At 62.6% G+C, this 56,962-nt stretch carries 54 protein-coding genes and 2 pseudogenes (2 of these 56 cut by a window edge); 26 read left to right on the forward strand and 30 right to left on the reverse strand.

Annotated features, from left to right (window positions below; genetic code table 11):
- The 5 genes from IPK59_22525 to IPK59_22545 form a co-directional block, all read right to left on the reverse strand.
- Window positions 1-97: the 5' end (the start) of a response regulator gene (locus IPK59_22525; GenBank protein ID MBK8161405.1), read on the reverse strand. It extends 281 nt beyond the left edge of the window; the window shows 97 of its 378 coding nt (coding positions 1-97); it begins with the start codon at window positions 95-97; its stop codon lies off the left edge, out of view.
- 202 nt (window positions 98-299) lie between these two features.
- On the reverse strand, window positions 300-3,290 hold the full coding sequence (locus IPK59_22530; protein ID MBK8161406.1) for a PAS domain S-box protein: 2,991 nt from the start codon (window positions 3,288-3,290) through the stop codon (window positions 300-302).
- A 227-nt stretch (window positions 3,291-3,517) separates the two neighbouring features.
- A complete protein-coding gene (locus tag IPK59_22535; GenBank protein ID MBK8161407.1) occupies window positions 3,518-4,405 on the reverse strand; it encodes a 4-(cytidine 5'-diphospho)-2-C-methyl-D-erythritol kinase in 888 nt (295 codons plus the stop codon).
- Window positions 4,406-4,435: 30 nt separating this feature from the next.
- Entirely contained in the window at window positions 4,436-6,220 is a 1,785-nt protein-coding gene (locus tag IPK59_22540; protein MBK8161408.1) for a tetratricopeptide repeat protein, read from the reverse strand.
- Between the two features lie 140 nt (window positions 6,221-6,360).
- Entirely contained in the window at window positions 6,361-8,013 is a 1,653-nt protein-coding gene (locus IPK59_22545) for an electron transfer flavoprotein-ubiquinone oxidoreductase (protein ID MBK8161409.1), read from the reverse strand.
- A gap of 170 nt (window positions 8,014-8,183) precedes the next feature.
- Here IPK59_22545 and IPK59_22550 point away from each other — a divergent pair, with 170 nt between their 5' ends.
- The 6 genes from IPK59_22550 (at window position 8,184) to IPK59_22575 (ending at window position 13,618) form a co-directional block, all read left to right on the forward strand.
- Window positions 8,184-9,074, forward strand: a complete 891-nt coding sequence (locus tag IPK59_22550) for a uracil-DNA glycosylase (protein ID MBK8161410.1) — start codon at window positions 8,184-8,186, stop codon at window positions 9,072-9,074.
- 307 nt (window positions 9,075-9,381) lie between these two features.
- Complete coding sequence (locus IPK59_22555; protein ID MBK8161411.1) at window positions 9,382-10,947, forward strand: lytic transglycosylase domain-containing protein; 1,566 nt, start codon at window positions 9,382-9,384, stop codon at window positions 10,945-10,947.
- A gap of 17 nt (window positions 10,948-10,964) precedes the next feature.
- Entirely contained in the window at window positions 10,965-11,501 is a 537-nt protein-coding gene (gene moaB / locus IPK59_22560) for a molybdenum cofactor biosynthesis protein B (GenBank protein ID MBK8161412.1), read from the forward strand.
- A 55-nt stretch (window positions 11,502-11,556) separates the two neighbouring features.
- Window positions 11,557-12,771 (forward strand): PA0069 family radical SAM protein, encoded by a 1,215-nt coding sequence (locus IPK59_22565; GenBank protein MBK8161413.1) that lies wholly within the window; start codon window positions 11,557-11,559, stop codon window positions 12,769-12,771.
- A 101-nt stretch (window positions 12,772-12,872) separates the two neighbouring features.
- Window positions 12,873-13,205, forward strand: a complete 333-nt coding sequence (locus IPK59_22570) for a hypothetical protein (GenBank protein MBK8161414.1) — start codon at window positions 12,873-12,875, stop codon at window positions 13,203-13,205.
- Between the two features lie 77 nt (window positions 13,206-13,282).
- Window positions 13,283-13,618 carry a hypothetical protein gene (locus IPK59_22575; GenBank protein ID MBK8161415.1) on the forward strand — a complete coding sequence of 112 codons (336 nt, stop codon included), beginning with the start codon at window positions 13,283-13,285 and terminating at the stop codon, window positions 13,616-13,618.
- Window positions 13,619-13,624: 6 nt separating this feature from the next.
- Here the strand turns inward: IPK59_22575 and IPK59_22580 are convergent, their stop codons facing one another.
- Together IPK59_22580 and IPK59_22585 are read right to left on the reverse strand one after the other, a co-directional pair.
- A complete protein-coding gene (locus IPK59_22580; protein MBK8161416.1) occupies window positions 13,625-14,107 on the reverse strand; it encodes a hypothetical protein in 483 nt (160 codons plus the stop codon).
- 51 nt (window positions 14,108-14,158) lie between these two features.
- The gene (locus tag IPK59_22585; protein ID MBK8161417.1) at window positions 14,159-14,626 is read right to left on the reverse strand and encodes a hypothetical protein; all 468 of its coding nucleotides are present in this window, start codon (window positions 14,624-14,626) and stop codon (window positions 14,159-14,161) included.
- A 188-nt stretch (window positions 14,627-14,814) separates the two neighbouring features.
- On the opposite strand from IPK59_22585, the gene IPK59_22590 reads away from it, so the two are divergent.
- Window positions 14,815-15,438 (forward strand): ribonuclease HII, encoded by a 624-nt coding sequence (locus tag IPK59_22590; GenBank protein MBK8161418.1) that lies wholly within the window; start codon window positions 14,815-14,817, stop codon window positions 15,436-15,438.
- 53 nt (window positions 15,439-15,491) lie between these two features.
- Window positions 15,492-16,595: a site-specific DNA-methyltransferase gene (locus tag IPK59_22595; protein MBK8161419.1), complete on the forward strand. Its 1,104-nt coding sequence runs from the start codon at window positions 15,492-15,494 to the stop codon at window positions 16,593-16,595.
- 79 nt (window positions 16,596-16,674) lie between these two features.
- Here IPK59_22595 and IPK59_22600 read toward each other — a convergent pair whose 3' ends face one another.
- Window positions 16,675-17,493 carry a hypothetical protein gene (locus tag IPK59_22600; GenBank protein ID MBK8161420.1) on the reverse strand — a complete coding sequence of 273 codons (819 nt, stop codon included), beginning with the start codon at window positions 17,491-17,493 and terminating at the stop codon, window positions 16,675-16,677.
- Window positions 17,494-17,535: 42 nt separating this feature from the next.
- Window positions 17,536-18,609, reverse strand: coding sequence for an A/G-specific adenine glycosylase (gene mutY, locus IPK59_22605; GenBank protein MBK8161421.1), 1,074 nt, complete (start codon window positions 18,607-18,609; stop codon window positions 17,536-17,538).
- 25 nt (window positions 18,610-18,634) lie between these two features.
- Here mutY and IPK59_22610 point away from each other — a divergent pair, with 25 nt between their 5' ends.
- The 3 genes from IPK59_22610 to smc all read left to right on the forward strand — a co-directional run bounded on the left by IPK59_22610 (window position 18,635) and on the right by smc (window position 23,570).
- Window positions 18,635-19,174: a DUF721 domain-containing protein gene (locus IPK59_22610; GenBank protein ID MBK8161422.1), complete on the forward strand. Its 540-nt coding sequence runs from the start codon at window positions 18,635-18,637 to the stop codon at window positions 19,172-19,174.
- A 192-nt stretch (window positions 19,175-19,366) separates the two neighbouring features.
- The gene (locus IPK59_22615; protein ID MBK8161423.1) at window positions 19,367-20,065 is read left to right on the forward strand and encodes a DsbA family protein; all 699 of its coding nucleotides are present in this window, start codon (window positions 19,367-19,369) and stop codon (window positions 20,063-20,065) included.
- A gap of 40 nt (window positions 20,066-20,105) precedes the next feature.
- Window positions 20,106-23,570, forward strand: coding sequence for a chromosome segregation protein SMC (gene smc / locus IPK59_22620; protein ID MBK8161424.1), 3,465 nt, complete (start codon window positions 20,106-20,108; stop codon window positions 23,568-23,570).
- A gap of 25 nt (window positions 23,571-23,595) precedes the next feature.
- Here the strand turns inward: smc and IPK59_22625 are convergent, their stop codons facing one another.
- A complete protein-coding gene (locus IPK59_22625; protein ID MBK8161425.1) occupies window positions 23,596-24,045 on the reverse strand; it encodes a GNAT family N-acetyltransferase in 450 nt (149 codons plus the stop codon).
- Window positions 24,046-24,132: 87 nt separating this feature from the next.
- A complete protein-coding gene (locus IPK59_22630; protein MBK8161426.1) occupies window positions 24,133-24,447 on the reverse strand; it encodes a hypothetical protein in 315 nt (104 codons plus the stop codon).
- A 372-nt stretch (window positions 24,448-24,819) separates the two neighbouring features.
- Between IPK59_22630 and IPK59_22635 the strand changes: the two genes are divergently transcribed.
- The 5 genes from IPK59_22635 (at window position 24,820) to IPK59_22655 (ending at window position 27,359) form a co-directional block, all read left to right on the forward strand.
- Entirely contained in the window at window positions 24,820-25,140 is a 321-nt protein-coding gene (locus IPK59_22635; protein MBK8161427.1) for an AtpZ/AtpI family protein, read from the forward strand.
- Window positions 25,141-25,216: 76 nt separating this feature from the next.
- A complete protein-coding gene (locus tag IPK59_22640) occupies window positions 25,217-25,960 on the forward strand; it encodes a F0F1 ATP synthase subunit A (protein MBK8161428.1) in 744 nt (247 codons plus the stop codon).
- 69 nt (window positions 25,961-26,029) lie between these two features.
- The gene (atpE, locus tag IPK59_22645) at window positions 26,030-26,254 is read left to right on the forward strand and encodes an ATP synthase F0 subunit C (GenBank protein MBK8161429.1); all 225 of its coding nucleotides are present in this window, start codon (window positions 26,030-26,032) and stop codon (window positions 26,252-26,254) included.
- Window positions 26,255-26,361: 107 nt separating this feature from the next.
- Window positions 26,362-26,853, forward strand: a complete 492-nt coding sequence (locus IPK59_22650; GenBank protein ID MBK8161430.1) for a F0F1 ATP synthase subunit B' — start codon at window positions 26,362-26,364, stop codon at window positions 26,851-26,853.
- Complete coding sequence (locus IPK59_22655) at window positions 26,853-27,359, forward strand: F0F1 ATP synthase subunit B (GenBank protein MBK8161431.1); 507 nt, start codon at window positions 26,853-26,855, stop codon at window positions 27,357-27,359. The genes IPK59_22650 and IPK59_22655 overlap by 1 nt, the downstream gene beginning before the upstream one ends.
- Window positions 27,360-27,544: 185 nt before the next feature.
- Here the strand turns inward: IPK59_22655 and IPK59_22660 are convergent, their stop codons facing one another.
- The 10 genes and pseudogenes from IPK59_22660 to IPK59_22705 all read right to left on the reverse strand — a co-directional run bounded on the left by IPK59_22660 (window position 27,545) and on the right by IPK59_22705 (window position 38,957).
- Window positions 27,545-28,057 carry a phasin family protein gene (locus IPK59_22660; protein ID MBK8161432.1) on the reverse strand — a complete coding sequence of 171 codons (513 nt, stop codon included), beginning with the start codon at window positions 28,055-28,057 and terminating at the stop codon, window positions 27,545-27,547.
- Window positions 28,058-28,432: 375 nt separating this feature from the next.
- A complete protein-coding gene (gene ugpC, locus IPK59_22665; protein ID MBK8161433.1) occupies window positions 28,433-29,521 on the reverse strand; it encodes a sn-glycerol-3-phosphate ABC transporter ATP-binding protein UgpC in 1,089 nt (362 codons plus the stop codon).
- Window positions 29,522-29,589: 68 nt separating this feature from the next.
- Window positions 29,590-31,128: an extracellular solute-binding protein gene (locus IPK59_22670; GenBank protein MBK8161434.1), complete on the reverse strand. Its 1,539-nt coding sequence runs from the start codon at window positions 31,126-31,128 to the stop codon at window positions 29,590-29,592.
- 138 nt (window positions 31,129-31,266) lie between these two features.
- Window positions 31,267-32,296: pseudogene (locus tag IPK59_22675) on the reverse strand (carbohydrate ABC transporter permease).
- Window positions 32,293-33,165: a sugar ABC transporter permease gene (locus IPK59_22680; GenBank protein ID MBK8161435.1), complete on the reverse strand. Its 873-nt coding sequence runs from the start codon at window positions 33,163-33,165 to the stop codon at window positions 32,293-32,295. The pseudogene IPK59_22675 and the gene IPK59_22680 overlap by 4 nt, the downstream one beginning before the upstream one ends.
- A 14-nt stretch (window positions 33,166-33,179) precedes the next feature.
- Entirely contained in the window at window positions 33,180-34,115 is a 936-nt protein-coding gene (rbsK, locus tag IPK59_22685; GenBank protein ID MBK8161436.1) for a ribokinase, read from the reverse strand.
- A gap of 6 nt (window positions 34,116-34,121) precedes the next feature.
- Window positions 34,122-34,577, reverse strand: coding sequence for an RbsD/FucU family protein (locus tag IPK59_22690; GenBank protein ID MBK8161437.1), 456 nt, complete (start codon window positions 34,575-34,577; stop codon window positions 34,122-34,124).
- A 65-nt stretch (window positions 34,578-34,642) separates the two neighbouring features.
- Entirely contained in the window at window positions 34,643-37,027 is a 2,385-nt protein-coding gene (locus tag IPK59_22695; GenBank protein MBK8161438.1) for an aldehyde dehydrogenase family protein, read from the reverse strand.
- A 4-nt stretch (window positions 37,028-37,031) separates the two neighbouring features.
- The gene (gene deoC / locus IPK59_22700) at window positions 37,032-38,045 is read right to left on the reverse strand and encodes a deoxyribose-phosphate aldolase (GenBank protein MBK8161439.1); all 1,014 of its coding nucleotides are present in this window, start codon (window positions 38,043-38,045) and stop codon (window positions 37,032-37,034) included.
- 189 nt (window positions 38,046-38,234) lie between these two features.
- Window positions 38,235-38,957 (reverse strand): DeoR family transcriptional regulator, encoded by a 723-nt coding sequence (locus IPK59_22705; GenBank protein MBK8161440.1) that lies wholly within the window; start codon window positions 38,955-38,957, stop codon window positions 38,235-38,237.
- A gap of 209 nt (window positions 38,958-39,166) precedes the next feature.
- Here IPK59_22705 and IPK59_22710 point away from each other — a divergent pair, with 209 nt between their 5' ends.
- The gene (locus IPK59_22710; protein MBK8161441.1) at window positions 39,167-39,343 is read left to right on the forward strand and encodes a hypothetical protein; all 177 of its coding nucleotides are present in this window, start codon (window positions 39,167-39,169) and stop codon (window positions 39,341-39,343) included.
- Between the two features lie 36 nt (window positions 39,344-39,379).
- On the opposite strand, the gene IPK59_22715 is transcribed toward IPK59_22710, so the two are convergent.
- Window positions 39,380-40,042: a hypothetical protein gene (locus IPK59_22715; GenBank protein ID MBK8161442.1), complete on the reverse strand. Its 663-nt coding sequence runs from the start codon at window positions 40,040-40,042 to the stop codon at window positions 39,380-39,382.
- A 126-nt stretch (window positions 40,043-40,168) separates the two neighbouring features.
- Here IPK59_22715 and IPK59_22720 point away from each other — a divergent pair, with 126 nt between their 5' ends.
- Entirely contained in the window at window positions 40,169-41,413 is a 1,245-nt protein-coding gene (locus IPK59_22720; GenBank protein MBK8161443.1) for an MFS transporter, read from the forward strand.
- 3 nt (window positions 41,414-41,416) lie between these two features.
- Here the strand turns inward: IPK59_22720 and IPK59_22725 are convergent, their stop codons facing one another.
- Window positions 41,417-42,430, reverse strand: a complete 1,014-nt coding sequence (locus tag IPK59_22725; GenBank protein ID MBK8161444.1) for an agmatine deiminase family protein — start codon at window positions 42,428-42,430, stop codon at window positions 41,417-41,419.
- A 110-nt stretch (window positions 42,431-42,540) separates the two neighbouring features.
- Here IPK59_22725 and IPK59_22730 point away from each other — a divergent pair, with 110 nt between their 5' ends.
- From IPK59_22730 to IPK59_22740, 3 genes are read left to right on the forward strand one after another with little or no spacing between them, the layout of a single operon-like run.
- On the forward strand, window positions 42,541-43,194 hold the full coding sequence (locus IPK59_22730) for a LysR family transcriptional regulator (protein ID MBK8161445.1): 654 nt from the start codon (window positions 42,541-42,543) through the stop codon (window positions 43,192-43,194).
- A complete protein-coding gene (locus IPK59_22735; protein MBK8161446.1) occupies window positions 43,115-43,483 on the forward strand; it encodes a hypothetical protein in 369 nt (122 codons plus the stop codon). The genes IPK59_22730 and IPK59_22735 overlap by 80 nt, the downstream gene beginning before the upstream one ends.
- Window positions 43,484-43,485: 2 nt before the next feature.
- A complete protein-coding gene (locus tag IPK59_22740) occupies window positions 43,486-44,385 on the forward strand; it encodes an N-carbamoylputrescine amidase (GenBank protein ID MBK8161447.1) in 900 nt (299 codons plus the stop codon).
- On the opposite strand, the gene IPK59_22745 is transcribed toward IPK59_22740, so the two are convergent.
- The 3 genes from IPK59_22745 to IPK59_22755 are packed head-to-tail and all read right to left on the reverse strand — an operon-like array spanning window position 44,372 to window position 46,652.
- Complete coding sequence (locus IPK59_22745) at window positions 44,372-44,836, reverse strand: DUF3237 domain-containing protein (GenBank protein MBK8161448.1); 465 nt, start codon at window positions 44,834-44,836, stop codon at window positions 44,372-44,374. The genes IPK59_22740 and IPK59_22745 overlap by 14 nt on opposite strands.
- On the reverse strand, window positions 44,836-46,116 hold the full coding sequence (locus tag IPK59_22750; protein MBK8161449.1) for a serine hydrolase: 1,281 nt from the start codon (window positions 46,114-46,116) through the stop codon (window positions 44,836-44,838). The genes IPK59_22745 and IPK59_22750 overlap by 1 nt, the downstream gene beginning before the upstream one ends.
- 47 nt (window positions 46,117-46,163) lie before the next feature.
- Window positions 46,164-46,652, reverse strand: coding sequence for a winged helix-turn-helix transcriptional regulator (locus IPK59_22755; GenBank protein ID MBK8161450.1), 489 nt, complete (start codon window positions 46,650-46,652; stop codon window positions 46,164-46,166).
- 79 nt (window positions 46,653-46,731) lie between these two features.
- Between IPK59_22755 and IPK59_22760 the strand changes: the two are divergent.
- Both IPK59_22760 and IPK59_22765 read left to right on the forward strand, forming a co-directional pair.
- A pseudogene (locus tag IPK59_22760) lies at window positions 46,732-47,974 on the forward strand (flavin-dependent oxidoreductase).
- Between the two features lie 51 nt (window positions 47,975-48,025).
- A complete protein-coding gene (locus tag IPK59_22765; GenBank protein ID MBK8161451.1) occupies window positions 48,026-49,030 on the forward strand; it encodes a succinylglutamate desuccinylase/aspartoacylase family protein in 1,005 nt (334 codons plus the stop codon).
- An 8-nt stretch (window positions 49,031-49,038) separates the two neighbouring features.
- Here IPK59_22765 and IPK59_22770 read toward each other — a convergent pair whose 3' ends face one another.
- The 3 genes from IPK59_22770 to IPK59_22780 all read right to left on the reverse strand — a co-directional run bounded on the left by IPK59_22770 (window position 49,039) and on the right by IPK59_22780 (window position 51,850).
- Complete coding sequence (locus IPK59_22770; GenBank protein ID MBK8161452.1) at window positions 49,039-49,689, reverse strand: TetR family transcriptional regulator; 651 nt, start codon at window positions 49,687-49,689, stop codon at window positions 49,039-49,041.
- 89 nt (window positions 49,690-49,778) lie between these two features.
- Window positions 49,779-51,455, reverse strand: a complete 1,677-nt coding sequence (locus tag IPK59_22775; GenBank protein ID MBK8161453.1) for an FAD-dependent oxidoreductase — start codon at window positions 51,453-51,455, stop codon at window positions 49,779-49,781.
- Window positions 51,456-51,499: 44 nt separating this feature from the next.
- Entirely contained in the window at window positions 51,500-51,850 is a 351-nt protein-coding gene (locus IPK59_22780; protein MBK8161454.1) for a DUF427 domain-containing protein, read from the reverse strand.
- Between the two features lie 147 nt (window positions 51,851-51,997).
- On the opposite strand from IPK59_22780, the gene IPK59_22785 reads away from it, so the two are divergent.
- From IPK59_22785 to IPK59_22795, 3 genes are all read left to right on the forward strand, one after another.
- Window positions 51,998-52,615 carry a glutathione S-transferase family protein gene (locus IPK59_22785; protein ID MBK8161455.1) on the forward strand — a complete coding sequence of 206 codons (618 nt, stop codon included), beginning with the start codon at window positions 51,998-52,000 and terminating at the stop codon, window positions 52,613-52,615.
- A 109-nt stretch (window positions 52,616-52,724) separates the two neighbouring features.
- Window positions 52,725-54,158, forward strand: a complete 1,434-nt coding sequence (locus tag IPK59_22790; GenBank protein ID MBK8161456.1) for a PAS domain S-box protein — start codon at window positions 52,725-52,727, stop codon at window positions 54,156-54,158.
- Between the two features lie 12 nt (window positions 54,159-54,170).
- Window positions 54,171-56,495 (forward strand): PAS domain S-box protein, encoded by a 2,325-nt coding sequence (locus IPK59_22795; protein MBK8161457.1) that lies wholly within the window; start codon window positions 54,171-54,173, stop codon window positions 56,493-56,495.
- A gap of 24 nt (window positions 56,496-56,519) precedes the next feature.
- Here the strand turns inward: IPK59_22795 and IPK59_22800 are convergent, their stop codons facing one another.
- Window positions 56,520-56,962, reverse strand: the end of a protein-coding gene (locus IPK59_22800; protein MBK8161458.1) for an FAD-binding oxidoreductase. The gene runs 874 nt beyond the window's last position; 443 of the gene's 1,317 nt are visible here — the last part of the coding sequence; the start codon falls outside the window, past its right edge; its stop codon occupies window positions 56,520-56,522.

A 56,962-nucleotide genomic window follows, 5' to 3' on the forward strand; every position in this document is an offset into this window, starting at 1 on the left:
CCGCCCAGCCCTGGGAAAGGGCGGCATCACGGGCAAAGTCGCGAAAGCCCTGATCGTCATCGATCACGAGGACGCGTTTGACGGGAGCGTCTATCATGCTTGTTGCCTGAGGCCTTTTTGGCTGAGGATTTGAGGAATCAGTTGGGCAAGTTGCCCGATTCGAAACGGCTTGGGCAAGAAGCAATCGCCCGCTTGCAGATCGAGGGCCGACTGAGTTGACGTGTCGGCAAAACCCGATGCGTAGAGGGCCTTCAGATTCGGTCGCTGCGACCTCGCCGCACGGACGAGCTCCAGGCCATTCATGCCGCCCGGCAGCACGATGTCGGTAACAGCAGCGCAATTTCCTTGTGCGCCGCCAACTGGGCCAGCGCTTCCGCCGCATCCGAAGCACCGATGCAGCGATAGCCGAGTTTCTGCAACGCCGATATGACATAGGCGAAGACGTCGAGATCGTCTTCGACGACCAGAATGGTCTCGCCACGTCCGGGGCCATCGAAGATTTGATCCAGATCGTCCTCAGCGGCGAGAGCCTCCTTCTTTGATCCAGCGCAGGGAAGGAAAATGCTCACCCTGGTCCCTTGGCCAAGTTCGCTGTCGATTCGGACGAAGCCACCCGACTGTTTCACAAAGCCATGGACCATGCTGAGACCAAGACCAGTGCCCTTACCGACCGGTTTGGTGGTGAAGAACGGCTCGAAGACATGGCTAAGCGTTTCGGCCGACATGCCGCTGCCGCTGTCTGAAACAGCGATCACCACATAGTGGCCCGGCTGCTCGGCATCCGACTGGCCGCCCGCCAATTGAATATCCGACGTCTCGATTACCAGGGAGCCGCCTGTGGGCATCGCGTCCCGAGCATTGATGGCAAGGTTGAGGACCGCAGCCTCCAACTGCGCCGGATCTACTAGGGTCGTGGCCCGACGCGCCAGTGTGCGGATGCTGACTTCCAGGCCACCACCCAAACTGTGTACCAGCAAGGTCTGCATACCCTGGATCAGATCGTTGACGTCGAGCAGTTGCGGCAGGAGCGTCTGCCGACGCGAGAAAGCCAGCAGGCGATGGACCAGCGCAGCGCCACGCTCGGCCGCGACCATCGCGCGTTCCTGCAATTCCAGCGCGCGTGGCTGATCGCCGATATCGAGCGCCAGGAGATCGAGATTGCCGATGATTGCACCGAGCAGATTGTTGAAATCATGGGCGATGCCACCGGTCAACTGACCGACAACCTCCATTTTCTGCGCCTGGTGGAGCGCGGCCTCGGCTGCCCGCTGCGGGGTGATGTCAAGAGCAATGGTACCGACCGCTGACAGGACACCGAAATCATCGGTTATGGGGAAGTGGGTCACCACAAAGTCGCGCGGACCGAGTGCGGTCTGGGTGCGTGCTTCGTAAGTCTCCGGTTTGAGACTGTTCACCAGCCGCCCGATGTGATGATCGACCCGGGCAATATGCTGGGCATCGAAGATATCGCTGGGCAGTCGACCGATAACGTCACGGTCTGGTCCGGCGAAATACTCCAGAAATCGCGTATTGACCATGATGAAGCGGCCATCTGTGTCGCGCAGCGACAAGGTAATCGGCGCATGATCGAATATCGCCCTTAGACGCGCTTCGCTTTCGCGCAATTTCAGCTCGGCCTGCTTGCGCTCGGTGATATCAACGGCAAAGCCGCCAATCGAGGCGATGGCGCCGGCCGCGTCACGGATCGGAAACTCGATCTCGAGACTCCAGTGATAGCGGTCCATTTGAGGAAGTTCGACTTCGCGAGTCACCTCGGCGCCGGTGGCAATCACCTCCTTGCTCATCGCAGCGATGGTGCGGCCTGCTTCATTTGGAATGAGCTCATCGGTGAGATGACCAATGAGTTTCTCCTGGCTGGCGTGATAGCTTGTCGACCCTTCGCGATTGATCATTTGAAGCCGACCATCGATATCCTTGATCGACATGATGAAGGGGGCGTGATCCATGAAAGCATTGAGCCGCGCCTCACTCTGGCGCAGGGCGAGTTCCACCAGTTTTCGATCTGTGATGTCCTGGATCATGCCGAGAGCTTCGATCACGTCGGTTTCATCGCCGGCCATCTGCTCGATAATCTCAACGACATGGCGGATCTCGCCGTCCGCGCGGATGATGCGGTATTCAAGCGGCAGCCGATTGCGCAGGCGCTCGAGATGGGTATGGCGGTAAGCGTGCAGAACGCTGTCGTGGTCCGCCGGATGGACGAAGCGACTGACATAGTCATCGTCGATAACTTCCAGCTCGGCCGGCGTGACACCAAAAATGCTGGCGGCCGCAGCCGAGTACCGAAGGCCCGTATGCCATATACCCCCGTCTGTCTTCTCGCGAGTCCGGTGCCACGTGTAGTGACCGATATGCGCCAGGGCCTGGGCACGGTGTAACTGCGATTCACGCTGCGTGAGAGCGGCGGTCCGCTCCAATACCTGCCGCTCCAGATCGTCGTTCAGCTGGCGCAGGCGGTCGGCGTCGCTACGCTGAACCGTCACATCCTGCAGAGTACCGAACTCCAAGTTGACATCTTTGGCCGCATTGTGGACCGTCTCGCCGGTTTCCTGCACTGTTGCAATGCTGCCGTCAGGCCGGATGATGCGGTACTCGACCACATAACCATCGGGCTTGTGGGTCTCATAGAGATCGAGGACGCGGGCGACGTCATCTGGATGAATGACCGCTTTCAGCGCCTCGAGCGTATCGGCGTTAGGCAATTGCCCGAGGCCCAGGATTTCGATCGCCTGCGGGGAATACTCGATGGTGCCGTGTTGCCAGTCACCAGCCTTCGTCACCAAGCGCCAATGTCCCAGGCGGGCGATTCTCTCGGCATGCTGGTGCCGGGCGGCACTTTCGCGCATCACATCAAGCGCCTGGAATCGTTCAGTGGAGTCGTCGAGGGTCAGCAGGAAGTGCCGGACGGCATCCGCCTCGATTGCCTCCACGCGCAGATCGAACCAGCGCTCGTCGTTCTTGGCGCAGCGCAGTTGTCGACGGGAAAAGGTCGGCAATGTGCCGGCGATGACAGCGCGGATACCGCTGGCAACTTCCCCTGCGACGCCGTTGCCAGCGCTGGTCGCCTGGTCGCACATCTCCAGGAAGTTGTCACCGACGCGGACGTCGCCGGGACCACCGCCGGCCCGTGTCAGGTCGCGCCAGGCACGGTTGGCGGCGATCAGTCTGCCGGTGGCATCCAAAGCTGCAATGCAGATTCCCAGGGCGTCGAGGGTGCCACGAAGAAAGCTCCCGGCCTCGGCCAGCTGGCCGCCGTCCGAGGCACGCATGAGCGATGGGTCGTGCCGCGGCGGATTGTGCCGGCCGTCAGAGGTAGTCGCTGGCGGGGTGAACATGGCGGCTCGTGACGGTGATTGCGGGCTAAACGACAAAATAGCCCGGCACCCCTTTCAGGATGTTTAACAAGTTCCGGCGCCGCGGCAAGTTCCGATCCATTTCAAAGGAATTTGGTCTTGGGAGCCGGTGCATTGGGCCGCTGAAGGTTTCGCGGGCCGGGTTATCGGGCGATCGGTGCCGAGACGGTCCACCAGTTCGGATGCCGTGTCTTGATCTGCCGGTGTGCGGCGTCGGCCGTGGCGGCGCTCTCATAGAGGCCGAAGCAGGTGGCACCACTGCCCGACAACCGCGCAAGCAGGCAATCGTCTGTGGCTTCGATGGCTGCGAGCACATCGGCTATAGCCGGTGTCACGCAGATCGCAGCTTCAGTGAGATCGTTGCGGCACGATGTCCGAATGGCCTCGGCGAACTCGCGTGCGCTTGGGTTGACAGATATGCGTTTCATGCCGGGCGGCAAATTCCAATGGACAGGTGCGGAAAAATCACCGCGACGTGCTTTGAAAACAGCGGGCGTTGGCGTTTCAACGAGAGGATTGACGAGCAGTAGGTAGGCTGGCGGCACTAGCCCTGCCTGCTGCACTTTCTCGCCAACCCCACGCACGAAACATGGCTGTCCCAGCAAACACGCCGGAACATCAGCGCCGAGTGTCTCCGCCAATCGGAACAAAGCGAGGCGATCAACCTCTACCTGCCAAAGATCGATGAGGCTGTACAAAGTAGCTGCGGCATCAGCTGAGCCACCTCCAATCCCAGATGCAAGGGGTAGATTCTTGGTGAGATGAATGGCCGCCCCGTCGGCAACGCCACACATTTCCTGCAATGCCCTTGCCGCACGCAGCACCAGATTGTCAGGGCCGGTCGTCAAGCCAGCTCCGAACGGGCCATCAATCGTCAGGATAAAATCGGCCGCAGGAGAAACGACAATATGATCACCAGCTTCGGCGAAGACTATCATTGAATCGAGAAGATGATAGCCGTCGTCGCGACGACCGACCACATGGAGATAGAGATTGATCTTGGCACAAGCCAGGGCGAGCGGAACAGTCATGATAAATGGCTTTAGAGATTACGATTTGAATCAGCCGCCGGACGGCGGCGTGGTTTCGGCCTTGGCATCGCCGAGGCCACTCTTCAATTTTTCCTCGATGACGCTGATCTGGTCTTCTTCCGGCTTGAAGGAGAGCGAGCGGTGCCATTGGAAGCGCGCCTCGTTCTTGCGCCCGACGCGCCAATAGGCATCGCCCAGATGGTCGTTCAAGACCGGATCGGTCGGCTGCAACTCGACCGCGCGCTCAAGATAAGTGACGGCCTTCTGGAAATCGCCCAATTGGAAGTAAGCCCAACCCAGACTGTCGACGATGAAGCCTTCTTCCGGGCGCTGCTCGACGGCGTTATTGAGCATCTTCAACGCTTCGTCGAGATTTTCGCGCCGCTCGACCCAGGTATAGGCTAGGTAATTGAGCACATAGGGCTGGTCGGGCGAGAGCTCCAGGGCCTTCTTGAAATCCGGCTCGGCCTTGTCCCATTGCTTGTTGCGCTCATGCGCGACACCGCGTGAGTAATAGAGGGTCCAGTCGCTGGCAGCCGGCTGCTTGATGGCACCGATCACCAGGTCATAGGCATCGACGGCTTCGGCAAAGCGCTTCTCGCGGCGGAACAGATCGCCCAGTTCCACGACCGCCTCGGTGCGGTTGGGGCGCGCCTTGACCAGGCCCTGGAGGGTGGCGATGGCGCCATCGAGATCCTCGAGCGATTGCTGGCATTCCGCGACCGAGATTTCAGCCGACCAGCGATAGATCGAGCTTTCGCTGATCGCGCGGTACATCTCGATGGCTTCGGCATAGCGTTCGCGCTGCTGCATCAGATTGCCGATCAACAGGCGCGCGATGTCGAGGTCCGGGTCAAGCTCAAGGGCAAGACGCGCGAACACCTTGGCCTGGTCTTCGATATTCTCCGATTGCAGGATCGTGCCGAGGTCGAAAAAGACTTCGGCTAGTCCCGCCGCCGGGGTCTTGAGGATCGGCCCAGCCGCCGCCGGCTGTGCCAGGCGCTCGGCAAGGGGATCGGCGATGGCGCCGGCAATGCCGGAATTGGCCGTGCGGAATTGATCGATATAGGCCTTGGCCGCATCGATCTTGCCGCCGCGGTGGAGAAACTCGACATAGAGTTCGATGAAACGGGCACTGCCGGCGCCGGCATCGGCGGCGCCCTGCATGCGCTCAAGCCCCTGCTGAGAGCGGCCCATCTGGTCTTCCATCAGCGCGGTCTGCTGCGTCACCATCGCGCCAAGGCCGTTGAAGTCGCTGAGCGGCGCCAGCGCCGCGATCGCTGGTTCCAACTGCTCACCCTCTCCCAGCGCGATCCAGGCCGCGAAGAACGGCTTGGCGATGCGGCCAATACCATCGTCGCTGACGCTGTCCAGCGCCGTCTTGGCCGCCTTGAAATCGCCCGCCTTCACCCGGTCGACCATTTCGACGAAGCCGATATAGGGGGTCTTTGCACCTTGCGTCTTGATCTCGGCCGCGAGTGCCACGGCACCCTTGAAGTCGCCGCTGGCGATCATGGCCGAGAGGGTACGGGCGGCCAGGACCTGGTCGCCGGGTGCCGCTTCCCGGGCAAGCCCCAGAAGCTTCGCCGCCATCGCATCGTCGCCTTCGCTATAGGCGAGGCGACCGGCGAGGAGGGCGCCGGAAAGCGACCAGTTCGGCTCGGTGGCCTGGTCGGCGATCACCTGGGCGGTGCTGGAATCAGCCCGCGCCGTGCCGTCGCCATCTTCCTTGCCGGCGCAGGCAATCATGGCCGGCAGCAGGGCCAGGGCGAACAAAGCCGGTTTGAATCTGAGCGCGCGGAGAGCAAGGGTCATGGGCGGCAAGGGCCTTGGATCATGAGTGAATATCGAAGTCTAACAATAGTCTTAGCAGGAAGTGCCCAAAGCAGAAAGGGGCCGTCCTCACGGTGGAGGACGCCCCCTTTAGGTCCCAATTCAGGCATTTTGGCGGCGGATCACATATTCGGATAGTTCGGCCCGCCGCCGCCTTCGGGGGTCACCCAGTTGATGTTCTGGGTCGGGTCCTTGATGTCGCAGGTTTTGCAATGGACGCAATTCTGGGCGTTGATCTGCAAACGCGGCTTCGAGCCGTCCGCCTCGCGCACGATTTCGTAGACGCCGGCCGGGCAATAGCGCTGCTCGGGTGCGTCATAGAGGGGCAGGTTGATCTCGATCGGGACCTTGGGGTCCTTTAGCGTCAGATGGCAAGGCTGGTCTTCCTCATGGTTGGTCGAGGAAAGGAAGACCGAGGACAGCCGGTCGAAGGATAGCTTGTTGTCCGGCTTGGGATAGGCGATCGGCTTGAACTTGTCCTTGTTCTTGATCTTGGCGTTGTCGGGCACCTTGTTGTGCAAGGTCCAGGGGGCCTTGCCGCCGAACAGCTTCTGGTCCATGCCGGCCATGATCGTGCCGATGATGAGGCCCTTGCTCATCCACGGCTTGAAGTTGCGGGCCTTGTAGAGCTCTTCATGCAGCCAGGATTTCTCGAAAGCATCGGGATAGGCCGCAAGCTCGTCATGGGACCGCTCGGCGCCCAGCGCTTCGAAGGCGGCTTCGGCGGCCATCATGCCGGTCTTGATCGCGGCATGGCTGCCCTTGATGCGCGGTACGTTGAGGAAGCCCGCATTGTCGCCGACCAGGGCGCCGCCCGGGAAGGTGAGCTTCGGCAAGGCCTGCAGGCCGCCCGTGACGATCGCACGCGCGCCATAGGCGACGCGCCTTCCGCCTTCGAGCTGTTCGGCGATCGCCGGATGATGCTTGTACCGCTGGAATTCCTCGAACGGATAGAGATAGGGGTTCGCATAGCCGAGGCCGATGACGAAGCCCACCATCACCTGGTTGTTGTCGCCGTGATAGAGGAACGAGCCGCCATAGGTGCTGGTATCCATCGGCCAGCCGGCGGTGTGCATGACCAGGCCCGGCTTGTGTTTCGCGGGATCGATGTCCCAGAGCTCCTTGATGCCGATCGAATAGCTTTGCGCGTCGCGGCCTTCATCAAGCTTGTAATGCGCGATGAGGCGCTTGCCGAGCGAGCCGCGGCAGCCTTCGGCGAACAGGGTGTATTTGCCGGTCAAGGCCATGCCGGGCGTGAACTCGGCCTTTTCGCTGCCATCCTTGGCGCGGCCCATATCGCCGGTGATGATGCCCAGCACCTTTTTCTTGTCATCGTCGAACAGGATGTCGGCGGCGGCGAACCCTGGGAAGATCTCGACGCCCAGTGCCTCAGCCTGGGTCGCCAGCCAGCGGCACACATTGCCTAGGCTCACAATATAGTTGCCTTCGTTATGGAGCGTGTCCGGCAGCAACACGTTGGGGAAGCGGACCGAGTTCTGGTCATTGGTCAGGAACAGGAAGCGGTCCTCGGTCACCGGGCAGGTGAGCGGCGCGCCCAATTCCTTCCAATCCGGGATGAGTTCGCTGAGCGCCTTGGGGTCCATGATGGCGCCGGAGAGAATATGGGCGCCGATTTCGGAGCCCTTCTCGATCACGACGACCGAGATTTCCTTGCCGGCCTCTGCTGCCAGCTGCTTGAGGCGGATCGCGGCGCTGAGGCCCGCGGGGCCGCCACCGACGACGACCACATCATATTCCATCACTTCGCGGTCCATAGGCCCCTCCCCTTGGTCTCAATGCGGCTGGGCCGGACGCAATGGCGCGGCCGCCCTGGCGACGTGTGCTTACAACGGCCGGCCGCGCGCATGCAACCGGTCGCCGTCACTCTATATATAGGCGTTCCGTTAACTGGACCTTCCCCTGCCCCGGATGCTAGCCTCGGGCCATGACATCGACCGGCCCCGTTTCCGACAATCTCGCGTCTTTTTCCGACGTGAATCAGGCGATTGCCCTCCTGAAATTCTATCTGGACTCGGGCGCGGACGCGGCCGTCGAGGATGCGCCGCGCAGCCGTTTCGGGGTTGCCGGCGTTACCGCTGAACCGGTGGCGGCCAAGCAGACAGCAGCACCGATCAGCCCGACCACCCAGGCACCGGCAAAGTCCGTCCCACCCCGCGCCACCATTACCAGCCCCGCCGCGGTGCTGGCGGCCGGCGATCTCGCCGTGGCGGAATCGGCCAGGGCGGCCGCTTCCGGCGCGAACAGCCTGGCGGAACTGCAGGATATCCTCCGGCGGTTCGAGGGTGTCGAGGCGCTGCGGGCCCGGGCCACCAACATGGTCTTTGCCGATGGCAATCCTGAAGCCAGTGTGATGCTGGTGGGGGAAGCGCCGGGGGCGGATGAAGATCGCCTCGGCAAGCCGTTTGTCGGTGTGTCAGGGCAATTGCTCGACCGCATGCTGGGGTCGATCGGCCTCGACCGCAGCAGCTTCTACATCACCAATGTCTGTTTCTGGCGTCCGCCCGGCAACCGAAAGCCGACCGAGGCCGAACTGGTCGCACAAGCGCCCTTCGTGCAACGGCATATCGAGCTCATCAAGCCCAAGGTGCTGGTGCTGGTGGGGGCGGCATCCGCCCATGCGCTGCTGGGCACCAATGACGGCATCACAAGACTGCGCGGTCGCTGGTTCGAGTATCAGTCGCCCGGTTTGCCCAGCCCCATCCCCACGCTGCCAATCTTCCATCCGGCCTATCTGCTGCGCCAGCCGGCTCAGAAGCGTGAGACCTGGGCGGATCTCCTGAAGCTCAAAAGCCGCATCGCCGAAATGATTGGTTAACTATATTCAGGGGTATTCCACACACCCGGCGAATCGTCGGCATTTTAGCTATCTGCCGGCGTTAACGAATTTGGCCATCCTGTGACATAGCCGCGACCAAACGCCCGCTCACATAAAATTTTACCGATCAAATCAATATATAGTGGTTAATACCGCCTACGACACCATATCTGTAGATCGAGACGGGCTTTTTTTCTGGACGTCACAGCTTCGAATCGGTAACGCTGGGAACCAGAAAACGTGAATGTCCGTTAATGACGGGTGGCTTCGGAGTGTCCGAGGCATTCGCTCTAAGGGGGGCGACAGATTGCAGAGTAAGATTCAGCAGCACGGCTGGCGCCGTTTCCTGGCGTCGACCGCGATGGTGGCCTTGTTGTCGCCGATCGCTTGGGTCGGCACCATGGCAGCCAAAGCGGATGAACTGAGCGCCGCGACTTTGGGCGATGGCAGCAGCACAGCTTCGCTGCAGACCGGCCCGGAAGTGTTCGGCGCGACGGTACCGCAGCCGCTCGATGCCGTGAACGCCGATCGCTACCGTGAAATCTTCCGCCGTCAGGCGCAAGGCGACTTTGCCGGTTCCGATCGGTTGATCAGCGATCTCACTGATCCCGCCTTGCTGGGCCACGTGCTTGCCAACCGCTATCTGGCGCCGGGCTACAAAAGCAAGCCGAAGGAACTCAGCGACTGGCTGAAATCCTATGCGAACCTTCCCGAGGCCGAGGCGATCTACAAGCTGGCCGGCATCAAGGGTGTCAAGAAGGCCGCGCTCACCAAGCCGAAATTCGACATTACCCGGGTCGGTTCGCCGGACGAGAACTCCAGCGACAACGACCCGAACTGGAAGGCCGGCCTCGAATCCTGGCGCGCCAAGCAATATGAGCAGGCTGCCAAGCAGTTCGAGAAGGCCGCCATCCGTACCGATTCCTCCGGCTGGGACCGATCGGCCGCCGCCTATTGGGCCAGCCGCGCCCATGTGCGCGCCAAGCATCCGGACAAGGTCAGTCATTGGTTGAAGGTTGCGGCCGAATTTCCCCGCACCTTCTATGGCCAGCTCGCCACCCGTGCGCTGGGCCTCGAGCCGCAATTCGATTGGCGTGTGCCGACCCTGACCGGCAGCCACGGCACACAATTGATGACCTCGCGCATCGGCAAACGCGCGCTGGGCCTCCTGCAGATCGGCCAGACCGATCTCGCGGAAAAGGAACTCCTTATTCTCCAGAGCGAAGCTGGGCCTGAGATCAGCGACGCGCTCATCGCCATCAGCCAGGCTTATCGCCTGCCCTCGCTCGCCTTGAAGATCGGCGCCTGGCGCCAGCTCAAGGGCGGTGCCCGGATGGACGCAGCGCTCTACCCGCTGCCCTCGTGGAAGCCGAGCAACGGCTTCACGGTGGATCAGGCCTTGCTGTTTGCCGTCATGCGGCAGGAATCAGGCTTCAACCCGAACGCCGTCTCAGGCGCGGGTGCCCTCGGCCTGATGCAGTTGATGCCCGGCACGGCGAAGGCCATCGGCGCGCCCACCGGCATGCGTCTGAAGGATCCGCTGACCTCGCTCGCCTACGGCCAGAAATACATCCAGCGCTTGCTCGAGGATCCGGCCGTCAAAGGCGATCTGTTCATGATGGCCGCGGCCTATAACGCTGGCCCCGGCAATCTCGCCAAGTGGAAGAAGAGCATCCGCGGTTCCGAGGATCCGTTGCTGTTCATCGAAAGCATGCCGTCGCGAGAGACCCGCAATTTCGTCGAGCGCGTGATCGGTGCCTATTGGGTCTATCAGGCGCGCCTCGGCCAGCCGCAGCGCTCGCTCGAGGCGGTCGCCAACGGCGCGTGGCCGACCTATCAGCGCGGCGACAATATCGCGGCCGCTTCCAACTAAGCGAAAGCCTCGCGCAGATGTCGCGCATCGACGAACAGCGCCCGTTCCTCGCCGTCAGGATCGCGATCCTGACAGTTTCCGACACACGTACCGCAGCGGACGATCGTTCCGGTGACACGCTGGTCGAGCTCTTGCAGCGCGACGGTCACACATTGGCCGCCCGAGCCATCGTGAAGGACGAGGTCGCCAGCATCGCCGGCCAGCTCTATGACTGGATCGAGAATCCGGAAGTGGACGTTGTCATTTCGACCGGCGGGACCGGCGTCACGGGGCGCGATGTGACCCCGGAAGCCTTCGAAAGCGTGTTCGAGAAGAAGATCGATGGTTTCGGCGAACTGTTCCGCTGGATTTCGTACCAGAAGATCAAGACTTCGACGATCCAGTCGCGGGCCGTGGGCGGTGTCGCCGGTGGCACCTATCTCTTCGCCCTGCCGGGCTCGCCCAGCGCCTGTCGCGATGGCTGGGACGAGATCCTCAAATGGCAGCTCGACTACCGTCACCGGCCCTGCAACCTCGTTGAGCTGATGCCCCGCCTCACGGAACATCTGAAATAGTCGGCTTGCAGCGTTTGTTCTTGTAATGTTCTATCCGCCATGGCACGATTTTGCCATGCGCTATGAACGTGATCCGGTCGATCCTTTCGACGATTCCCCCCCGCCCCAAACGGCCCGCAAAGGGCGCGGCGCCGTCACCAACCGGGCCGGCCGCTTCGAGCCCGGGCAACGGCCGCTGGAAGATGATGGCTGGTCCCAGGGCGAGGCCTTTTCCGGCCTCACCTTCAATGGGGCGCCAGGTCAATCTCGCCGGCAAAAACCGACCGCAGGTGTCGATGACGATCTGCCGCCGCTCAAGACCACGATCGCCCTCGACAATGCGCGCTCGATCATCAGCCGCAACCAATCGCCGGACATTCCCTTCGACCAGTCGATCAATCCCTATCGCGGCTGCGAGCACGGCTGCATCTATTGTTATGCGCGGCCGACCCATGCCTATCTCGGCCATTCGCCCGGTCTCGATTTCGAGACCAAGCTCTATATGAAAGCAGATGCAGCGAAGCTCCTGGAAAAGGAGCTGCGCAAGCCTGGCTACAAACCAAGTGTCATTGCGCTGGGTGCCAACACCGATCCCTATCAGCCGATCGAAAAGCGATTCGGCATCACGCGCGAAGTGCTGCATGTGCTTTCCGCCTACAATCATCCGCTCGGCATCACAACCAAATCCGCCAATGTCGTCCGCGACATCGACCTGCTGGCGCCGATGGCGGCGAAGAAGCTCGCCAAGGTCTATCTGTCGGTCACGACCCTCGACCGCGATCTCGCCCGCGTGATGGAACCGCGCGCCTCGACCCCGCAGAAGCGGCTCGACGCCATCCGGCAACTGGCGGCGGCGGGGATTCCGGTCGGCGTCTCGGTGGCACCGATCATCCCGGCCCTCACCGATCACGAGATCGAGCAGATCGTCGAGGCAGCAACGGAAGCCGGCGCCAGCAGCGTCAACTGGACGCTGCTGCGCCTGCCGCTCGAGATCAAGGATCTGTTCACGGAGTGGCTCGAGGCGCACCACCCGCTTCGCGCCAAGCGCGTTCTCGACATGGTGCGCGAATGCCGCGACGGTGCGCTCTATAGATCGGATTTCGGTGAACGCATGAAAGGCAGCGGTCCCTATGCGACGCTCATCCGGCAGCGAGTCCAGGCCGCGGCAAAGCGTTGTGGCCTCAACGGCTATCGCTGGGATGTCGATACCAGCCTGTTCAGGGTCCCGGCGGATCGCATGACCGGGCCTGAGAAACCGGCAGATACCACGCAGCTCAGTCTGTTCGGCTAGCACTTATCGACGACAATCCTGAAATAAGTCGGAACGATTGGCGCAAACCCCGGTTCATGCGGTGGCCCGGATGCGGCTTTGATTTGGTTGCGAGATCTGTCGTGGACAAGATGTTAAGAGCGACCATCGTTGCCGCGAACCTATGTGCGGCCTTCACCCTTCTGCCGGCAATTGCGCCGGCCGCTGCGGACAACGCGGTGTCGACAACGCCGACCGATTTCGTCACCGCCGGCAGTGCGTGTGGCAGTGACGCGGTCCTTGACGAGTCGACTGCCGCCCAGGCCCGCCAGAGGGTGGAAGCTGTCGGCTATACAGATGTCAAACTTCTCGAGCGGGAGTGCGACAATTCATGGCGCGCAACGGGCATCAAGGGCGGTGAGAGGCGCAATCTCATCATCACGCCGGATGGCGGCGTGATGCCAGGCGGCAATTGAGTCGCCGAGTCCCGTCAAGGAACAAGCTGCCGCCGAATCTGTTGTTGCCTTAGCTCAATTTGTGCATGAGGTTCATTATGACCAATACATTGCGATCAATTGCCCTTTCCGCCAGCCTGCTGGCGCCCCTGCTTTTGCTGCTCGCCACTGCGCCGGCATCGGCGGAAAACGCGGTCATGACGGCGCCGACCGACCTCAGCGCCTCAGGTAGCAACAACTGTACCAATGGCGAGATCATCGACGGCTCGACGGCGGAACAAGCCATCACCCAGTTCCAGGCCGCAGGCTACAGCAATGTGAAAATCGAGCGCAAGGGCTGCGACAATTTCTGGCATGCAACCGGCACCAAGGGCGGCCAGAGCGGCAATATCGTCATGGCGCCAGACGGCACCATCATGCCGGAAGGCAACTGATCGGCCTCAGCTCGACAATTCCTCGCAGGTGCCGCCGACCAGGTTCTGGATCTTGAAGGGATCGCCAGCGACCTGGCCGAGGATGGTGACGTGGCTGACATCTTCGGTGGGCTCCGCGCGGCTTTCGAGATCATAGGTGCCGTCGCCTTGCGGAAACAGGCGGAAGCAGAAATGCGCGCCGGGATCGAGATCCTCATACGCGTAGCAAACCTCGCTTCCTTCCAGCCACCATTTGCCGCGGTAGATGTCGAAGCCCCGCACATAGACCGAGCGGCCGTTCGCACAATGGTATTCGCTCCACTTGAAATCCACCACACCATCCCGGCTGTTCGCACCATAGACTGTGTTGCCGGCAAAGAATTTGCGCAGCGTTGCAGCATCGGTGATGGCGACACCGGCGCTCTCCGCCCATGCGGCAATCCCTGCCGGCCATAGCGCCAGCAAACATGCCAATGGCAAGGTCAACGCGATTGTGCGTGCAATGCCCATCAACGAGCCCCTCGATATGGCAGCCTGCCCATTCATCTGCATTCTCTTGCCTCAACTGGAAAGATCGCTGCAACCCGCCCCGATCAGCTTCGCCATATGAAATGGATCGCCGGGGAGTATATCTTCGATGACGACATCATCGACAAAGTCACTTGAGCCCACCACCCGTGCATGGAGCTTGAGCACCTTCGTTTCGGTCCTCATCACGTCGTAGCATTGCTTCTGATCATGGCCGGGCGGGTCATACGAAAAGCAAACTGCACCGGCTTCAACCCACCAGCGTCCCTCCATCAACTTGTCTTCGTATACAAATGCAGTGCGACCTGTCGGGCAGTAGTATTCCGCCCATTTGCCGGCATATGGCGGCGGATAGAAGCCATACATGGTGTGACTGGCAAACATCTGCCGCAGCAATGCTTCATCGGCGATGCTCACTTGCGGCGGTAGGGTATCAGGGGCCGGATCGCCTTCAGCCCGAGCATTCTTGGCCGCGATCGCCACCATAAGCGCCATCGCCACAAGACAGCAAATACCCCTAGTCGATTGACGCATTCTGGTCCGGCCTCATACACGTGATGATCGCACACACTCTAAGATGACAAGCAAAGGTGTCGACGACAAGCGGCGAAGGACGTTCTGCTGCTCTTTCTTTGCCTCGACTCCTGTGACACAGCACTATGTGCGCTTGACACTCAGGACGTTGGGACATGCCGGATTGGTCTTATGAAATCGCTGCGGGGCTGCGCGACGGACAGATTGTCTGCGGCGTCGACGAGGTGGGACGCGGGCCGTTGGCGGGTCCCGTGCTGGCATGTGCCGCCATCCTGGATCCGGCGCGCCTGCCCCTTGATCTGCTGCTGCGTCTCGATGATTCCAAAAAGTTGAGTGCCAAGGCGCGCACCGAGATCGCCCTGAGGCTGCGCGAAATCGCCATCTTCGCCATCGCCGAAGCGAGCGTCCTTGAGATCGACGAGATCAACATTTTGCGCGCCAGCCAGCTTGCGATGCGCCGCGCCGTCGCGGCACTCGCGCTAAAACCGACCCATGCCCTGGTCGACGGCAATCTGGCACCGGGTCTTTCCTGCAACACCACCTGCGTCGTCAAAGGAGACGCAAAATCCTTCTCCATCGCCGCGGCTTCGATTCTCGCGAAGGTGGAGCGGGACAAGATCATGAGTCAGCTGGCCGAGACACATACCGTATATGGTTGGGAGCGCAATGCGGGCTATGGAACCGCCCACCATCTGGGTGCCATCAGGACCCATGGCATCACCCCCCATCACCGACGTTCGTTTCGACCTGTATCTGAGAACATTACGATAACCGACTGACTCATAACACTTTCTCGTTGACACGCGGAGTCGCGTGACTCAGGATCGGCGCCATGACAAAGAAAGCGCCGAAGACAAACCTCACCACTCTCCCCCTCGATTCCATCATCGGCGGGGACAGTATCGAAGCCCTGAACTCGCTCCCTGAGCGGTCGATCGACATGATATTTGCCGATCCACCCTACAATCTTCAGTTGAGCGGCGAGCTGCACCGGCCGAATAACAGCCGTGTCGACGGGGTCGACAACGACTGGGACAAATTCGCCGATTTCGCCACCTACGACAAATTCACCGAAGGCTGGCTGAAGGCCGCCAGGCGTGTGCTGAAGGACGACGGCTCGCTCTGGGTGATCGGTTCCTACCACAACATCTTCCGGGTCGGCGCGAAGCTCCAGGATCTCGGCTACTGGATGCTCAACGACGTCATCTGGCGCAAGACCAACCCGATGCCGAACTTCCGCGGCAGGCGCTTCACCAATGCCCATGAGACCATGATCTGGTGCGCCAAGTCCGCCGAGAGCCGCTACCAGTTCAATTACGAGGCGATGAAGACGCTGAATGACGACCTGCAGATGCGCTCCGATTGGCTGATGCCGATCTGCAGCGGGTCCGAGCGCCTCAAGGGCGAGGACGGCGTCAAGAGCCATCCGACCCAGAAGCCGGAAGCCTTGCTCTACCGCGTCATGATGGCGGCGACCAAGCCCGGCGACGTCGTGCTCGATCCCTTCTTCGGCAGCGGCACCACGGGTGCGGTCGCCAAGAAACTGGGTCGTCGCTATATCGGCATCGAACGCGATCCCAATTACATCAAAGTGGCCCGCGCCCGCATCGCCAAAGTGCAACAAGTTCCCGAAAGCGAAATGCTGCAGATCATCTCCAAGCGCGAAGAGCCGCGCATTCCCTTCGGCTGGCTCATTGAGCGCGGCCTCCTTGAACCCGGCACCGTGCTCACCAGCACCAATGGCCGCTTTACGGCCAAGGTGCGCGCCGACGGCACGCTCATCTCCTCCGATCACCGTGGTTCGATCCACCAGGTCGGTGCCGCCGTGCAAGGGGCGCCTGCCTGCAATGGCTGGCAATTCTGGTGCGTGCCGCGTGAAGGACAGCTGATCCCGATCGACTATTATCGCCAGCAGTTGCGGGCCGAGCTGCACTGAGGCGCTAGCCTCGCCCTCGTTCTTAAAACCTCTCCCTTCAGAAGGAGAGTTTGGGTGGGGGGCACGGGCGAGGCGTGGATCAGGGCTTGGCAAACTCTCGAAGCTCCGCGGGTAGCCGATCGATTGCCGCGACGAGGGCTCGCTGCTCAAGCGCCAGGGCTCGCGATTCTGCGGCATCGGCATCCGGGGATTGGGCAAGCGCGTCAATGCGTGGCAGCCAGACCTGCAGGGCACCAATAGCTTCGCGCAAATCCAATCCCTTGCCGGTGATGGAGTCGTACCATTCTTCAATCCAGGCCGAATGAGCGCTATCCGCACCTTGCCCAATCTGGGACGTGAGGAGTTCGGTCTTACCCGCAGTTGGTACAGCAATTGGCGCCAGCTCTACCGCTGCGAGTCCTGCGTTCAGCAAGTCATATTGAAGCTGGCGCAGGCGGTTGGCGATACGCTGGCCTGGGTCTTCGAACATTGCCTGGAACTCGTCCCAGTCAATATTGGCGCTAGGCTGCATGATCTTGCCGGCAACCGTCGCCATGATGATGGTCGCATTCATCACTTCATCCGACGTTCGGCCGTCCAGCACCGCCACTGCGTCCTTGATGATGTCACGGCCGTGTTTCGCAGCCGCCTGGGCCGCTTTGTGCGGCGCATTGGCCATTTCAACATCGGCCGCTCGCTTGATCGCAGCAAAGGTATACCAGGGTGAGTTTCGCGCTTCCTCCTGATAGGCCAGCAGCAGCGTATCGACAGCCATCTTGAGCGAAGAAGTCAATCGCCTGAGTTCGGGATCGGATGAAACATCCGGATTGCCGCGCAGACGCTGCAGCGCTGCGTTCCTCCTCTGGGCCAAATTGAGCGCCCGCGCCAATTGCTGATTGTCTGATGACACGCGATCCATCCGCCCGCAATTTTCTATGGAGCCCCCTGAGTAGGTAGGCAACTACGAAAGCTTCGCCAACCCGTGCTCCACCACTTTTCGCATCACGCTCGGCAGCGCAACGTTGCCGAGATTGTCGATCTCCACCCACTGATAGCGCGCGTCGGCCTTCACACCCGTCGCTGCGAACACCACGAGATGCAAGGCGAAATGGGTGAACACATGCGTGACGCTTCCTTCCAGGCGCCGCCATTTGGCCTTGAGCGGCGCCAGTTCATCAGCCATGCCTTCGTCAAAGGCTTGTCCCAGCCAGTCGCTGGTCGGCACCTGGACCATGCCGCCGAGGAGGCCTTTCTCCGGACGTTTCTCGAGCGCGATGCGGCCTTGTTTGTCGATCATCACATAGCAGAGGCCAAACCGCTGCGGCCGCGCCACTTTGGGCAATTTCTTGGGGTAGGCCTCCATGTCGCCCGCCGCATGCGCCGCACAGATCTCGCGCCAGGGGCAAAGGAAACATTTCGGTTTGGTCGGCGTGCACACCGTGGCGCCGAGATCCATGATCGCCTGCGCGTAATCGCCCGGCCGTTTCTGCGGCGTGAAGCGCGACGCCAGCTCGCGCAGTTCTTCCTTGGCCTTGGGCAAAGGTGCCGCCACCCGGTAGAGCCGCGCCATCACGCGCTCGACATTGCCGTCGAGAATGGTGGTCGGCCGGTCGAAGGCGATCGCCGCCACGGCAGCGGCTGTATAGGGGCCGATGCCCGGCAGGCTGCGCAAGCCTTCCTCGGTCTCTGGAAAGATGCCACCATGATCCGCCACCACGGCCTCGGCGCATTTTTTCAAGTTCCGGGCGCGGGCGTAATAGCCAAGCCCCGCCCAGGCGGTCAGCACATCGTCGAGCGGGGCCGCCGCCAGATCCTGCACGCGCGGCCAGCGTTTGAGGAAATCCTGGTAATAGGGGCCGACCGTGACCACCGTCGTCTGCTGCAGCATGATCTCGGACAGCCAGACATGATAGGGATCGGCCGGCTCGCCCGGGCCAGAGCGCCAGGGCAGGTGCCGCCGGTGGCGATCATACCAGGCAAGGAGCTGTGATGCTGGCGACGGTGATTGTCTGCGCGGCGCGGATTTGCGTGTCATGGCGGGCGACCTTAGACTGAGGCCCATGAGCGACCAAGAAGGAAAACCGAAGCCTGGGGTGGAAGCCGAACGCCGTTACCGGCTGTCGGCCCTGGCCAGCAATGTCCCCAACCTCACCAAGCTCGCCCTCGGGAAGAAGGGTTTTGCGGAAGCGGGCCTCATCGGCGCCTGGCCGACCATCGTCGGCGAGGAAATCGCGCGCCTCGCCATCCCGGTAAAGATGCGCCTGCCGAGGCCCAAGGGCGAGAAGGCCGCGGCCCCTGCCATTCCTTCGGGTGTTACCCCGAATATCGCCGGCGGCACCCTCACCCTGCGCGCCAGTCCCGCTGCCAGCCTGGAAGTGCAGCATTTGAAGCCGCGCATCCTGGAACGCATCACCCGCTATTTCGGCTATCCGGCCATCACCGAGATCAAAATCGAGATCGGCGACCGGCGCAAAGCCGCCCCCAAGGCGCGCCGCCCGGCGCCGGGACCAACCGCGCCCCTCGACCTTTCAAAAATCAGCGATCCCGATATCCGCGAGGCCCTGCAGCGACTCGGGGCGGCGCGGGCCAAGCGCCCCTAAAGCCCCGGAAACATTGAGCTGCAGGCAGAATCCGACTGGACAAAGGGCGACTCGCCCGAATCCAACGGCTTACACGGCGACTCTCCAATTGTGGCAGCGGCCCCATCGGCAGGTCACCGATCCCTTGCTTGCAAGCCCCTCTGAATCCTGCCAAATAGCGGCGAAATCGGGCCTCATTCTTGGGGCCCCGAAATGGAGGCGATGTTGAACGCGCGCAATCTCGTGATCGGTGTTGTGGTTCTGGCCTTGGCCGGTGTCGGCGGCTTCTATGCCTGGACCCATTACGGCCCCGGCGCCGCCCTTGCCGTGAGCGACAATCCTGCACTGGCGGGCCTCCCCGCCCCGATCGACAGCCCGATGAACCAGGCCCAGGAAGGCGACATGGTTCTGGGCGATGCCAACGCACCCATCACCTTCATCGAATATTCCTCGCTCTCTTGCCCGCATTGCGCCCGCCATCACATGACGGTGCTGCCGGAGATCAAGAAACAGTATATCGACACCGGCAAGGTCAAGCTGGTGCTGCGCGACTTCCCGCTCAACGGTCCCGCCGTCCAGGCATCGATGCTGGCCCATTGCGTCTCGCCGCTCGCTTACTGGGGCATGGTCGACCAGCTGTTCGCGACGCAGCAGGCCTGGGTGATCGAGAATTCCGCCCCGGCTTTGGCCGTCATCGCCGCAGCCGCCGGCATCAACGGCCAGGATTTCCAGGGTTGCCTCAGCGATCAGGCCATCAAGGACAAGGTCACCGCCTCGGCCGAGAATGCCGACAAGGCGTACAAGGTGGAATCGACCCCGACCTTCGTGGTCAACGGCATCGTCATCAAGGGCGAAAAATCGTTCGAGGAATTCAAGGCGATCTTCGACGCCCTCGCCCAGGATGCCAACTGAGATCCCAACCAAGATCACTGCCAGTTAAGGAACGCTTGCCTTGGTCCAGTTCAACAAAGTCCGCCTGACCGGCTTCAAATCCTTCGTCGAATCCACTGAGCTCTCGATTCAGGCGGGTATGACGGGGATCGTCGGCCCCAACGGTTGCGGCAAGTCGAACCTGGTCGAAGCCCTGCGTTGGGTGATGGGCGAGACCTCGGCCAAGCGCATGCGCGGCGGCGAGATGGATGACGTCATCTTCGGCGGCAGCGGCAGCCGGCCCGCGCGCAACGTCGCCGAGGTGGTGCTGACCCTCGACAATGCCGATCGCCGCGCTTCGGCCCAGTTCAACGACAGTGATGATCTGGAAATCTCGCGCCGCATCGATCGCGGCGAAGGGTCGACCTACAAGGTCAACGGCAAGGAAGCCCGCGCCCGCGACGTGCAACTGCTGTTCGCCGATATCTCGGCCGGCGCTCATTCGACCGCCCTGGTGAGCCAGGGCCGCGTCGGCGCCATCGTGAACGCCAAGCCCACCGACCGCCGCTCGCTGCTCGAGGAAGCTGCCGGCATCACTGGCCTGCATACGCGCCGCCACGAAGCGGAACTGCGGTTGAAGGCGGCGGAAGCGAATCTTGCGCGCCTCGACGACGTCATCATCACGCTGGAAAGCCAGCTCGGCCAGTTGAAGAAGCAGGCGCGCCAGGCGTCTCGTTACCGGAACCTGCAGGACCATATCCGCCGCGCCGAAGCGATCCTGTTCCACATCCAATGGCAGGATGCGCGCCAGCGCCTGGATTATTCCGAAAAGACCCTGATGGCGGCCGAGACCGCCGTCGTCTCGCTGACCTCGGCCGCGGCCATCGCCGCCACACGCCAGACCGAGGCCGCCACCATCCTGCCGAGCCTCCGCCAGGCGGAAGCCGAGGCCGCGGCGGAATTGCAGCGCCTGACCATCGCGCGCGGTGCCCTCGACAAGGAAGAAGAGCGCATTGCCCAGGCGCGCGCTGATGCCGACCGGCAGCTGCGCGAGAACGAGGCAGATCACGGCCGCGAACTGGCGCTGACCACCGATGCGGTCGCCGCTGCCGAACGCCTTGCCGAAGAACGCGCCATCATCACCGAGACCGCCGGCGAGGAAGCCGCGATCTCCGAAGAAACCCAGCGCCGCGTCGAAGGCGCCCAAGCCGAGGTCGATGAGAGCGAAGCCGAGCTTGGCCGCCTCACCCAGGATCTGGCTGCGGCCGAAGCCCGCGCTCACGCCCTCACCCGCCGCCTGGATGAGTTGGCACAACGCCGCCAGCGTCTTGCCAACCGCGCGCAGGAAGTGGATGCCGAGCGGCAGCGTCTCTCCGCCGAAATCGAAAACGATGCCGAGACGCAGGCAGCCCGTGCCGCCGTGGCCGAAGCCGAAGCGGCACTGGAAGAAGCCCAAGCGATCCTCGCCGAGATTGAAGGCCAGCGTGGCCTGGCTGGTGAAGCCGAAACCAATGCCCGCGCGCAACTGCAACAGGCCCAGGATGCCCGCCAGCGCCTGAAGGCCGAAGCCGACGCGCTCTCCTCGATTTTTGCCACCTCGGATTCCGAGATGTGGCCGCCGCTCATCGACAGCCTGACTGTCGCAGCCGGCTACGAAACCGCGATTGCCGCCGCCCTCGGCGACGATCTGCAGGCCTCGACCGATCTTGGTGCGCCATCGCATTGGCGCGAAGGCGAGACTGTCGGCGCGGCCCCGGGCCTGCCCGGCAATGCCGAGCCGCTGTCGCGTTTCGTCACCGGGTCGGTGGCGCTCGGCCGGCGTCTCGCACAGATCGGCGTGGTCGAGGATGAAGCCACCTGCCGTGCGCTGGGATCGCAGCTCGCCCAGGGCCAGCGTCTGGTCTCCAAGGATGGCGCGATGTGGCGCTGGGACGGCTTCACCATCGCCGCCGGCACGGAAACCGCCGCCGCCACGCGCCTCAAGCAGCGCAACCGCCTGCGCCAGCTTGATGATGAGCTGAGCGCCGCCGAAGCAACCCTTGCCGAGGTCGAAGCGCAGTTCGGCACCGCGCGCGACGAAGCCCAAAGCCTCATCGACCGCGAGCGCAGCCAGCGCCAGACCCTGCAGGCCGCCTATAACGCCGCGCGGGCCGCGCGCGATGCCGCCGCCCGCGTCGAACAGCGCGCGACGCAGTTGCAGTCGCGCCTTGCCGCCGTCGGCGAACAGGCGGAAGCCGTCGCCGGCGACATCGCCGAGTTGGAAGGACAGTTGGAAGCCGCCGCCAGCGAGCGTGCCGACCTGCCCGACCTGGACCAGGCGCGCCACCGCATCAACGAATTGCGGCCCGAAGTGGCCGAGCGCCGCACGAGTCTCGTCGAAGCGCGCTCCGCGCTCGATCGCCTGCAGCGCGAGGCGCAACAGCGCCAGACGCGCCTCCTCGCCATCGCCGACGAACTCCGCTCCTGGGAGCAGCGCGGCCAGCGCGCGCAGCAGCATCTTGATGAACTGGTCGAGCGCCGCGCCCATATCGAATCCGAAATCGAGCGCCTCTCTGCCTTGCCCGGTGAGATCGCGCAGCAGCGCAGCGACCTCATGGATCTCCTCGAAGTCTCCGAGGAAAAGCGCCGCGACGCCGCCGACGCCCTGGCAGCGGCCGAGACGGCCCTCAACGAAGCCGATCGCGGCCTCAAGGGCGAGGAACACAAGCTCATCGAAGCGCGCGAGCAGCGCGTGCGCGCCGAGGCCGCCATCGAGCAGGCCAAGGAAGCGGCCACCACCTTGACCGAGCGCATCCGCGAGAAGCTCGAATGCTCGCCCGAGGAAGTTCTGGCCCTCGCTGAACTCGATCCCGGCGAAGGGTTGCCGGGCCGTGAGGATACCGAGCAGCGCCTCAACAAATTGCTGCGCGAGCGCGAGAATATCGGTCCCGTGAACTTGCGCGCCGAGACCGAATCCAACGAGCTCGACCAGCAATTGTCCGGCATGCAGACCGAGCGCTCCGACCTCATCAACGCCATTTCACGCCTGCGCCAGGGCATCGCCAGCCTCAATCGCGAAGGCCGCGAACGGCTGCTCGCTGCTTTCGAACTGGTGAACGGCCATTTCACCTCGCTGTTCACGCGGCTCTTCGGCGGCGGCAAGGCACATCTGCAATTGACCGAGGCCGAGGATCCGCTCGATGCCGGCCTCGAGATCTTCGCCAGCCCGCCCGGCAAGAAGCTCCAGGTTCTATCGTTGCTGTCGGGCGGCGAACAGGCGCTGACGGCCTTGGCGCTCCTCTTCGCCGTGTTCCTCGTCAACCCAGCACCGATCTGCGTGCTGGACGAGGTCGACGCACCGCTGGATGACGCCAATGTCGAGCGCTTCTGCAACCTGGTGCAAGAACTGGCCGAAGCCTCGGGCACGCGCTTCCTGGTCATCACGCATCACCGCCTGACCATGGCCCGCATGGACCGCCTCTACGGCGTCACCATGGCGGAACGCGGCGTCTCTCAGCTGGTCTCGGTCGACCTCCAGGAAATCGGCCACCTGAAGGCGGCGTCGTAACGCACTTCAAGAGGTCTGAAGCGACCTACCCCAGTGCCTTGCTCATATGCACGAGGTAGCCGCCCTTGAACGGTTCCTCGCGATCGATGGCGTAGCCGAGCTTGAGATAGAGCGCGATGTTCTCGACAAAGAGCTTGTTGGTGTAGAGGCGGATGAGGCGCAACCCGGCGGCGCGCACCAGGTCCTCGGCATGCCGGACCAGGCTGCGGCCATAGCCTTTACCCTGTTCGGCCGGGTCGACCACGACATTCTCGATCAGCCAATGGTCGGCCTGCGGGATGAGTTCGACCAGGCCCACCACGATCCCGGAATCGTTGACCAGCAGTTCGACCACATGATGGCGTACCACCTCGCGGTAATCCGCTGTCATCGGCTTGGGCAGGCGCCCGAGGACCGGAACCCATTTGCCATAGGCGAGATGAGTCTGGGCCTCGACCATGGCCGCGTCCAGCACGCCTGCGCGTTGGAAATACATGAAGGTCTATTCCATTTCCGTCCGAATGACCGCGCACACCGAAGCGACGGTGGCAAATATTAACGCGCCCAGCGCCGCCATGCACCCTTACTGCCAGTGCATGGGCGAGGTGAGCATATCGGCCACCCCATAGCCCCAGAATCCGCTGACGGCGAGCGAAACGGCCCAGGCGATCCGGGTCCAGACCTTGCCGTTCGGATGGACGGGATAAAGCCAGGGCGGCACCCGCCCCACGAGCCAGGCTGTTAAAAGCGCCGCCGCAAGCCCCAAGGGTGCGAAGGCAGCCCAGAATGGCGAGAATGGGTCCGTGATCAGCACGGCGAGGATACCCGCCAGCACCATGACGACCATGCCACCCCCACAGACGATGGCAGCCAGAATGAACGCGACGACCTTTCTCAACCTTCTCCCCCTTCTGCCCGTCGACCGGATGCTGGCCGCCCCTCCTTGCACGCCAGGCACAGGGTGTCGCAAAACGGCATCCCCGCCAAGGACAGTGCTTGAGGCTTGGAACGCCAGCTACGGCCCGCCCGCCGGCGCCTTCCCCCGAGCCTTGCCGGGTCCTTTCCGGCAGCGATCCTGGCAGCTTCCGCGTGACCCTGTCGCAGGCCTCGCCACAATCCAATTTTTGCAATATCTTTCAATCAGTTAATATGCCTCAAATCGCCTTGACAGCCTATCCCCCCTTGCCTATGTTGCGCGCGCTTCCGCCGATCCTCCGATTGGCGGGGGTAGCGGCTTGTTGCTCGGGGGATACCTTGAGGATCGGCGACAATGACCGAACAGAACCCCGATAACCTGGACCAGTTCGACGCGAAGCTGAAAGCGGCGCGGGAACGGATCGGGGAATCGGATTCCGGCGATCTCGCCCGAGAGGGTACGTCGCTCGGATATGGCTTCCGCCTCAGCGTCGAATTGCTGGCGGGGCTGCTGGTCGGTCTGGGGATTGGCTATGTCATCGATGGATGGCTGGGCACGCGCCCCTGGTTGATGCTGGTTTTCATGATTCTCGGCCTTGGCGGCGGCATCCTCAATGTGATGCGCGTGTCGAAGCAGATGGAGCAGCTGGAAGCTTCCAAGAAGGATCAACGTTAAAGCGTCGACCCTTCGGGCCTGACCGGGACACATGTCCAGGTAGGGTTCGCGGGCGGCAACAACCGGGGATGACATCGTGGCCGACGCCCATTCACCACTCGCCCAGTTCGAGATCAAGACGCTGATGCCGCTGGATTTCGGCGGCGTCGATGCCTCCTTCACCAACGCCTCGCTGATCATGGCGGTGGTGGTCGGTCTCGTGACGATCTTCATCGTCGCCGGCATGAGCAAGGCCACCATCATTCCGGGCCGCTTCCAGGGCATGGTCGAGTTTTTCTACGAATTCATCGCCAATCTGCTCAAAGAGAATACCGGCCCCAAGGGCAAGGCCTTCTTCCCGCTCGTTTTCTCGCTGTTCATGTTCATCCTGGGCTGCAACCTCATCGGCCTGTTCGGCGCCATCACCGTCACCAGCCACATCATCGTCACCTTTGCGCTGGCCTTCATGGTCATCACCGTCGTGACGGTGGTCGGCTTCGTGAAGCACGGCAGGCATTACTTCAGCTATTTCGCCCCGGCCGGCGCGCCGATGTGGCTGATGCCGCTGATGATCCCCTTGGAAATCATCTCCTATCTCATCCGCCCGATCAGCCTCTCGGTCCGACTGTTCGCCAACATGGTGGCCGGTCACGTCATGCTGGGGGTCCTTGGCACCTTCGTGGTCGGCCTCGGTGGCCTGTTCTTCGCGCTGGGCGCCATTCCGCTCGCCGCCATTCCGCTGATCTTCGCGCTTGAGGTGCTGGTCGCGCTCCTCCAGGCCTATGTGTTCGCCATCCTCACCTGCATCTACCTCAACGACGCCATTCACCTGGCGCACTAAAGGTCCGCAGGCGAAAAACTTTTCCATCAACACCAAGCAACGTTTTAATCCCAAGAAAGGACATCCATCATGGAACTCGAAGCCGCGAAAATGATCGGCGCCGGTATTGCGGCACTCGCCCTCGGTGGCGCTGGTATCGGTCTCGGTACCCTGTTCGGCAGCTACATGGAGGGTGCGTTCCGCAACCCGGAAGCCCAGAGCAAGCTGAAGGTCAACCCGATGCTTGCCTTCGCGCTGATCGAAGCCACCGGTCTGTTCGGCTTCGTCATCGCCATGATCATCCTGTTCGGCTAAGGCCAGAACGGACGATCTCTAAGAACGTTGCGATTCTACGCCCGGCCGGCTCATTTTCAGAAGCCGGCCGGTTCGTAATCTCCAGTTAGAAGATTTGGGAGGGGATGATGCCCCAATTCGATCCCGCGATATTCTCGCCGCTGCTGGTCTGGCTGGTCGTGACCTTCGTGGCACTCTATGTGCTGATGTCGAAGCTGGCCCTGCCCAAGGTGGCGGCGATCATCGACCAGCGCGCCGAGCGCATCGAGGGGAATCTCGCCAAGGCGGAGCAGCTGCGCGCCGAAGCGGCTGGCGTCCTTGCTGCCTATGAGAAGGCGATGACCGATGCCAAGGCGGCGGCTCAGGCCGAGCTGGCGAAGGCTGCTGCCGAGATCGCTGCCGAAACCGCCAAGCGCGAAGCCGAATTCGGCAAGCGCCTCGCCGAGCAGACCCGTGTTGCCGAAGGCCGCATCAAGGCCGCCCAGACCGAGGCCCTAGCCCAGGTCAAGGCGATCGCCACGGATCTCGCTGCCGGCATCGCCGGCAAGTTGACCGGCGCCGGTGTCGATCAGGCAGCTGCGGGCGCCGCGGTCGATGCCATCGTGAAGGAGCGTGCGTGATGGAAGTCGAACATGAAATCAGCATGCTTGCCGACCCGCATTTCTGGGTCAATGTCGGCGGCCTGATCTTCCTGGCCTTCGCCGGCCCGAAGATCTGGAAGGCACTTGTCCAGATGCTCGACCAGCGCGCCATCAAGATCAAAGCCGATCTCGATGAAGCACAGAAGCTGAAGGATGAGGCCCAGGCCCTGCTCGGCGAATACCAGCGCAAGCAGAAAGACGCCCTGCGCGAAGCGGCCGAGATCATCCAAACCGCGCAGGCGGTGGCTCAACGCCAGGCGCGGGAAGCCGCCACCAATCTTGAAGCGGCCCTTGCCCGGCGCGAGAAGTTGGCACTGGAGAAGATTACCCAGGCCGAAGCCGCCGCCATCGCCGAAGTCCGCCGCGAGGCGGTCGATGTGGCAACGGCTGCCGCCCGCAAGTTGATCGCCGGCAGCCTCGACGACAGCCGTGCGAGCGCCCTGGTCGATGCCGCGATCAAGGAAGTCGACACCCGGCTCCATTGACCGGCGCGGTTTTTGAGAATGCCTAGAGGCCCGGGATGGCAACGTCCCGGGCCTTTTTCTGTGCTGCAGGGGCCCTTCCCGAGCAACCTCGCGGCACCCCCAAAGCAAAACCGCCCGGCACCTTGCGGTACCGGGCGGTTGTCAGCGCGGCTGCTCAGCCGGCGCCGTAGCGCGATCGTCGTGGCTTACTTCTTCGCGGCCTTGGCGAGCGCCGCCTTCACTTCATCGATCTGGGCGACAAAACGGCCCTGGATCAGCGAAGCGACTTCGGTGTTCGACTTCTGCACGAGATCGGTGATCTCACGCACATTGGCAACGGCCTGCTCGAAACCGGCCTTGGTCAGCTCGGCCTGCTTCACAAGCTTCTCTTCGGCGCTGGCCGGCTCGACCAGTTCCTTGGCGACCTTGCCGAACTCTTCAACCGCCTTACGGGCGATTTCGGCCTGGCGCTGCGCAACGGCCTTGACGCCTTCAAAGGCGGCCTGGTTGGCGGCGGTCAGAACTTCGAAGTTCTTCTTCTGGGCGGCAACGACGCCTTCGAAATCGAAGAGGCCGGCTTTGCCGTTGGCGAAGGTCTTGGAATAGTCACCGAACCACTTGCCGAAATCGGCCTGGATCTTGGTGAAATCGATTTTGGCGAAGTCCGGGAAAGCCGGGGTCGGGGTGGTGGTCTCGAAAGTGGTCTGGGTCTTGGCCATGGTGGCGTCTCCTCAGTAAAACGGTTCTAGAGAAATTGGTTTGTTGTGCAGTGCACAATCTGAAGGTCTATATGAGGCAGTCCCGACGCGAAATCAAGGGGTTTTTTGCTGCGCCGCAACAACATATATCAATCTCATGACGTATCAATGACTTAAACTATATTTTAGGATGACAAAAACAGGCTTTCAGGGCCGAAAACGCCGGCAACGGGTCCCGCGCTGCGTCATGAGCCCCAATCGCCCGACAGGAAGTTGCAAATCCCCGCGCGAAGCCGCGCATCGGTTTGACGATGATCAGGAGCAATGCCGCCGTTGGCGTCCCATTGTCGGAGAGTATCTGCCCGGCCGAGGGCAGCCGATAGAAAGGGGGAGGCCCTAGGCCGGAATGACGGCGCCGCCATCTTTCAGGAAGATGTGCATCTTCTCGGCGTCGATCGGAATGAGAGCCGTGTCGTCGGCCGCGGCCTTGGTATGCGCCGCCACCTGGGCGGTAAAGGGCGCGCCACCGGCGGTGCCGATGAGGAGGGTGTGGGGCCCCAGGGGTTCCACGTCACGCACCTTCAATTCGATTGTCGGCAGGAGCCGCCCGCCGGAGACGGTGTGTTCCGGCCGGATCCCGGCCACGACCTTGGCACCAATATGGGGCGCGTAGGCTGCGTGGCGGGCAGCCGGAATCGGAATGCTGAAGCCAGCGGCGCGGAAGCTGAGGCTGCCATTCTCGCCGCCGAGTTCGCCCTCGACGAAGTTCATGCTGGGCGCGCCGATGAACGCCGCCACGAACAGATTGCGGGGCTTTTCGTAGAGCGTGATCGGGTCGGCGGCCTGCTCGATGCGGCCGCCATTCATCACGACGACACGGTCGGCCATGGTCATGGCTTCGACCTGGTCGTGGGTCACGTAGACCACCGTTGTCTGCAGGCGCCGGTGCAGCGATTTGATCTCGGTGCGCATTTCGATGCGCAGCTTGGCGTCAAGATTGGAGAGCGGCTCGTCGAACAGAAAGACATCCGGGTTGCGCACGATGGCGCGGCCGATGGCGACGCGCTGGCGCTGGCCGCCGGACAATTGCTTGGGGCGCCGCTCAAGATAGGGCTCAAGGTTGAGGATGCGGGCGGCGTTCTTCACCGCCGTCTCGATCTCGCTCCTGGAGGTGCCGCGCACCTTCATGCCATAGCCGATATTCTCCCCCACCGTCATATGCGGATAGAGCGCGTAATTCTGGAACACCATGGAGCAGTTCCGAAGGCCCGGTCGCAGATTGGTGACGTCACGGTCGCCGATCTTGATCATACCCGAGCTTGCCGTCTCCAAGCCCGCGATCATGCGCAAGGTCGTGGTCTTGCCGCAACCGGACGGCCCGACCAATACGACGAATTCGCGCGAGGCGATTTCCAGATCGAGCGGCGGGATGACGGTAACGTCGCCGAAGGATTTGGTGATGCGTTCGAGGCTTACGCGGGACATGGCATGCTTCTTCTATGATGCGAAAGATGATCCCGCTCCGGCGCAAAACCGGAGCGGGATCCGGTAGCTTACTTCGCCGGCAGACCCATCGCAGCGCGATAGGCGGCAAGCTGCTTGTCGCGGCCGAATTCGTCGGTCAGACGATTCCATTCCTTGGCCACGGTGTCGAGCGCAGCTTGCGCCGTGACTTCACCCGCCAGAGCCTTGGAGAGTTCGATCTCCACGACTTCGGTATAGGAGAAGTAGCCCGGCAGACGCATGTCGAGGACCACGTTCTCGGCCGCCAGCGAATCTGCCTGGGCGCCCAGATATTCCTTGGCCTCACGCTCGCTGAACAGCTTCGACCACAGCGCAAGATCGGTCGTGTGCGAGATGCGGTAGGGGTTGACACCGGTACCGCCGGTGATCGCCGCCTGGCCCGAGACCTCGGGGCTGGAGAGGAACTCGATATAGTTCCAGGCCGCTTCCTGGTTCTTGGAGGAAGCGGGAACCGCCGCCTGCCAGCCGCCGAACGCCATGAACGGCGATTTGACGACCTTATCGAACTTCTTCCATTCCTTGGTTTTGTAGTCCCAGATCTCGGTGGCACCCGGCAGCACGGCCGAACCGACCTTGCCGGAGATCTTCGACTGCTTCGGATCCGCGGCGATGACACCCGTATCACCCCAGCCGATCGACTGCGCCACCTGGCCACCGGCCACGGCCGCGTTCACTTCGCCGAACGAGAAGTTGAGCGCGTTGGGCGGCGCCAGCTTCGAGGACTTCACATATTCCTCAAGCCCACGGACCCAGCCCGGGTTGTTGATCTCGGCATCCATGGTCTCCGGATTGAAGAACATGGCGCCTTTCTGGCCCGGGATATTGGTGTAGGACGCCGCATGGCTGAAGAAGAACCAGAATTGCTGGCCGCCGCGACGATAGGCTTCCGCCGTACCCCACAGCCCCTGATCCGGGCGCGTGAAGAATTCGGCGATGTCGAGATACTGCTTCCAATCCTGCGGCACAGCGAGGTCGTAGCCGGACTTGGCCTTGAACGCCTCTTTCTCCTTCGGATCTTCGAACAGGTCGATGCGATAGGTATAGGTATGGACGTCGCCGTCGATGGTCTGCGACAGCGTCTTGCCGTTCCACACCATCAGCTGCTCGCGGTAAATCGGCGCGATGTCATCCCAGGCGGCACCCTTGCGCATCGCTTCGGGCACTTCCGAGAGATAATCGGTGAAGTCAGGCGACCACGCCGGGGCGAAGCTCACCACATCGAAATTGGCTTCGCCGGAGGAGAGCGAGGTCACGATCTTCGGATAGAGTTCCGACCAGGGGAATTCGACCACATTGACCTTGCCGCAGGTCTTCTTGGCCCAGGCTTCACCCGCGGTCTGCAGGGCCGAGGCGATGTAGGGGCCGGTCTGCGAGGCGGCGGTCAGCGTGACGCCGGTGTAATCCGGCTGGCAGGCACCGGTCGCCGGCGCCGCCGCCGTCTGGTTGGTGGCTTCCGTCGCCGCCGGTGCGGGGGCGGCTTCAGTGGTTGCGGTGGTGTTGGAAGTGGCTGCCGCCTCCTCCTTCTTCTCCTCGCCGCAGGCACTCAAGGTGACCGACAGCGCAATCATCGCCGTCGCTCCGAGCAGCATCTTCCTCATGTTGTGGCTCCCATTCTCTCTCTTAGTTGTTGGTTGGCTTCGTTGTTAATTGGTTTGGCAATCATCGGTCGTCAGTGAACTTGGACAGTTGAACTCGGGTAGGGGCGATCACTTGATGGCCCCGAGCAGCAGGCCGGACCGCATGAGCCTGCTCAAGAGCGCCGCCATGATCATCATCGGAATGATGGCAACCAGGGCGGCGGCGGAAATGGACCACCATTCGTCGCCGCGCTGGCTGTTCTGGCCGGCGACGAGAATGGGCAGGGTTTGCCATTTGGCATTGGTAAGGAAGAGTGCAAACAGGAACTCGTTCCAGACGAAGGCCAGGGTAATCATGAAGGTGGCGATGAGGCCGGGCACCGACATCGGCAACACGATACCGGTGAAGATGCGCCAGCTCGGCACGTTATCAACCATCGCCGCCTCTTCCACTTCGAGCGGCAGGGCGGCAAAGAAGTCGCGCATCAGCCAGACCACGATGGGCAAGCTGAAGGCGATATAGGCCAAGACCATGCCGACATAGGTGTCGACCAGCTTGAAGCCCATGCGCCCCACTTCGGTGTACATGAGAAAGAGCGCGAAGGCCGTCACGATGGGCGGGAACATGCGCTGGCTGACGAACCAGAAGATGATGTCCTCATTGCCCAGCACCGGCCCCGGCACGCGCAACCGGTTGGTCACCAGCGATACCGCCAGGGCGACGATGAAGGCGATCAGCATCGAGGCGGCGCGGCCGAAACCCAACACGTAATGGCCCAGCAGATAGCCGCTAAGTGCCACAAAGAAGAACGCGAGTCCGGAGGCGAGTTTGACCTTGAAGGGAAACCGTACCAGCGCATAGGCAGCCATCGCGCCGATCGCTGTCGCCAGCACAGCCGAAGAAAGGCCGATCACGGTCGAGGCGATGACATTGTTGAAGAACTCGCCGCGCTCGCCGGAGAACAACTCCCGCCAGGCCTGCAGCGACGGTTCGAAATCGACGAAGGGAAGGTAGGTGGCACCACCCACCACCGAGATCGACGTCTTGAACGAGGTCACCGCCACCCAATAGAGCGGGAACAAGGGTGAACAATGCCCAGAGCAGACAGCCGAGCAAAGCGAACTGGCGCGGCGCGCCTTTGAGGGTGCGGATGCTCATCTATGTTTCGCCAGATAGGGTTTGAGGATTGCGAGATAGACGACGCCGATCACCGTGATGACGATCAGGAACAGGAACGACAAGGCAGAGGTGTAGCCGAGGTTGAACTTCTTGAAGCCCTCCTGATAGGCGAACAAGGTCAGTGTCTCGGTCGAGATGCCTGGCCCGCCGCCGGTCATGACGAACACCGTATCGATGATCTTGTAGCTCTCGATCAGGCGGATGAACACGACGGCGACCGAGATTGGCAGCATCATCGGGAAGGTGATGTCCCAGAACTGTCGCCAGGACGACGCGTTCTCCAGCGCCGCCGCCTCATAGACATCATCCGGCAAGGTGGCGAGGCCGGCCAGCAGCATCAGGATGATGAAGGGCGTCCATTGCCACACCTCGACGGTGATGAGCGCGCCGATCGCCCAATGCGTCTCGGTGAGGAAGGGCAGATTGGGGAAGCCCAGCGACGTCATGAAATGATTGAGCGGCCCCACCGTCGGATTGAAGATCTGGCGCGCGATGAGTGCCACGGCCACGGGTGCGATCAGCATCGGCAACAGGAAGCCGACACGGAACAGCTTTTCGCCGGGCACCTTGGCGAACAGCGCCAAGGCGACCGCGAAGCCCAGCACATATTGGATGGCGACCGAGACAAAGGCGATGATGCTGGTGGTCCAGGTGACCTGCCAGAAACGCGGATTGATGAGGAGATTGCCGTAATTCTCGAGGCCGACGAAACGCGGTGGCGTCGGTGGCACCAGGCGGAAGCTCATGAAGCTGGTGGTGAGCGAATAGATCAGCGGAAAGATCGCAATCGCCAGCACGACAAGCAGTGCCGGCCAGATGAAGAAATATTTGATCGGATCGTTGCGCATCTTGGCCTACCCAATCATCTTTTTTTTGCCAGCATCGCGTCGATTTCGGCCCGCGACGGCATCGCTGGCGCCGTGCCCCGCTTGGTGACGGAAAGGCCAGCAACTGTACAACCAAAGCGTACAGCTTCGGCGGGCGCTGTGCCATCGGCAATCGCAGCGGCAAAACCACCGACAAAGGCATCGCCGGCCCCAGCCGTATCGATCACCGTCCCGGCCGCCACGGCCGGCACGTGGATCGACTCTGTGCTGGAGTGCAGCAAGGCGCCTCGCTCACCCAACGTGATCAGTGCGTTTCTGGCCCCCTTCGCCAGGAGGGCGTCGCCGGCGCGGCGCGCATCATCGAGGCTGTCGAGTGCAAAGCCGACCAGGGCCGCCGCTTCGCTCTCATTGGGCGCGATATAGTCGCACAATGGAAACAATGCTGCCGGAAAGGGTTCGGCCGGCGCCGGATTGAAGATGGTGATGACGCCGGCCGCCTTGGCGATTTCGAGCGCCCGTTGCGCCGCCGCCACAGGCTGTTCCAATTGCGTCACAAAGACTTTGGCACCGCGAATCTGTGCCGCTGCCGCATCGACATCGGCCGGCGACAGGGTCCCGGCGGCACCGGGATAGACGATGATCGCATTCTCGCCGGTCTTGTCGTTGACGTAGATGAAGGCGACGCCGGTTGGATCGGTATCGGACAGGCCCACCTGGGCGTTGATGCCTTCATCTTTCCAGGTCTTCTGCGCGATCTCGCCGAATGTATCGCGGCCGATCTTGGAAATGAACGTCACCTTGGCTCCGGCCCGCGCTGCCGCCACCGACTGATTCGACCCCTTGCCACCCGGCCCCATCTTGAAGCCGGAGCCGGCGATGGTCTCGCCGATCTTCGGCATCCGATCGCCCATGAAGGCAAGATCGGCGACGAAAATCCCAAGGATGACGACACCTTCCTGTTGCGCGCTCATGAAGGATTACCGCGCATCGGGCGGAATGACGCCCTTGGTGAACATGAAGCAACCATAGAAGCGCCGCTCGCCCGTGGCGATCACGCAATAGGATTTCTTGGCGAGTTCATAAAAGGCCATGCGCTCGACCGAGACCAGCGGCCAGGACTTGCCCTCGGCACGGTCGATCTCGGCCTGCACTTCCTGCTGCACCGCCGGCACTTCCTTAGGCGCACCGACGATCTCCATGCGCATCGCCGCGTCCGGGATGAAGGTATCAAGCGGCATCAAGGAGAGGATGGCGCGCGTTGCCTCCGCGGTGGTGACGCCGTCCATCCGCAGCAGGCCACCAAGGACCGTCTGCTTGGCAACCGAGGCCGCCGGGAAATTGGTGTCGCACAGAACCAGGCGATCGCCATGGCCCATTGCACGCAACGCAAAGAGAATGTCCGCATTCAACAGCGGGTTGATGTTCTTCAGCACGAGCTATTCCTCCCCCTCTTTCGACGTCCACGGCTCTAGATGACCGCTTGCTCCAGTCACTCTATTCACTCGCCATAGGGAATCCAGATATTCTTCACCTGCACCGCATGGCGCAGCAGGATCGGCCCTTCGGCCGCTTGCCCATCGAACCAGTCCGTCAGCAAACCATGGTCGACCAGCAGGCGCTTCAGATTGCCGACCGACAATCTCTCGGCCATCGCCGCGTTTTCCTTGGTCCCGAACACCCATAGCGCATCGACATCGTCATGCTCGGCCAGCGTCTTGGTGAGATCCTTGGCGGCACCCGTCACAATATTGATGACGCCGGCCGGCACATCGGATGTCTCGATGATCTGGTAGAAATCCGTGGCCGCCAGCGGATGCCGTTCCGACGGCACCGCGACCACGCGGTTGCCCATGGCGATCAGGGGCGCCACCAGCGAGATGAAAGCCAGCAGCGGTGCTTCATCGGGGCAGACCACGCCAACGACGCCGATGGGTTCGTTCATCGCCAAAGCGACGCCGCGCAAGGGCGGGGTATGGACAGTACCTTCGAATTTGTCGGCCCAGGCGCCATAGCTGAACAGGCGTGAAATACAGGCCTCGATTTCGGCATCCGCCTTGGCCTTGGAGACACCGGTCATGGCGGCGATGCGGCCGGCGAACTCCGCGGCACGGGCGGAGAGATTCTCGGCCAAGTAATAGAGAATCTGCGCACGGTTATGCGCCGTGGCCTTCGCCCAGCCCTCGGCGCCACGGGCGGCAGCGACCGCGTTGCGGATATCCTTGCGGTTGCCCTCGCCAACTTCGCCGAGCTTCGCACCCTTGGGCGACAGGATCGTGCGCGAATAATTGCCGTCGGGGCGCGCCTGCTTGCCACCGACGAACAGCTTGGCCGTGCGGTCGAGGGTCGGCGTATCAAAGCCGCCAACCGCAACCTCTTCCTTAACTTCCGCACCGACAGCGCGTGCCTTGCGCCCGCTCCAGGCCTTCGGTTTCAGGTATTCATAGGCGCCTTCCTTGCCACCCTCGCGGCCATAGCCGGATTCGCGGTAGCCGCCGAAACCGACCGCGGCATCGAACAAATTGGTGGCATTGATCCAGACCACGCCGGCCTGCAGCTTGGGGGCGATGTCGAGGGCAAGACCGATGGTCTCGCTCCACACACTGGCAGACAAGCCATAGCGCGTGTTGTTGGCGAGCATCACGGCTTCATCGGGCGTGCGGAATGTCATCGAGACCAGCACCGGGCCGAAGATCTCTTCCCGCGCCACGGTTGCCGCCGTGTGAACATTGCTGAGCAAGGTTGGCGGATAGAAGGAACCACCCTTGGGCAGGTCGATATTGGGCTGGAAGAGGTCAGCGCCCTCGGCGACGCCGGTCGCCACCAGCGATTTGATGCGCTCCAGCTGTACCGGTGCGACGATGGCACCCATGTCGATGCATTTGTCGAGCGGCATGCCGACGCGCAGAGTGGCCATGCGCCGCTTGAGACGCGCGAGGAACGTCTCGGCGATGCCTTCCTGCACCAGCAGGCGGGATCCCGCACAACAGACCTGGCCCTGGTTGAACCAGATCGCATCGACGACACCCTCGACGGCGCCGTCGATATCGGCATCATCGAACACGATGAAGGGCGACTTGCCACCGAGTTCCAGGGTCAGCGACTTGCCCGATCCGGCGGTCTTCTCGCGGATGAGTTTGCCCACCTCGCTGGAGCCTGTGAAAGCGATCTTGTCGATGCCGGCATGGCCAACGATGGTGGCCCCCGTGCTGCCGTCACCGGTCACCACATTGAGGACACCCGCCGGCAAGCCGGCTTCGGCGGCGATCTCGGCAAACAGCAGGGCGGTGAGTGAGGTGAATTCTGCCGGCTTCAGCACGACCGTATTGCCGAGCGCCAGGGCCGGCGCCACTTTCCAGGCGAGCATCAGGAGCGGGAAGTTCCACGGGATGATCTGGCCGACGACACCCACCGGCACCTGGTCGGCGAACTCACTCGCCTGCAATTGCGCCCAGCCGGCATGATAATAGAAATGCCGCGCCACCTGCGGCACGTCGATATCGCGCGTCTCGCGAATGGGCTTGCCGTTATCGATGGCCTCGACCACCGCGAGCAGCCGCGCATTGCGCTGCACCGCGCGCGCCAGCGCATAAAGATGCCGCGCCCGTGTATGGCCGGGGAGCTTCGCCCAGGGTCCCTGGGCCTTCCGCGCGGCAGCGACCGCCTTCTCGACATCGTCCGCGCCGCCCTGCGCCACGCGGCCGAGGATGCTCCCGGTCGAAGGATCGACGGCATCGAAATACTGGCCGCCTTCCGGCTTCACGAACGCACCGCCGATGAAATGGCCGAAGCCCGCCTCATGGCGCTTCAACCAGGCACGCGCCTCCGTATCGGCTTCCGGCGCCGGGCCATAGGACATCTCGTCGAAATAGCGGGCGACACTCATGGTCTTATCCTGCGGCATGCCGGTTATAGGCCGAATAGCGGCCGGTCACATGATGTTCAAGCTGGCGTTCGATGTCCGCAAGCAGGCTCGAGGCGCCGATGCGGAAGAGATTGGGCTCCAGCCAAGGGCGCCCCAATTCCTCCTTCATCAGGAACTGGTAGTTGAGCACATCCTTCGCCGCTGAAATGCCACCGGCCGGCTTGTAGCCGATCTTGAAGCCGGTGCGTTCCTGATACTCGCGGATCATGCGGATCATGATGAGGGTCACCAGCAAGGTGGCGTTGACGCCTTCCTTGCCGGTCGAGGTCTTGATGAAATCGGCGCCCGCCATCATGCAGACCAGCGACGCCCGCGCCACGTTGCGCATGGTCTTCAAATCGCCGGTCGCGAGAATGGCCTTCACATGCGCTGGCCCACAGGCCGCGCGGAAGTCGCGCATCTCGTCATAGAGCGCCTGCCAATTGCCGGTCAGCACATGTTCGCGGGTGATGACGATGTCGATTTCCTGCGCCCCGTCTTTGACCGACGCCTCGATTTCCTTGAGCTTGATGTCATGGGGCACCAGGCCCGCCGGGAATCCTGTGGACACCGCCGCCACCGGAATACCCGATCCGGCAAGCGCTTCGACGGCCGTCGCCACGAAGCGGTGATAGACGCAGACCGCCCCCGTGGTAAGGCCGCGATCAGCCATGCCGAGCGCCTGCAAAATGTCGGCGCGCACCGGCGACTTCGCCTTGGCGCAGAGCCGCTGCACACGCGCAACGGTGTCGTCGCCGTTCAAGGTGGTGAGGTCGATGCAGGTGATGGCCTTCAGCAGCCAGGCCGCCTGGGCGTCCTTCTTCACAGTGCGGCGGCCAGGCAGGCTTGCCACGCGCCGTTCGGCGGCGGAAAGGTTGACCCGCACGCCCTGTACCCAGCCGAGATCGAGCGGCATCGCCACATTACGCGCCACATCATTGTGTCCCGCGCCATGAACCGCCTGGGACCCACCGATGGGCGCGATCTTGAGATCAGCCATGCCGACACCGTTTGCGAAGAGCGCGGGGCAAGCGGCAGACGAAAGGTGTCCGGCAGACCCTAAGGCCAGCCTGGCGGTTTCCTCCCATCCGACGCGTCGTTTTCCGGCGCTTGTTATCATTCTACCAAAATCTGATCGCTTTATGACATCGAGCCGGCAACCCGTCAAGCCTCGGCTCCTGCCCTTTTCTCAGGCTTCGGGCACCTTTCCCCCGTCTTCGGTGATGATCGAGCGGAAATCGGAGAGTCGCGCAAAATAGGCCGGCTTGATGGTGCCGAACTTGCTCGCATCCACCACCAGATGGCTCTCCTGGGCGCTGGCGATCGCCTTCTGCTTGATCGGCACCTCATGGAAATGTGAGCAGCTGGCACCGCGCTCCACGGCGACGCCTCCGGCCGAGATGAACGCCTTGTTGATGCCGAACCGCCCCAGCGGCTCCAGCCAGTCGCCACTGGAAAAGGTGGCCGAGGCAGGGTGATAAATCCCTCCCAGCATGATCATCCTGATGTGCGGTTTTTGCGCCAGTCGCTCCGCCACGTTCAATGAGTAACAGATCACAGTGACGTTCAGTTCCTCCGGTATTTGCTGGGCCAGATGATCGAGCGTCGAGCCACAATCGATGAACACGGTATCGTCCGGCTTGATCAGTTTGAGGGCATGGGCGCAGGCGCCGGCCTTTGCATTGGCATGGCTGTCCGCCTCGCGGCCGAGTTCATAGCCGCCGGCGATGTCGTCGGCGCTGACGATATGGCCGCCCAGATAAGCAAAGCGGTCGGGCATGGCGCCGACATCGCGCCGCACCGTCATCTCCGAAACACCGAGCAGTGCCGCCGCATCGCGCAGATGCAGCACGCCGCGCCGGGCCAGGGCGTCGGCCAGTGCGTTCGCACGCTCTGTCTTGCGGGTCGACATGGATGCGGCAACTCCCTGGCGGCTTGGCACCCGATTGCAGCCGCCTTGGCGGCGGTTCTCGCATGGGCACACCGGGCAACATGCGCCGCCTTGCGCCGGAGCGTCAATCCAAAAATGTGAGATTTTTAACATTTCAGTCGAATAGGGCCGAACAGGGGAACCAACGCCCCCGGCACCAGTTGGCTTTTCATCAGAAAAGGAGATGCACTATGGCTGAACGACCCAAGGTTGCTGCCTATCGCAAAACCCTGAACGACCTCGCCAAGGCTGGCCCCAAGGATCAGAACGACCTCGAGGGCAAGGCTGCGAAGCTCGGTCTCGAAATCCAGGGGGAAGAAAGCAAGGCCGCGCCGCGCCCGACGCCCCGCCCTGCCAAGGCCGGCTAGCCTCAAGGAAGGCCACGGTATCGCGCAAACACAACGCTAGCTGAACAGGCGCCGCTGTTTCGCCTGCGGCGGTGAAAACAGCCAGCGCAGGAGGAAATGCGTCGGCCACAGGATCACGACCGGCAGCGCCACCAGCATGAGCGCGAAAAACATATTCGCCGGCATCCAATCCTGGGGTGCCGCATCGCCCAGGCCATAGACGTAGTTGACATTGACCGGCAGGCCCGGATTGCCGGCCGGCGCCGGGGGTGGCGGCACATAAAGATAGCTCACCACCATCAGCACGGTCGCCAGCGGCCACCACAGCCAGATCGCCCGCCGGTCATAGCCGAAACGCCAGACCAGGTAGAGCAGCAGCGGCAGCCAGAAATGAAACAATGACAGGAAGCGCGTGAACAGCGGCAACCCATCGTCAAACATATAGGCGGTCATGCCGGTAAGCGGCAGGCCGACGGCACTGCCGATGAAATCCGCCATCCAGACGGCCTGCGGCAGCAGGATGCCGACGGCACCGGCGGATACCCACAACGCATTGCCGGACCACAGGCCAATGACGGTGAGCAGCAACGCGACGTCGCAGAAATAGAGAAAGTTCGTAGGCCCATAATCCACCAGATAGACGGGCACCAGAACGGCCACAAACAGGCTGTAGCCAACCTTGAGCCAGAGTGGCGCCGTGGATCGGGGCAGATGACGCATGCGATCGCTGACTTTCGCTAAGGGTGCGCGGAATGGGGACTTCCGCCAACGCGGCCAATAGACCACAATACGCGCCAACCGGCTTCGTTCCCTCTCCGCCGGCATCGACAGATCGAGTTCCCCGTGATGACCGCCAAGCCCACCATGATCTCTGTGCTGCGCAACAGGGATTTCCTGTTCCTGGAAACCAACGCCTTCTTCTCCACGCTGGCGGCCGAGATTCTGACCGTGTCGGTCGCCTGGATGATCTACGATATCTCGCGCGATCCGTTCGATCTCGGCCTTGTCGGCCTGGTGCAGTTCCTGCCCGTGCTGTTCCTTGTCATGCTGACCGGCACCTTTGCCGACAAATACTCCCGCCGCCGCATCATCGCCATCTGCATGCTGGTCGATTTTGTAGCGATCCTCGGCATCACCCTCGTGGCCGTGAAGGGCACGTCGCAAATCTGGCCGATCCTCGCTTTGCTCGCCCTGCTCGGTGCCGGCCGCGCCTTTCTGACGCCGGCCTCGCGCGCCCTCGCGCCCACCGTGGTGAAGCGCGAGGAGATCGGTGCCGCCATCAGTTGCTCGACCGCCATCTGGCAGTTCTGCTCCATCGCCGGTCCGGCCATCGGTGGCTTGCTCTATGGCATCTCGCCGCTTGTGGCCTATGTGACCGCCTTGGTGATGGTCGCCATCGCCCTGCTGGCGAGCCTCTTCATCCGCCCGGTGCCGCAGCAGCCGATGGAAGAAGGCAATGTGCTGCAATCCCTCATGGGCGGCTTCCGCTACATGAAGGAAGAAAAGATCGTGCTGGGTGCCACGACCCTCGATCTGTTCGCGGTCCTCTTCGGGACCACTGTCGTGCTGCTGCCGATCTATGCCCGCGATATCCTGGTGGCGGGGCCGTTTGAACTGGGCGTGCTGCGCGCCGCCATCGGCGTCGGCGCCCTTGCGATGGCACTTTATCTCGGCATCTATCCGGTGCGCCGCAAGGCCGGCCACATCATGTTCGCTGCCGTCCTCATCTTCGGCCTCGGCACCATCGTCTTTGCGCTCTCCGACGTCCTCATTCTCACCGTGGCGGCCTTGGCCATCATGGGTGCTGCCGACATGGTCAGCGTCTATATCCGCGAAGTGCTGATGCAGCTGTGGACGCCGGACCAGCTGCGCGGCCGCGTCAATGCGGTGAATTCCGTGCTGGTCAACGCCTCCAACGAACTCGGTGCCTTCCGCGCCGGCAGTGCCGCCGGGCTCATCGGCACGGTTCCCGCGGCTTTCCTGGGCGGGCTCAGCATCCTGGTCATCACCTTGCTGTGGATGCGCTGGTTCCCCAAACTGCGCCGCGCCGATGATCTTTCCGGCGCGGAAGCCGACAAGGATCTCGCCTAACCGTCATGCAGGCAATTGCTGCGTGATGCAATGGATGCCGCCGCCGCCTGAGGCGATGGTCGAAATATCGACCTGCACCACCTCGCGATCGGGGAAAGCGGCCATGATCGCCTCCTTGGCCGCCGCATCTTCCTTCACGCCGAAGCTCGGCATGATGACGGCCCCATTGGCGATGTAGAAGTTAACGTAGGAAGTTGAATAGCCCCAGCCCTGCGCCGTGCCGCGCCCGGTATCCGGCGCTTCCCTTACATAGAGGAACTGCAGGGCGCGGCCCTCGGCATCGGTCTGGCCCTCAAGGGCGCGCTGGTTCTTTTCCGTGACCGCGCGCATTTCCGCCCGGCTGGATGCGCTGGTCTCGAACAGCACAACGCCCGGCCGCACGAAACAGGCGATGCCGTCGATATGGCCGTCCGTGCCCTTCTCGTAAGGGTTACCCGGCAGCCAGATGGTTTTCGTGATGCCGAGGGTGCGCGCAAACTCCGCCTCGGCCGTTTCGCGGGTGATGCCGGGATTGCGGTTCTTGTTGAAGACCACCGTCTCGGTGGTGAGCAGCGTGCCCCGGCCGTCGACATGAAGCGCGCCGCCTTCCATCGCAAGCGCCGAATTCACCACCGGCACCGCCAGATGCATGGCAATGCCGCGACCCACCAGCGCATCGAGGGCGAAATCCGGGCTGTATTCGCCCCAGCCGTTGAAGCGCCAGGTCACCGCGGCGACTTTGCCATCGGCACTCTTCGCGAAGCTCGGCCCGCTGTCGCGCAGCCATGGTTCGTTGAGCGGCACCGGCAGCAGCTCGATGCCGCTGCCAAGCTGGTCGCGGGCGCCGGCGAGATCGGCTGGATTGACCAGCATGGTCAGCTTCTCGAATCGGCTGATGGCATGGGCCACGGCGGCATAGTCCCGCCGCACGAGAGCGAGGTCGGCTGACCAGGATTCGGCATTGCCCGGCCACCCCATGAAACAGCCGGCATGGGGTTCCCATTCCGCCGGCATCCGAACTACATCGAAATTGCTCATGCCAATCTCCGTTCTGTTGCCGCTTGAATTCTTCGATTTCATCTGATTATACTGGCTAAGTTATTGATATCTCAAACGCAGAATCTTTATCATTCTAATCGAAATTGCTCATGTCAAACCCGAGAAACCTGTTGCCTTCCATGCGCGCCCTCGCTGCTTTCTCGGCGGCGTCGCGGCTTGGCAGCTTTTCGAAAGCGGGCGACGAGCTTGGCATGACCCAATCCGCCATCAGCCACCAGATCCGCATGCTGGAAGACCAGTTGGGCCAGCCCTTGTTCAACCGGCTGCACCGGAATGCCGTGCTGACCGATGCCGGGCGCGATCTGGAAATCACGACCCGCGACTGTTTCGAGCGGCTTGAACTGGGGTTGAAACGGCTGGAACAGTACCGCAAGCCCAACCAGGTCATCGTCTACACGCGGCCCGATTTCGCCACCCATTGGCTGATCCCGCGCCTGCCGCGCCTCAAGGCAGCGCATCCCGAGATCGACATCTGGCTGTTCTCCAACGAGCAGACCTTCGAGCCGGTGCGTGGCGAAATTCATCTCGCCATCCTGCCGGCGAATAACGACCTCCAAGGCCTGGAATGCCGCCATCTCTTTCCCGACCTGCTGACGCCGCTTTGCGCGCCCGCCTTGGCGCCGATCAACTCGGTCAACGATCTGCTGCAGCGGCCGTTGCTGCATGACGAGCGGCGCGAAGACCGGGCCAAGCTGGCTGACAGCGGTTGGATCGCCGGAGACCGCCACGGTCCGCGGCTATAATTTCGGCGATTCAGGAGCACTTGTTGCCGCGGCACGCCAAGGCATCGGCGTCGCGCTCGGCAGCCTCGTGCTGGCCGGCGACGATCTCCACGCCGGGCGCCTGCTGGCACCCTTGCGCACCGCCATTCCCGCCGCCGATTGGGTGGTGGCAATGACCGCGGGTGCCCTGGCCAAGCCCAAGATCCAATTGTTCCTCGACTGGCTCGACCAGGAAGCCAGAATCACCCGCGCCGATCTTGCCCCCTGGGCACTAGACGCAGCGCCACCTCATGCCATCCGGGAGCCATGATCATGTCACGCCAGATCACCCTTGCCGCTTTGCAGACACATCACGATTGGAACGAGGCCGCGACCGTGGCGCGTGTCCTTGGCCTCGCCCACCGCGCCGCCGATCAGGGCGCCAGGCTCATCCTGCCATCGGAACTTTTCGAGGCACCCTATTTCTGCAAGACCGACAATCCGCGCTACCGGGACCTCGCCCGTCCCGCCAAGGATCATCCGACCATCGCCCTGTTCCAGGATTTCGCCCGGGCGCGCCAGGTGGTAGTGCCGGTCTCCTTCTACGAACGTACCGAGGAGGCGCTCTACAATTCGGTGGCGGTGGTCGATGCCGATGGCTCGGTGCTGGGCATCTATCGCAAGTCGCACATCCCGCAATTCCCCGGCTACCGGGAGAACGCCTTCTTCGCCCCCAGCCAGGAGGGCCCCAAGGTCTGGACGACGCGCTACCTCAAGCTTGGTGTCGGCATCTGCTGGGATCAATGGTTCCCGGAACTGGCGCGCATGATGGCGCTGATGGGCGCCGAATTGCTGGTCTATCCCACCGCCATCGGCAGCGAGATCGCCGCCGACATGTGGGACAGCCGTGATCACTGGCAGACCGTGATGCGCGGCAATGCCGGCGCCAATCTGGTGCCTTTGATGGCCGCCAACCGGACCGGCTCCGAAACCGATGACGGCATCACGCTTGATTTCTATGGCTCGTCCTTCATCTGCGATCATCTGGGTGCCATGATCACGAGCGGCTCGCGCGACCGCGAAGAGGTCGTCATCGGCACGGTCAATCTCGACCAGGCGCAGAAGGCGCGCGACTATTGGGGCGTCTTCCAGACACGCCGGCCGGAAATCTATCCACCGCTGAGCGGGATCCCGGCCGGTCCGCCACCCGTGGCCGCGGCTAGATCAGCTTGAAGCAGTTGACCACCACGATGCCGGGGCGTGGATAGTCGACGCTGCCGGTGAAGACCCACCGGTTGAGCCTGTCATGGCGGCCGGTGGGTGCGCGAAAGACCGGCGTACAGCGGCAATAGAGCTCCCACGGCAGGGGATCGAGGCCGCTTTTCATCCGCGCGCGGCCGGCATCGGTCGGCACCCACAGGCCGCTGTTGTGGATATCGATCACCACGCCATCGTCGCTGCGCAGCTTGTACCTGGCATCGAGTACGCCGACGCCATCGTGACGCATGAGGAAGTAGTCGGCACCACCCGGCAGCACATCACCCCTTATGTCCGGCCCGGCAAAACTGCCGCCGATGATGGGGTAGTCGATCCGCTCTCCCGCCGGCACCGGGCCGATACGGCGTTCCGGCCCGATTTCGACCTCCAGTCTCATCACCCACTGCATCGCCAGGTTGGGCAACATCAGGCGAAATGCCGCGCCAGCGCCCGCAGCAGGCGAACCGTATCGGCGCCGATCTCCATGTCGGCCACCGGCATTGAGGATTGCTTGACCACCACCAGTTCGGCCGCGAAGTCGATGAAGATGTATTGGCCGTGAATGCCGCAGGCCATCATCGATCCGCCCTTGCCGCCGTCAGGATTATCGTTGAAGACATACCATTGGCTGCGATAGGAGGCACCCGGCGCCCAGGCTGAAAACTCCGCATCCCGCCCGAAGATCGCCGGGTAGCTGCCGCGGGCGATCTTGCGGATGGCGTCCGCGGGCAGGATCTCTTGGCCATCTGCTTTGCCTTGCCCCAGGATCAGGCGGCCCACCCGTGCGAGATCGCGCAAGGTCGCATTGAAGCCGGCGCCGGTGATGGCGCGGCCCCAGGGGTCGGCCGCAAAGCTGCCCTCCCGCTCCATGCCAAGCTTCGACCAGACCATCTCCTCCAGCAGCCGGTCGCTGGATTTGCCGGCGGCGCGCTCCATGGCCCAGCCCAGCACCTCCGTCACCGCCGTCACGTAATGGAACAGGCCGCCATGCTGGCCACGTTTCTTCAGCGATGGCAAATATTCATAGAGCGAGGCGTATTTGCCGAGGCCCTCCGGCGCCGGCAGCAGCGCGCTGGCATAGCCGTAATGCGATGAACTGGAATCGGGATCGTCATATTGCTCGACATAGTCGATGCCGACCGCCATATCGAGGATCTGCCGCACGCTGGCATCGCCAAAGGCGCTTGCTGCCAGTTCCGGCACATAGGCAGAGACCACGGCATCTTCGTCGAGCACCCCTTGATAAATCAGTGTCTCCGCCAGCAAGCCGATGAGCGATTTCGTGACCGAGAACATGATATGGCGCGTGGCTGGCGTCTGGCCGTTCCAATAGCGCTCATAGACAAGCTTGTCCCTCCGCAGCACCAGGAAGGCATCGGTATGGCTCGCCGCCAGGTGATCACCCAGGCTGTGCCGGACGCCGCAGACGCTCTCGAACAGGAACGCATCGAGCTCTGCCGGCGCCTCCGGCAGTGGTGCTGGCGGCCGCGTTCCGCAGTCAACCGGGAGCGTCGGCAGCAAGGCCTGTACATGCTGGAAGCCCCAGCGGTTGAACGGCGCCGCAATCCAGTTCGCCCAGGTGACGCGCGTCTCGGCCGGCGCCGGGAATCCCTGCATCAGCCCAAGATCCTTCGCTGTCTTTGGCAAGCCCCGTTTTAGGGCCGCATAACTTTCCGCGGCATCAGGTGGCAAATCGGGTGACGACATGATGCTATCCCTTTGAGCGCTGGAGCGTGAGACGAATTGCCGGCTGTTCAGAATTTCCCCAGCAGATGCCGGAGTATCGCAAGTTCGGCCTTGGTGAGGTTCCTGGCGACGCGGGCATCATGTGCCTTCACCTCGTCGATCGCCCGCAAGCGCCGCCGTTGACCCAGCGCCGTGAGCTTCAGGACATTGGCGCGCTTGTCGGTCACCGAGGCCACGCGCGTGAGCAGCTTGAGGTCGGCCAGCCGGTCGATGAGCGCCATGATAGTGGCGCGGTTGACCCCCATGATCTGACCAAGGCGGGACTGATTGATCCCGGGATTGGCCTCGATCAGGACCAGGGCTGCGAACATCGGTGGCGTCAGGTCGGCGATGCTCGCATCGAAATCCTTGTAGATGGCGATCTGCGCGCGACGGATCGCATAGCCGACAAGATCGCCCAGCACACCGAACGTGACATCTGCGGGCCATTGCTCGAACGCCCCCGGCGCCTCGCTTGCCGTTTCATGGATTCGTCCTCTTGCAACTGATCCCGACACCAGGTCCCACCCCTTGACACATCCGCCGCTTCCGGCCGACATTGTATGTAAAGCATACATAAATATCCAGGAGGCACAAGTGCGCGTGGCGGTGATCGGCGGCGGAATCGGCGGCCTGACAGCGGCCCTGAGCCTGCATGCCGCGGGCATCGAAGTCGAGCTGTTCGAAGCTGTCGGCGCGCTGAAACCGCTTGGCGTCGGCATCAACCTGCTGCCCCATGCCGTCCGCGAGCTGACGGAACTGGGGTTGGCGGGGGAGCTGGCGGCGATCGGCGTTGCCCCACAAGCACTCATCTATGCCAACAAGTTCGGCCAGGAAATCTGGCGCGAGGCGCGGGGCCTTGCCGCCGGATATAAATGGCCGCAAATCTCCCTGCATCGCGGCCGCTTGCAGATGATGCTCTACGATGCGGCGCTGGCAAGGCTCGGTGCGCAGCAGGTTCACCTCGGCCACCGCGCCCGGCACTTCGAGACCGGCGCCGATCACGCCACCGTCACCTTTGACCAGAGCAGCATCACGGCCGACGTCGTCGTCGCCGCGGACGGCATTCATTCCGCCGCCCGCGCGCAACTCTATCCGCTGGAGGGTCCGCCCAAATGGAACCAGCGCATCCTGTGGCGCGGCGTCAGTTTGGCGCCAGGCTTCCTGGGCGGGCACAGCATGGTGATGGCCGGTCATCAGGCGCAGAAATTCGTCTGCTATCCGATCGGTGCTGCTGGTCCGCTGGCCGAGATCAACTGGATCGCCGAGCTGAGCTTCCCTGAAGGGCATCTGTGGCGCCGCGAGGATTGGAACCGTGCGGCCGACCTTGATGATTTCCTGCCCGCTTTCGAGGGCTGGCGCTTTCCCCTGGCTCGATGTGCCGGCGATCATCCGCGCTGCCGACCGCGTGTTCGAATATCCCATGGTCGACCGCGATCCACTCGACCGCTGGACTTTCGGCCGACTCACCTTGCTGGGTGACGCGGCCCATCCCATGTTCCCGATCGGCTCCAATGGCGCCTCGCAGGCGATCCTCGATGCCAGAACCCTGGCCTTCGAGTTGGCAACCCAGGCCAATATCGACATCGCGCTGACGAATTACGAAGCCTCGCGCCGCCCGGCCACGACGCAGATCGTGCTGGCCAATCGCGGCAACGGTCCGGAACAGGTGATGCAAATTGCCGAGACGCGTGCACCCGACGGCTTTGACAATATCGCCACGGTCATCGACCACACCGAGCTTGAGGATATCGCCCGGCGCTACAAGCTCATGGCCGGTTTCGACCTGGAAACGCTGAACAACCGGCCCAGCCTGTCGGCGCGGATCGCCAGGGCTTGACGCGGCACAGCCAGGCTCTAGCATGGCGCCCTCACAGCCAAACGAGTGATCATGTCCGCCAGCCCCATTGCCACCGATATCGATTTCAACCGCGACGGCAAGCAAATGGGGTATCTGCGGCTGCCGCATTCCGTGCACCGCTCGGCCTATGGCTGGATCCCCTTCCCCATCGCCTGCATCCGCAACGGCGACGGCCCGGCGATGTTCCTCTCCGCCGGCGTCCATGGCGATGAGTATGAGGGCCAGATCGCCCTCTCGCGCCTCATCCAGGACATCGACGCCAAGGATGTGCGCGGCCGCATCATCATCCTGCCGATGGCCAATTTTCCAGCCGGGGTGGCGGGCCTGCGCGTCTCACCGATCGACGACGTCAACCTCAACCGCAGCTTCCCGGGCGATCCGGCCGGCACGCCCACGCAGATCATCGCCCATTACATCGAGACCGTGCTGATGCCGGGCACGGATCTGCATATCGACATGCATTCCGGCGGCTCGTCGCTGTTCTATCTGCCCTGCGTGATGCCGGATTGGACGGCCAATTGCGTCATGCCGCAGGCGCGCATCGCCGAACTCTGCCGCCTGTTCGGCGCCCCCTACCAGATCACCTTCGACGAGGACAAGGAGGGCCGATACATCTCCGCCGCGGCCACGCGCCTCGGCATCGCCTCGATCGGCGCGGAGCTCGGCGGTGGCGGCAGGCTGACCGGCGCCTATGCCGACATCGCCTATTGGGGCATCCTGCGCATCCTGCGCGCGATGGGCGCCTATGCCGGCAGCCTCGACCATGCCCCGGCACCTGCCGAAACGCTGGTGCTGCCGGTCAAGGCCAACCAGTTCGCCTATGCGATGGATGGCGGCGTGCTGGAACATCTGGTGGCGCTGGGCGACCGCATCGCCGATGGCGCGCGCGTGGCCCTCATCCATCACCCGGAAACGCCGGGCCTGGCGCCGACGCCGGTCCATGCGGTGAAAGGCGGCCTCGTCGTGTGCCAGCGCGCCATGGGCCGCGTCGAGCGCGGCGATTGCATCGGCCATTGGGGTGGCCCCAGCGCCTAGAGAACGGATCAGGCGGCCTTGGTCCGTGCCGCGAACATCTCGGTGATCCTGACCGCCTGCCCGAGGCGCTTGTCGATCTCGGCCATGGTCTTGGCGAGATCCTCGCTGTCATCGCGCCGCCAGGCATGGAGGCCGGCCAGATAGATCGCCATCAGCCCTTGGAGCCGCAGCAGCCCCTTGAGGCCGGAAGCACTGATCCCCGCCGTTTCCAGCATCAGCCCCATCGAGCGGCGCAGTTGCCGGCTGAGGCAGGCGGCTTCGAACGGTGTCTGCGGCAGTTCGCGCAGTAAAGTGAGATAGGCGTCGCGGCTCTGCTGCAGGTGATCGATGCGCCGCATGAGGAGATCGAACAGCCGGTCCTTGGCATCGCCCTCCAGCGGGTCGACTTTCAGCGAACGCAGGATGTCATTGTCGGTTTCGCGCGCAAGGCCCAGCAGCAGGGCACCCTTGGTCGGATAGATGTCATGGGCCGCAGCCATGTCGAGCCCGGCTTCTTCGGCAATCGCCGCCAGCGACAGATCGCGCCAGCCTTGCGTCGCGATGAGGTGAAGAAGCGCTGCCCGCAACCGCGCCGCATTGTCACCGGCCGCTGCCGTCTTGCGCACGGCCGGCTTCTTCCTTGTCGCGGTCTTCCTGGTTGTTCGATTGGTCTTGGCCATCATCGCCTCCCATTACCCAGGATTTTATACGGAGATGATATAGGTTTGGATGCTGCTGCCGCAAGCAGCCTCGATCCTCCCCCCAATGCTCACTCGCCGAGGGCCACCGGGCCGATTTCGTGATAGACGTCGCCCGGCCCCGGATTGCCGGGGAAGGTATGCCCGCCGAAATGTGTCATGACACCCCAGACCGCGTTCAAGGCCGTCTGCACGGCACCTTCGACCCAGGCCGGAATCCAGGCCACGTCATCGCCGGCCATGAAGATGCCGCGCTCGGCGGGCGGCATGTCGGCTTGCATGAAATGGCCGAACATGCGGTGGTTATAGCGGTAATGCCCCGGCAAGGCACCCTTGAAGGCGCCGAGGAAATGGGGGTCCGCCTCCCAACTGACCGTGATCGGGTCGCCGATGATATGTTCGGCGATGTTGACCTTGGGATAGATCTTCGCAAGCGCCGACAGGGCCAGTTCCACCCGGCGATCGACGGGCAGCGGCAGCATCTTCAAGGCGTCGGACATCCAGCTATAGGTGAGGCAGATGACGCCGGGCTTGTCCGGCCCGTTGTCGAAGAGATACGTCCCGCGCGTCAGGCGGTCGGTGAGCGTCATGCTCATGACGTCGCGCCCAGTGACCGGATCCTTGTCCTTCCAGAACGGCCGGTCGACCATGACGAAGGTCTTCGAGGATTGCATGTAACGCGTGCGATCGAGTGCCATCCAGATCTTCTGCGAGAAGACCGATTCATCGGTATCGATGCTGGTGGTGAGCAGCCAGCTCTGGCAGGTGGAGACCACCGCGTCATAGGTCCGGGTGCGACCCCAGCGATCGGTGATGTCGAAGCGCTGATCCGCGCGCCTCTTGATATGTGTCACACCCGGCAGCGGCGCCCCGCCATGTAGCGAGGAGAGCGACGTTCCTTTCGGCCAATGCTGGATGCGTTCCGGCGCGCGCCGCCACAGGCCCTGCGGCACCTGCTCCACACCGCCCAGGATGAAGCGCTGGTGATCGTCGCATTCGGTGACATTGACGCGGAGGATTTCCAGCATCGAATTGGGGAAGTCGGAATCCCAGCCGCCGGTGCCGAAGCCGACCTGACCGAACACTTCGCGGTGGCGGAAGCTCAGCTTTGCAAAGGCTGAGGAGCGCGTCACGAAATCATAGAAGGTGCGCTCGTCCCATTCCTTCACCAGCGGATCCCAGATCGCCTTCACGGTTCTCACATCGCGGTTGCGGATGGCCTGCTGCAGTTCCGAATAATGCGCATGCTCCTCGAGTGCCGCGTGATAGGCATCCGCCACCTCGCGGAACATCGGCGGGAGATCCGCGAGGGTCCGGGCGTAATAGGTCTCGCCCTCAAGGTTGATCACCGTGCTGCCGGCGGCTTCGGTAAGCGGGTTGGGAAAAGGCCGCGATTCAAGTTCCAGCCGGTCGACATAGTGATAGAAGGCGGTCGACGAGACCGGAAAGCGCATGCCGCCCAATTCGGCGATGATGCCGGCGGGCGCCCCCTCGAAGGGTTGCGAGCGCAGGCGACCGCCAAGCTGCGAGGCTTCGTACACGACCGGCTTCAACCCCAACTTCATCAATTCATAGGCAGAAACCAAGCCCGAGATGCCGGCGCCGATGACCGCCACCTCAGTGCCATGCTTTTCCGAGGGGATCGCGCCGATGCCGGCCGGATGCTTGATCCAATCATCGAACGGAAACGGAAAATCAGGCCCGAAGATCGTGACCGGTTTCTGGAGCGAGCTGTGCGTTTCGGCCATAGTCGCGATCTTTCCCCTGGAATCAGTTGGTGGCGGGCTCCGACTTACGGCTCAATCTCGATGGAATCAACCTTGTTCGGATAGAAGGCGAGGTGCCCCGCGATCGCCGCCACCGCCGGGAATGGCTGCTCATAGCTCCACACCGCATTGTTGGCGCCGCCAATGCTGAAATAGGCGGCGTCGCCCTTATAGGGGCAATGCGTCTGCTGCGTGCTGTGGACAAGCTCGCTCATCTGCGCATCGGCGCGCGGGATGTACTGCACCGGCGGATAGCTACCTTCCTGCAGCGTGAGCGCCCGGCGGCTGTCGGCGATTACTTTGCCGCCCGCCTTGACCACGACACGGCCTGCTGTCGGCGTGATGGTGATGGGATGGTCCGGACCGGGCTGTTTCAAGCGCGCACCTGCTGGTAAGAGACGGATGGATGGACTCTAGGAAAGTGCCGAGCTCCTGTCGAGCATTGTGGCGCCCCATGGCGCGCTGCTAACCTGCCACCACCTCGGCAACTCGACATATTGGCCAAGCTGGCAATGGAGTCCGCTATGTTGAAACTGTTCTATTCCCCACAATCCTGCGCGCTCGCCTCGCATATCGCCCTCGCTGAAGCGGGTGCCGCCTTTGAGGCCGTGCGCGTCGATTTTGCCAGCCAGGAGCAACGTCAGCCCGACTATCTGAAGGTCAACCCCAAGGGCCGCGTCCCAGCCTTGGTGACGGATCGTGGCGTCCTCACCGAGACGCCCGCGATCCTCTTCTACGTCGCCCAGACGCATCCCGCGGCGGGACTGGCACCGCTTGACGATCCGTTCGAGCTTGGCCGCCTCCAGGCTTTCAACAGCTATCTCTGCTCCACCGTCCATGTTGCACATGCACACCGCATGCGCGGCTATCGCTGGGCCGATGATCCCAGCACCTTTGCCGACATGGCGCGCAAGGTGCCGCAGAATGTCCGCGACTGCTTCGCGCTCATCGAGGCCGAGATGTTCATGGGCCCCTGGGTGATGGGCGAGACCTTCTCGATCGGCGATGCCTATCTCTACACTCTCGCCACCTGGCTCGAAGATGATGGCGTCGATCCGGCGCAATTTCCCCGAATTCTGGACCACCGCAGCCGCATGTCACAGCGGCCAAACGTGGCGCGCGTTCTCGCCCTTCATCAATGAGGTTGCCTAGGTAAATAACCCGCAAAACAATCTTACAGTTGTAGAATTCGCTCCTCTCGACATCTGAGCTTGCGGCTGTTGCTGTTTGGGCGGCACTATCCGGATTACAATGTCCTCTCAGCGGTTTATCCGCACAGGAGACGGTGCTTTGCAGGACTCGCGCGTTCTCTCGGCGGATGGCGATTCACGATTCCGCCGCGTTGTTGAAGCGTCTCCCAGCGCGATGGTGATGATCAATGCCGCCGGTCGCATCGAGATGGTCAACCTGCAGGCCGAACGCGTTTTCGGCTATGCGCGAGAAGCGATGATCGGCCAGCCGGTCGAAATGTTGCTGCCGGCCCGCTTCCGCGATCATCATCCTGGCCTGCGCCAATCCTTCTTTGCCGATCCGCGATCACGACCAATGGGCATCGGTCGCGATCTCTTTGGCCTGCGTGCCGATGGCACCGAATTCCCGATCGAGATCGGCTTGAACCCGATCGAGACCGAGGAGGGACCGATGGTGCTCTCGGCCATCGTCGACATCTCGGAGCGCAAGCATCTCGAAGAACGTTTTCGCCGCGTGGTCGAGGCGGCACCAAATGCCATGGTGATGATCAATACCCGCGGCCAGATCGAGATGGTCAATGCCCAGGCCGAACGTGTGTTCGGCTACAGTCGCGCGGAGATGCTGGGACAGCCAGTTGAGATGCTGGTCCCGGACCAATTTCGCAATCACCATCCCGGCCTGCGCCAGGCCTTCTTCGCCGATTCCAAGGCACGCCCCATGGGGGCCGGGCGCGATCTCTTTGCCCGTCGCAAGGACGGCAGTGAATTTCCCGTCGAGATCGGCCTCAACCCGATCGAGACCGAGGACGGGATCATGGTTCTTTCCGCGATCGTCGACATTTCCGATCGAAAGCAGAAAGAACGCAGCATCGAGCTGGCACTCCAGGAAAAGGATGTGCTGCTGGGCGAAATTCACCACCGCGTGAAGAACAATCTGCAGATCGTGCACAGCCTGCTCGACCTGCAATCGGCACAGATCAGCGATCCCAGCGTCATTGCCATGCTGCGTGACAGCCAGAACCGCATCCGCTCGATGGCGCTCATCCATCAGACGCTTTACCAATCCAACGATTTCGCCAAGGTCGAATTCGGCACGTTCCTGGATTCCTTCGTCCCCATGCTGGTTTCCTCCTACACCGTCAACGCGGAGAGGGTCGCCCTCCACGTTGCGGCCGATGGCATTCACCTGCCGATCAATGCCGCCATTCCTTGCGGCCTTATCGTGAATGAGCTCATCTCCAATGCCCTGAAGCATGCCTTCCCCGACGGCCAGCATGGGCAATTGCAGGTCGAACTGACAGAAAGTCCGGACCAGCAACTCGTGCTTGCCGTCAGCGATGACGGCGTCGGTCTACCGGCCGGGCTCGACCCCAGGACATCGACGACACTCGGCCTGCAACTGGTGACGTTGCTCACGGATCAATTGCGGGGCACGCTGTCGATCAGCCATGGCAATCCGACCCGCTTTGCCATACGCTTCCCATTGACCGGTTGACGAGGTCGACGCATGAACGCACCTAGGGTCATTGTGGTCGAGGATGAGCGGATCGTGGCACTCAACCTGTGCCGGACACTCACCCGTCTTGGCTACGACGCGACGACGATCGTCTCCACGGGTGCCGATGCCTTGCGCTGCATTGTTGAGCAGAAGCCCGACCTGGTCCTCATGGACATTCACATCGACGGTGACATAGACGGTATCGAGACAGCAGCCCTCATACCACCCGGCCTGATGCTGCCGGTCATCTATCTCACGGCCTATTCGGAGGATGCGACGCTCGCCCGCGCCCGGACGACCAAACCATATGGCTTCCTGGTGAAGCCTTTCTCCGAGCGCGAACTGCACGCCACCATCACCATGGCCCTCCACCGCCGCCGCAGCGATTTCGCGGTGCATGAGAGCGAGGAGCGCCTGCGCCTGGCGCTGGCGGCAGCGGAACTGGGCTCCTGGGAAATCGATGCCGAAACCGGTCAGATCATCTGCAAGGATCATGTCGGGTGGCTATCTGACGCGGCACCCCGACTGGTCGCCGAAAGCTTCCGCGACTTTCTGCCGAGTGTGCACGCAGCGGATCGTGCCAAGGTCGAAGCAGCCTTTGAGCAAGTGTCCGTCACTGAAGAGTTGTGCGAGGTGGAGTTCCGCAAGCCAGATGGCGAAGGTAACGAGCGTTGGCTGCGCGTCATCGGCAGGACCTTCACCAGCGACATGGAGCGCCGGCGGCGGTTGCTGGGCGTGGTGCGCGATATTACGACGCTGAAGCAGAGGGAACAGGAGCAGTATGCCTCCGAGCAGAATTATCGCGACCTCATCTCCAGCATCGACGGTATCGTCTGGGAAGCCGACCTCAGCCGCAATCTGATCACCTATGTCAGCGACAGCGCCCACCGCTTGCTAGGCTATACGCCGGAACAGTGGATGATCGAGCACCTGTTCTGGGAGCGACACCTTCATCCGGAAGATGCCGCCCAGGCGATCGCACAGCATTGCGTCGCCAGCGCGGCCGGCCAATCCTATGAATCGACCTACCGCATGATCGATGCGAAGGGCGACATCATCTGGATCCACGAAGTGGTATCCAGCATAGCCCGGGAAGGCCATGCCCCGCTCCTGCGCGGGGTGATGGTCGACATCAGCAGCCTCAAGAAGGCGGAGACAGAAATTGCCACGGCATCTCGACGCTTGATCGAGAGTGAAAAGCGCCTGGCGGCCATCCTTGACACGGCGGCGATCGGTATCGTCACCGTAAGCGAGGATCTGCGCATCATCTCCTTCAATCGTGAGGCGGAACGGATCTTCGGCTATAAGGCCGAAGCGATGATCGGGGAGACTCTCGACCAGCTCATCCCAGCACCTCTGGCCGCCACCCATAGCGCCCACATGCAGTCCTTCCTGACGGGCGATAATGTCAATCGAGAGATGGGCAACTGGCGGACCGTGAGCGGCCGCGCCGCAGACGGCCGGGTCATGCCGCTCTCCACGATTCTCTCGCGTGTTTCGGTCTCCGGTCGATCGACCATGACCGCCATCATGCGCGACATGACGGAAACGCAGAAGGCGGAACAGGAACTGCTGCGCCTGTTGAATGACCGCGAGCGCGCCGTTGCGGAGGCCGAGGAGGCCAACCGGGCCAAATCGAGCTTTCTGGCAATCATGAGCCATGAATTGCGCACGCCGCTCAACGCCATCATCGGCTTCTCCGAGCTCATGAAACACGAACTCATCGGCCCGATCGGCAATCCGACCTACGCTCAGTACATCAAGGATATCCACCAGAGCGGCACCTTGCTGCTTACCCATGTCAATGGCATCCTCGACCTGTCGCGCATCGAATCTGGCAAGCGCGATCTCAGGATTGACCACCTGCCGTTGGCCGACGCCTGGCTGCCCATTGCCAACACACTTGGCGTCAATGCAGCAAAGAAAGGCGTCACCCTGCAGTTCAACGAGCCGCCAGCGCCGATCTTCTTCGCCGCGGACCTGCGCGCCGTGTCACAGATTCTGACCAACCTTGTCTCCAACAGCATCAAGTTTTCCAGGGCCGGCGGAACGATCGAGATCGGCAGTATGGTGAGGCCGGGCGGAGCCGCCTTCTATGTCCGCGATTTCGGCCGCGGTATCCCCGCCGGGCGGCTGACCGATGTCCTGAAACCCTTTGTTCAGGTTTCTGATCCGTTTGTCCGCGATGAGGGCGGTGTCGGTCTCGGCCTTGCCATCTGCAAATCCCTCATCGAAGCGATGTCAGGTACAATCGACATCGAAAGCGAGCTCGGCAAAGGTACCACCGTCTACGTCATGCTGCCGGACTGGTCGGCAAGCTCCGTTGCCAAGTGACGCTGCAAAACGGATGAAGGAGCGTCAATGTTCCGACTTTGCCCGCCGCAGCTCATAGGCGAGGCGAATCTTGGCGCCCAGCGTGAAGATGGGACCACTCGGCACCCAAGCAGGCTTCTCCTGCGCCAGCGCCGTCTCGATCAAGGATGAGGTGGCGCCGCTGGCATATTCCGCCATCAGTTTTCCGAGCAGGGTCCCGCGCGCGAGCCCGGCGCCATTGTAGCAGCCCGCCGTGAACAATCCCGTCCCCATTTCCTCGAACACGAAGCGACCATTTCGGCTGGCGCACATATGGCCTGACCAGGTGTGCTCGATGGCATCGGCGCCCAGGAACGGAAAGCGGTGCCTGAGGCCCATTTCATGCCAGGCACGGCGCTTGCCCAGCATGGCCGCACCAATGCCCGCCGGCTCATATTCCGCCGTGTCGCGCATCAGGATGCGCCGGTCCGCCGTAAGACGCACGGTGG

Source organism: Rhodospirillaceae bacterium (genome assembly GCA_016712715.1).
In the GTDB taxonomy this organism is placed as follows: domain Bacteria; phylum Pseudomonadota; class Alphaproteobacteria; order Dongiales; family Dongiaceae; genus Dongia.

Excerpts from the sequence above, each read along its gene's own strand:
- IPK59_22530 (MBK8161406.1), bottom strand. The coding sequence starts at position 3,290 with ATGCGTGCCTCGGACGGCGGCCAGCTGGCCGAGGCCGGGAGCTTTCTT.
- IPK59_22535 (MBK8161407.1), bottom strand. The coding sequence starts at position 4,405 with ATGACTGTTCCGCTCGCCCTGGCTTGTGCCAAGATCAATCTCTATCTC.
- IPK59_22540 (MBK8161408.1), bottom strand. The coding sequence starts at position 6,220 with ATGACCCTTGCTCTCCGCGCGCTCAGATTCAAACCGGCTTTGTTCGCC.
- IPK59_22545 (MBK8161409.1), bottom strand. The coding sequence starts at position 8,013 with ATGGACCGCGAAGTGATGGAATATGATGTGGTCGTCGTCGGTGGCGGC.
- IPK59_22550 (MBK8161410.1), top strand. The coding sequence starts at position 8,184 with ATGACATCGACCGGCCCCGTTTCCGACAATCTCGCGTCTTTTTCCGAC.
- moaB (MBK8161412.1), top strand. The coding sequence starts at position 10,965 with ATGTCGCGCATCGACGAACAGCGCCCGTTCCTCGCCGTCAGGATCGCG.
- IPK59_22565 (MBK8161413.1), top strand. The coding sequence starts at position 11,557 with ATGCGCTATGAACGTGATCCGGTCGATCCTTTCGACGATTCCCCCCCG.
- IPK59_22575 (MBK8161415.1), top strand. The coding sequence starts at position 13,283 with ATGACCAATACATTGCGATCAATTGCCCTTTCCGCCAGCCTGCTGGCG.
- IPK59_22580 (MBK8161416.1), bottom strand. The coding sequence starts at position 14,107 with ATGGGCATTGCACGCACAATCGCGTTGACCTTGCCATTGGCATGTTTG.
- IPK59_22590 (MBK8161418.1), top strand. The coding sequence starts at position 14,815 with ATGCCGGATTGGTCTTATGAAATCGCTGCGGGGCTGCGCGACGGACAG.
- IPK59_22595 (MBK8161419.1), top strand. The coding sequence starts at position 15,492 with ATGACAAAGAAAGCGCCGAAGACAAACCTCACCACTCTCCCCCTCGAT.
- IPK59_22600 (MBK8161420.1), bottom strand. The coding sequence starts at position 17,493 with ATGGATCGCGTGTCATCAGACAATCAGCAATTGGCGCGGGCGCTCAAT.
- mutY (MBK8161421.1), bottom strand. The coding sequence starts at position 18,609 with ATGACACGCAAATCCGCGCCGCGCAGACAATCACCGTCGCCAGCATCA.
- IPK59_22610 (MBK8161422.1), top strand. The coding sequence starts at position 18,635 with ATGAGCGACCAAGAAGGAAAACCGAAGCCTGGGGTGGAAGCCGAACGC.
- IPK59_22615 (MBK8161423.1), top strand. The coding sequence starts at position 19,367 with ATGGAGGCGATGTTGAACGCGCGCAATCTCGTGATCGGTGTTGTGGTT.
- IPK59_22625 (MBK8161425.1), bottom strand. The coding sequence starts at position 24,045 with ATGTATTTCCAACGCGCAGGCGTGCTGGACGCGGCCATGGTCGAGGCC.
- IPK59_22635 (MBK8161427.1), top strand. The coding sequence starts at position 24,820 with ATGACCGAACAGAACCCCGATAACCTGGACCAGTTCGACGCGAAGCTG.
- atpE (MBK8161429.1), top strand. The coding sequence starts at position 26,030 with ATGGAACTCGAAGCCGCGAAAATGATCGGCGCCGGTATTGCGGCACTC.
- IPK59_22650 (MBK8161430.1), top strand. The coding sequence starts at position 26,362 with ATGCCCCAATTCGATCCCGCGATATTCTCGCCGCTGCTGGTCTGGCTG.
- IPK59_22655 (MBK8161431.1), top strand. The coding sequence starts at position 26,853 with ATGGAAGTCGAACATGAAATCAGCATGCTTGCCGACCCGCATTTCTGG.
- IPK59_22660 (MBK8161432.1), bottom strand. The coding sequence starts at position 28,057 with ATGGCCAAGACCCAGACCACTTTCGAGACCACCACCCCGACCCCGGCT.
- ugpC (MBK8161433.1), bottom strand. The coding sequence starts at position 29,521 with ATGTCCCGCGTAAGCCTCGAACGCATCACCAAATCCTTCGGCGACGTT.
- IPK59_22670 (MBK8161434.1), bottom strand. The coding sequence starts at position 31,128 with ATGATTGCGCTGTCGGTCACCTTGAGTGCCTGCGGCGAGGAGAAGAAG.
- IPK59_22680 (MBK8161435.1), bottom strand. The coding sequence starts at position 33,165 with ATGCGCAACGATCCGATCAAATATTTCTTCATCTGGCCGGCACTGCTT.
- rbsK (MBK8161436.1), bottom strand. The coding sequence starts at position 34,115 with ATGAGCGCGCAACAGGAAGGTGTCGTCATCCTTGGGATTTTCGTCGCC.
- IPK59_22695 (MBK8161438.1), bottom strand. The coding sequence starts at position 37,027 with ATGAGTGTCGCCCGCTATTTCGACGAGATGTCCTATGGCCCGGCGCCG.
- deoC (MBK8161439.1), bottom strand. The coding sequence starts at position 38,045 with ATGGCTGATCTCAAGATCGCGCCCATCGGTGGGTCCCAGGCGGTTCAT.
- IPK59_22705 (MBK8161440.1), bottom strand. The coding sequence starts at position 38,957 with ATGTCGACCCGCAAGACAGAGCGTGCGAACGCACTGGCCGACGCCCTG.
- IPK59_22710 (MBK8161441.1), top strand. The coding sequence starts at position 39,167 with ATGGCTGAACGACCCAAGGTTGCTGCCTATCGCAAAACCCTGAACGAC.
- IPK59_22715 (MBK8161442.1), bottom strand. The coding sequence starts at position 40,042 with ATGCGTCATCTGCCCCGATCCACGGCGCCACTCTGGCTCAAGGTTGGC.
- IPK59_22720 (MBK8161443.1), top strand. The coding sequence starts at position 40,169 with ATGACCGCCAAGCCCACCATGATCTCTGTGCTGCGCAACAGGGATTTC.
- IPK59_22725 (MBK8161444.1), bottom strand. The coding sequence starts at position 42,430 with ATGAGCAATTTCGATGTAGTTCGGATGCCGGCGGAATGGGAACCCCAT.
- IPK59_22730 (MBK8161445.1), top strand. The coding sequence starts at position 42,541 with ATGTCAAACCCGAGAAACCTGTTGCCTTCCATGCGCGCCCTCGCTGCT.
- IPK59_22735 (MBK8161446.1), top strand. The coding sequence starts at position 43,115 with ATGACGAGCGGCGCGAAGACCGGGCCAAGCTGGCTGACAGCGGTTGGA.
- IPK59_22740 (MBK8161447.1), top strand. The coding sequence starts at position 43,486 with ATGTCACGCCAGATCACCCTTGCCGCTTTGCAGACACATCACGATTGG.
- IPK59_22745 (MBK8161448.1), bottom strand. The coding sequence starts at position 44,836 with ATGTTGCCCAACCTGGCGATGCAGTGGGTGATGAGACTGGAGGTCGAA.
- IPK59_22750 (MBK8161449.1), bottom strand. The coding sequence starts at position 46,116 with ATGTCGTCACCCGATTTGCCACCTGATGCCGCGGAAAGTTATGCGGCC.
- IPK59_22765 (MBK8161451.1), top strand. The coding sequence starts at position 48,026 with ATGTCCGCCAGCCCCATTGCCACCGATATCGATTTCAACCGCGACGGC.
- IPK59_22770 (MBK8161452.1), bottom strand. The coding sequence starts at position 49,689 with ATGGCCAAGACCAATCGAACAACCAGGAAGACCGCGACAAGGAAGAAG.
- IPK59_22775 (MBK8161453.1), bottom strand. The coding sequence starts at position 51,455 with ATGGCCGAAACGCACAGCTCGCTCCAGAAACCGGTCACGATCTTCGGG.
- IPK59_22785 (MBK8161455.1), top strand. The coding sequence starts at position 51,998 with ATGTTGAAACTGTTCTATTCCCCACAATCCTGCGCGCTCGCCTCGCAT.
- IPK59_22790 (MBK8161456.1), top strand. The coding sequence starts at position 52,725 with ATGTCCTCTCAGCGGTTTATCCGCACAGGAGACGGTGCTTTGCAGGAC.
- IPK59_22795 (MBK8161457.1), top strand. The coding sequence starts at position 54,171 with ATGAACGCACCTAGGGTCATTGTGGTCGAGGATGAGCGGATCGTGGCA.